Annotated in this window: 52 protein-coding genes, 1 tRNA gene and 1 pseudogene; 26 read left to right on the top strand and 28 right to left on the bottom strand. The window is 59.4% G+C overall.

Translation table 11 applies throughout. The features are described from left to right. Positions 1–135 precede the first annotated feature (135 nt). On the top strand, positions 136–1227 hold the full coding sequence (locus G5229_RS12515; protein WP_421209220.1) for a hypothetical protein: 1092 nt from the start codon (positions 136–138) through the stop codon (positions 1225–1227). Positions 1228–1291: 64 nt separating this feature from the next. On the opposite strand, the gene priA is transcribed toward G5229_RS12515, so the two are convergent. Beyond that, the gene (gene priA / locus G5229_RS12510) at positions 1292–3499 is read right to left on the bottom strand and encodes a primosomal protein N' (RefSeq protein WP_421209219.1); all 2208 of its coding nucleotides are present in this window, start codon (positions 3497–3499) and stop codon (positions 1292–1294) included. Positions 3500–3646: 147 nt separating this feature from the next. Between priA and rpmE the strand changes: the two genes are divergently transcribed. Further along, positions 3647–3862: a 50S ribosomal protein L31 gene (gene rpmE, locus G5229_RS12505; protein ID WP_005340673.1), complete on the top strand. Its 216-nt coding sequence runs from the start codon at positions 3647–3649 to the stop codon at positions 3860–3862. A gap of 100 nt (positions 3863–3962) precedes the next feature. On the opposite strand, the gene G5229_RS12500 is transcribed toward rpmE, so the two are convergent. Both G5229_RS12500 and G5229_RS12495 read right to left on the bottom strand, forming a co-directional pair. After that, positions 3963–4613, bottom strand: a complete 651-nt coding sequence (locus tag G5229_RS12500) for a chromophore lyase CpcT/CpeT (RefSeq protein ID WP_021230765.1) — start codon at positions 4611–4613, stop codon at positions 3963–3965. A 122-nt stretch (positions 4614–4735) separates the two neighbouring features. Further along, complete coding sequence (locus G5229_RS12495) at positions 4736–6589, bottom strand: methyl-accepting chemotaxis protein (RefSeq protein ID WP_421209218.1); 1854 nt, start codon at positions 6587–6589, stop codon at positions 4736–4738. A gap of 146 nt (positions 6590–6735) precedes the next feature. Between G5229_RS12495 and rraA the strand changes: the two genes are divergently transcribed. Continuing rightward, the gene (gene rraA, locus G5229_RS12490) at positions 6736–7221 is read left to right on the top strand and encodes a ribonuclease E activity regulator RraA (RefSeq protein ID WP_005340678.1); all 486 of its coding nucleotides are present in this window, start codon (positions 6736–6738) and stop codon (positions 7219–7221) included. Positions 7222–7491: 270 nt separating this feature from the next. Here rraA and G5229_RS12485 read toward each other — a convergent pair whose 3' ends face one another. The 3 genes from G5229_RS12485 to G5229_RS12475 all read right to left on the bottom strand — a co-directional run bounded on the left by G5229_RS12485 (position 7492) and on the right by G5229_RS12475 (position 10051). Further along, positions 7492–8166 (bottom strand): 7-cyano-7-deazaguanine/7-aminomethyl-7-deazaguanine transporter, encoded by a 675-nt coding sequence (locus tag G5229_RS12485; RefSeq protein ID WP_005340680.1) that lies wholly within the window; start codon positions 8164–8166, stop codon positions 7492–7494. 159 nt (positions 8167–8325) lie between these two features. Beyond that, positions 8326–8613, bottom strand: coding sequence for a DUF3630 family protein (locus G5229_RS12480; RefSeq protein WP_139399965.1), 288 nt, complete (start codon positions 8611–8613; stop codon positions 8326–8328). A gap of 10 nt (positions 8614–8623) precedes the next feature. After that, entirely contained in the window at positions 8624–10051 is a 1428-nt protein-coding gene (locus G5229_RS12475) for a protein adenylyltransferase SelO (protein ID WP_421209217.1), read from the bottom strand. 105 nt (positions 10052–10156) lie between these two features. Between G5229_RS12475 and G5229_RS12470 the strand changes: the two genes are divergently transcribed. Beyond that, complete coding sequence (locus tag G5229_RS12470; protein WP_005340687.1) at positions 10157–10459, top strand: c-type cytochrome; 303 nt, start codon at positions 10157–10159, stop codon at positions 10457–10459. A gap of 67 nt (positions 10460–10526) precedes the next feature. Here the strand turns inward: G5229_RS12470 and recQ are convergent, their stop codons facing one another. Then, positions 10527–12362, bottom strand: a complete 1836-nt coding sequence (gene recQ / locus G5229_RS12465; protein ID WP_042054245.1) for an ATP-dependent DNA helicase RecQ — start codon at positions 12360–12362, stop codon at positions 10527–10529. A gap of 133 nt (positions 12363–12495) precedes the next feature. Between recQ and G5229_RS12460 the strand changes: the two genes are divergently transcribed. Both G5229_RS12460 and G5229_RS12455 read left to right on the top strand, forming a co-directional pair. Continuing rightward, positions 12496–12960 carry a thioesterase family protein gene (locus G5229_RS12460; RefSeq protein ID WP_042054246.1) on the top strand — a complete coding sequence of 155 codons (465 nt, stop codon included), beginning with the start codon at positions 12496–12498 and terminating at the stop codon, positions 12958–12960. 124 nt (positions 12961–13084) lie between these two features. Beyond that, positions 13085–13612, top strand: a complete 528-nt coding sequence (locus G5229_RS12455; RefSeq protein ID WP_005356927.1) for a hypothetical protein — start codon at positions 13085–13087, stop codon at positions 13610–13612. A 259-nt stretch (positions 13613–13871) separates the two neighbouring features. Here G5229_RS12455 and G5229_RS12450 read toward each other — a convergent pair. The 9 genes from G5229_RS12450 to G5229_RS12410 all read right to left on the bottom strand — a co-directional run bounded on the left by G5229_RS12450 (position 13872) and on the right by G5229_RS12410 (position 23177). Next, positions 13872–13948 (bottom strand) — tRNA-Pro (locus G5229_RS12450). 155 nt (positions 13949–14103) lie between these two features. Beyond that, positions 14104–14808 carry an MOSC domain-containing protein gene (locus G5229_RS12445; protein WP_201990884.1) on the bottom strand — a complete coding sequence of 235 codons (705 nt, stop codon included), beginning with the start codon at positions 14806–14808 and terminating at the stop codon, positions 14104–14106. Between the two features lie 49 nt (positions 14809–14857). Continuing rightward, on the bottom strand, positions 14858–15703 hold the full coding sequence (locus G5229_RS12440; RefSeq protein WP_374995764.1) for an ABC transporter permease subunit: 846 nt from the start codon (positions 15701–15703) through the stop codon (positions 14858–14860). Next, complete coding sequence (locus tag G5229_RS12435; protein ID WP_216952653.1) at positions 15700–16605, bottom strand: ABC transporter permease subunit; 906 nt, start codon at positions 16603–16605, stop codon at positions 15700–15702. Before G5229_RS12435 ends, G5229_RS12440 begins: the two co-directional genes overlap by 4 nt. Further along, complete coding sequence (potA, locus tag G5229_RS12430; protein WP_216952652.1) at positions 16602–17756, bottom strand: polyamine ABC transporter ATP-binding protein; 1155 nt, start codon at positions 17754–17756, stop codon at positions 16602–16604. Before potA ends, G5229_RS12435 begins: the two co-directional genes overlap by 4 nt. A gap of 78 nt (positions 17757–17834) precedes the next feature. Further along, positions 17835–18920 carry a polyamine ABC transporter substrate-binding protein gene (locus tag G5229_RS12425; RefSeq protein WP_201937656.1) on the bottom strand — a complete coding sequence of 362 codons (1086 nt, stop codon included), beginning with the start codon at positions 18918–18920 and terminating at the stop codon, positions 17835–17837. Between the two features lie 118 nt (positions 18921–19038). Next, the gene (locus tag G5229_RS12420; RefSeq protein WP_201937706.1) at positions 19039–20136 is read right to left on the bottom strand and encodes an extracellular solute-binding protein; all 1098 of its coding nucleotides are present in this window, start codon (positions 20134–20136) and stop codon (positions 19039–19041) included. Positions 20137–20189: 53 nt separating this feature from the next. Beyond that, the gene (locus G5229_RS12415) at positions 20190–21551 is read right to left on the bottom strand and encodes an aspartate aminotransferase family protein (RefSeq protein ID WP_421209216.1); all 1362 of its coding nucleotides are present in this window, start codon (positions 21549–21551) and stop codon (positions 20190–20192) included. A 294-nt stretch (positions 21552–21845) separates the two neighbouring features. Then, on the bottom strand, positions 21846–23177 hold the full coding sequence (locus G5229_RS12410; RefSeq protein ID WP_005342613.1) for a glutamine synthetase family protein: 1332 nt from the start codon (positions 23175–23177) through the stop codon (positions 21846–21848). 467 nt (positions 23178–23644) lie between these two features. On the opposite strand from G5229_RS12410, the gene G5229_RS12405 reads away from it, so the two are divergent. The 9 genes from G5229_RS12405 to malZ all read left to right on the top strand — a co-directional run bounded on the left by G5229_RS12405 (position 23645) and on the right by malZ (position 31921). Continuing rightward, positions 23645–24031, top strand: a complete 387-nt coding sequence (locus G5229_RS12405) for a TraR/DksA family transcriptional regulator (RefSeq protein ID WP_216952650.1) — start codon at positions 23645–23647, stop codon at positions 24029–24031. A 145-nt stretch (positions 24032–24176) separates the two neighbouring features. After that, a complete protein-coding gene (locus tag G5229_RS12400; protein WP_227341601.1) occupies positions 24177–25034 on the top strand; it encodes a hypothetical protein in 858 nt (285 codons plus the stop codon). A 62-nt stretch (positions 25035–25096) separates the two neighbouring features. Further along, complete coding sequence (locus G5229_RS12395) at positions 25097–25543, top strand: DUF962 domain-containing protein (RefSeq protein WP_421209215.1); 447 nt, start codon at positions 25097–25099, stop codon at positions 25541–25543. A 26-nt stretch (positions 25544–25569) separates the two neighbouring features. Beyond that, positions 25570–26064, top strand: a complete 495-nt coding sequence (locus tag G5229_RS12390; protein ID WP_421209214.1) for a CreA family protein — start codon at positions 25570–25572, stop codon at positions 26062–26064. Positions 26065–26138: 74 nt separating this feature from the next. Further along, complete coding sequence (locus tag G5229_RS12385) at positions 26139–27128, top strand: 2-hydroxyacid dehydrogenase (RefSeq protein WP_005340720.1); 990 nt, start codon at positions 26139–26141, stop codon at positions 27126–27128. Positions 27129–27220: 92 nt separating this feature from the next. Beyond that, positions 27221–28582 carry a molecular chaperone gene (yegD, locus tag G5229_RS12380; protein WP_421209213.1) on the top strand — a complete coding sequence of 454 codons (1362 nt, stop codon included), beginning with the start codon at positions 27221–27223 and terminating at the stop codon, positions 28580–28582. A gap of 165 nt (positions 28583–28747) precedes the next feature. Beyond that, the gene (locus G5229_RS12375; RefSeq protein WP_270905936.1) at positions 28748–29167 is read left to right on the top strand and encodes an META domain-containing protein; all 420 of its coding nucleotides are present in this window, start codon (positions 28748–28750) and stop codon (positions 29165–29167) included. Positions 29168–29237: 70 nt separating this feature from the next. Then, entirely contained in the window at positions 29238–30086 is an 849-nt protein-coding gene (locus G5229_RS12370; protein ID WP_421209212.1) for an HDOD domain-containing protein, read from the top strand. Between the two features lie 5 nt (positions 30087–30091). Beyond that, entirely contained in the window at positions 30092–31921 is a 1830-nt protein-coding gene (gene malZ / locus G5229_RS12365) for a maltodextrin glucosidase (RefSeq protein ID WP_421209211.1), read from the top strand. A gap of 101 nt (positions 31922–32022) precedes the next feature. Here the strand turns inward: malZ and G5229_RS12360 are convergent, their stop codons facing one another. Further along, positions 32023–32556 (bottom strand): ATP--cob(I)alamin adenosyltransferase, encoded by a 534-nt coding sequence (locus tag G5229_RS12360; protein ID WP_075116198.1) that lies wholly within the window; start codon positions 32554–32556, stop codon positions 32023–32025. A gap of 89 nt (positions 32557–32645) precedes the next feature. Next, positions 32646–33788: a DUF5610 domain-containing protein gene (locus G5229_RS12355; protein WP_421209210.1), complete on the bottom strand. Its 1143-nt coding sequence runs from the start codon at positions 33786–33788 to the stop codon at positions 32646–32648. A gap of 170 nt (positions 33789–33958) precedes the next feature. On the opposite strand from G5229_RS12355, the gene trmA reads away from it, so the two are divergent. Next, positions 33959–35092: a tRNA (uridine(54)-C5)-methyltransferase TrmA gene (gene trmA, locus G5229_RS12350; protein WP_421209209.1), complete on the top strand. Its 1134-nt coding sequence runs from the start codon at positions 33959–33961 to the stop codon at positions 35090–35092. Positions 35093–35159: 67 nt separating this feature from the next. Here the strand turns inward: trmA and G5229_RS12345 are convergent, their stop codons facing one another. The 6 genes from G5229_RS12345 to G5229_RS12320 all read right to left on the bottom strand — a co-directional run bounded on the left by G5229_RS12345 (position 35160) and on the right by G5229_RS12320 (position 45065). Continuing rightward, the gene (locus G5229_RS12345) at positions 35160–36893 is read right to left on the bottom strand and encodes a methyl-accepting chemotaxis protein (RefSeq protein WP_368208602.1); all 1734 of its coding nucleotides are present in this window, start codon (positions 36891–36893) and stop codon (positions 35160–35162) included. Between the two features lie 51 nt (positions 36894–36944). Continuing rightward, on the bottom strand, positions 36945–37955 hold the full coding sequence (gene mglC / locus G5229_RS12340; protein ID WP_005342585.1) for a galactose/methyl galactoside ABC transporter permease MglC: 1011 nt from the start codon (positions 37953–37955) through the stop codon (positions 36945–36947). Between the two features lie 16 nt (positions 37956–37971). Further along, complete coding sequence (mglA, locus tag G5229_RS12335; RefSeq protein ID WP_041234376.1) at positions 37972–39492, bottom strand: galactose/methyl galactoside ABC transporter ATP-binding protein MglA; 1521 nt, start codon at positions 39490–39492, stop codon at positions 37972–37974. Between the two features lie 53 nt (positions 39493–39545). After that, entirely contained in the window at positions 39546–40532 is a 987-nt protein-coding gene (mglB, locus tag G5229_RS12330) for a galactose/glucose ABC transporter substrate-binding protein MglB (RefSeq protein ID WP_005340747.1), read from the bottom strand. 276 nt (positions 40533–40808) lie between these two features. Then, positions 40809–43868, bottom strand: a complete 3060-nt coding sequence (locus tag G5229_RS12325; protein ID WP_421209208.1) for a beta-galactosidase — start codon at positions 43866–43868, stop codon at positions 40809–40811. Positions 43869–44057: 189 nt separating this feature from the next. Then, positions 44058–45065 (bottom strand): substrate-binding domain-containing protein, encoded by a 1008-nt coding sequence (locus G5229_RS12320; protein WP_005356970.1) that lies wholly within the window; start codon positions 45063–45065, stop codon positions 44058–44060. A 202-nt stretch (positions 45066–45267) separates the two neighbouring features. On the opposite strand from G5229_RS12320, the gene galE reads away from it, so the two are divergent. Genes galE through G5229_RS12300 form a run of 4 tightly spaced genes read left to right on the top strand, consistent with a single transcriptional unit; the run spans position 45268 to position 49516 of the window. Beyond that, positions 45268–46281 (top strand): UDP-glucose 4-epimerase GalE, encoded by a 1014-nt coding sequence (gene galE / locus G5229_RS12315; RefSeq protein WP_323913389.1) that lies wholly within the window; start codon positions 45268–45270, stop codon positions 46279–46281. Between the two features lie 60 nt (positions 46282–46341). Beyond that, positions 46342–47400, top strand: a complete 1059-nt coding sequence (locus tag G5229_RS12310) for a UDP-glucose--hexose-1-phosphate uridylyltransferase (protein WP_323913406.1) — start codon at positions 46342–46344, stop codon at positions 47398–47400. Then, the gene (gene galK / locus G5229_RS12305; RefSeq protein ID WP_323913391.1) at positions 47397–48548 is read left to right on the top strand and encodes a galactokinase; all 1152 of its coding nucleotides are present in this window, start codon (positions 47397–47399) and stop codon (positions 48546–48548) included. Before G5229_RS12310 ends, galK begins: the two co-directional genes overlap by 4 nt. Beyond that, positions 48545–49516, top strand: a complete 972-nt coding sequence (locus G5229_RS12300) for a galactose-1-epimerase (RefSeq protein ID WP_323913392.1) — start codon at positions 48545–48547, stop codon at positions 49514–49516. The genes galK and G5229_RS12300 overlap by 4 nt, the downstream gene beginning before the upstream one ends. A gap of 297 nt (positions 49517–49813) precedes the next feature. On the opposite strand, the gene G5229_RS12295 is transcribed toward G5229_RS12300, so the two are convergent. Then, entirely contained in the window at positions 49814–50854 is a 1041-nt protein-coding gene (locus tag G5229_RS12295) for a LacI family DNA-binding transcriptional regulator (protein ID WP_323913394.1), read from the bottom strand. Between the two features lie 291 nt (positions 50855–51145). On the opposite strand from G5229_RS12295, the gene G5229_RS12290 reads away from it, so the two are divergent. From G5229_RS12290 to bacA, 6 genes and pseudogenes are all read left to right on the top strand, one after another. Next, the gene (locus G5229_RS12290; RefSeq protein ID WP_139408884.1) at positions 51146–52240 is read left to right on the top strand and encodes a cellulase family glycosylhydrolase; all 1095 of its coding nucleotides are present in this window, start codon (positions 51146–51148) and stop codon (positions 52238–52240) included. Positions 52241–52305: 65 nt separating this feature from the next. Then, positions 52306–53028: an MFS transporter gene (locus tag G5229_RS12285; protein ID WP_421209207.1), complete on the top strand. Its 723-nt coding sequence runs from the start codon at positions 52306–52308 to the stop codon at positions 53026–53028. Next, positions 53003–53653 carry an MFS transporter gene (locus tag G5229_RS12280; RefSeq protein WP_421209206.1) on the top strand — a complete coding sequence of 217 codons (651 nt, stop codon included), beginning with the start codon at positions 53003–53005 and terminating at the stop codon, positions 53651–53653. Before G5229_RS12285 ends, G5229_RS12280 begins: the two co-directional genes overlap by 26 nt. A gap of 261 nt (positions 53654–53914) precedes the next feature. Continuing rightward, positions 53915–54238 carry a SemiSWEET transporter gene (locus tag G5229_RS12275; protein ID WP_216952635.1) on the top strand — a complete coding sequence of 108 codons (324 nt, stop codon included), beginning with the start codon at positions 53915–53917 and terminating at the stop codon, positions 54236–54238. Between the two features lie 34 nt (positions 54239–54272). Continuing rightward, positions 54273–54404, top strand: a pseudogene (locus G5229_RS12270) (galactose-1-epimerase); the annotation flags it as partial. 115 nt (positions 54405–54519) lie between these two features. Next, a complete protein-coding gene (gene bacA, locus G5229_RS12265) occupies positions 54520–55335 on the top strand; it encodes an undecaprenyl-diphosphate phosphatase (protein WP_216952634.1) in 816 nt (271 codons plus the stop codon). 66 nt (positions 55336–55401) lie between these two features. On the opposite strand, the gene G5229_RS12260 is transcribed toward bacA, so the two are convergent. The 3 genes from G5229_RS12260 to G5229_RS12250 all read right to left on the bottom strand — a co-directional run bounded on the left by G5229_RS12260 (position 55402) and on the right by G5229_RS12250 (position 57379). Beyond that, positions 55402–56109, bottom strand: a complete 708-nt coding sequence (locus G5229_RS12260) for a ChrR family anti-sigma-E factor (RefSeq protein WP_216952633.1) — start codon at positions 56107–56109, stop codon at positions 55402–55404. Beyond that, entirely contained in the window at positions 56102–56671 is a 570-nt protein-coding gene (locus G5229_RS12255; RefSeq protein ID WP_005355542.1) for a sigma-70 family RNA polymerase sigma factor, read from the bottom strand. Before G5229_RS12255 ends, G5229_RS12260 begins: the two co-directional genes overlap by 8 nt. 141 nt (positions 56672–56812) lie before the next feature. Further along, positions 56813–57379 carry an LON peptidase substrate-binding domain-containing protein gene (locus tag G5229_RS12250; RefSeq protein WP_005356978.1) on the bottom strand — a complete coding sequence of 189 codons (567 nt, stop codon included), beginning with the start codon at positions 57377–57379 and terminating at the stop codon, positions 56813–56815. Positions 57380–57521 lie beyond the last annotated feature (142 nt).

Below are 57521 nucleotides of genomic sequence, written 5' to 3'. Positions count from 1 at the left end.
GTTCAACTAGAGCGCCACCATCCAGTCTCTTGCCATCCTGCCACGCCGCCACCTTGCAACCTAGTACTAACCACCTCCCTGATTAGTCCGATTTGGTGTTAAGCCCTGTACATTAAGCGGTCGATAACTGACCAGATGTATAGCGCCGAGGGCGAACGTATGCGCATCGACCACTACGACCTCCAGGGGGAGGTGCAATACCGGCAACAACAGGCCCAGAGCCGCAAGGTGCGCAATCTTGGGCCAGTGCCACCCGTAGTTAATCCACCGGAAGGCAACAATACGGCAGCGGCCGGCGAACGCAGCAGCACCCTGACCCTCGCCAGCGCCCTGACGCTGCAAACCCCGAGGCAATCCGCCGCCAGTCAGCAAGCTTCAACGCCTCCCACACCGCCCGCAGCGGAAGTCGGCAAAGAGCAGGATGGCATTCCCGACGATGGACTGGATAACCGCCAGCGGCTGATCAAGCTGATGATCGAGGCGATGCTGGGCCACGAAATCGAGCTGCCCAAGCCGATCAAACCCTCCGAAGAAGGAGGCGATGGAGTGACCCAAGGAGACGCCGCTGCTCAAGCCGCCGAGCCGGATCAACTGGTGGAGGTGACTGACACCCTGCTGCAACAGGAGCAGCTCAACGTGGTGGCGTCAGCCAGCGTAGCGACTCAAGATGGTCAGACTATGCAGCTCGATCTCGGCTTTGTGCTCGACTGGCGTCAACTGGAGGTGAGCCAGCGGCGCACCACCCTCAATGCCCTCAAGGATCCGCTGGTGCTGAGTCTGGATGGCAAGATTGCCGATCTGACCGAGGCACGGGTCACTTTCGATATCGATCAGGATGGCAAGGAGGATAGCCTGCCGGGTCTGCGGGAAGGGAGCGGCTTTGTGGCGCTGGATCGCAATGGCAACGGCACCATAGACGATGGGGGCGAGCTGTTCGGTGCCCGCTCCGGCAATGGCTTCGGCGAGTTGGCCACCCTAGATGAGGATGGCAACGGGGTGCTGGATGAGGGGGATAGCCAGTTTTCAGCCCTGCAGTTCTGGCATCCGGAGCACGCACCTATCGCACTGGTCGAACTGGGGATCGGCGCCATCCTGCTGCGCCCCCTCGACACCCCCTTCAACCATCTGGGGGAGAGCGGCAATCAGGGGGTGCTGCGCCAATCCGGCCTCTATCTCACCGAACAGGGTAAGGGAGGCTGGGTGCAGCAGATCGATCTGCGGGTCTGAACCCCGCACCCGCATGGCAAACCCGGTCGCTGACGATAACTGCCAGCGACCGGCTCCGGCACCATCAACTCAGCTCGGTGGGGTCGATATCCAGACTCCAGCGCACCCTTTTGGTCTCGGGCCAGCCTTCCAGCTCCTTCACCGCCCAATCCAGCAGTTGGGCCAGAGGTGCCCGATTCGGCCCCTGCACCAGCAACTGCATGCGAAACTTGCCCGCCTTGCGCTCCATAAAGCCGCTGATGGGCCCCAGCACCTGAACGTGGGGATAGCGGGCGCTGCGCAGGGTATCGGCGAGGCGGGCGAGGAACAGCTGCACCTCGTCACGGCCGTTGGCCTCGGCGCGGAACAGCCCCTGATAGCTGAACGGCGGTAGCCCCAGCAGGCGGCGCTCTTTCAACGCCGTATCGGCGAAATGGCCGTAACCGTTCTGGGTCAGATCCTGCAGCAGGGCATGTTCCGGATGGTGGCTCTGCAACACCACCAGCCCGGGCTTGCTGGCACGACCGGCACGGCCCGCCACCTGGGTGTAGAGCTGGGCCAGCTTCTCGGCGGCGCGAAAATCGGCGCTGAACAGGGCACCATCCACATCCAGCAGGCCCACCAGGGTCACATCCGGAAAGTGATGGCCCTTGGCCAGCATCTGAGTGCCGATCAGGATCTTGTACTTGCCCGCCTTGATGTCGCCAAGATGGGTCTCCAGCTCCCCCTTGCGGCGGGTGTTGTCCCGATCGATGCGCACTACGGGATATTGCGGGAAAACCGTGGTAAGCAGCTGTTCCAGCTGCTCGGTGCCCACTCCCGATCCGATCAGTTCGTTGCTGCCACACTCGGGGCAGTGGTGGGGCAAGGGGCGTACGCTGTCACAGTGGTGACAATGCAGTCGTCGCCCAGCCTGATGCCAGGTGTACCAGGCATCACACCGCTCACAAGCAGCGCTCCAGCCGCACTGGTGGCAGATCAGGGCCGGGGCATAGCCACGGCGGTTGAGGAACAGCATCACCTGATTGCCCGCCGCCAGATGCTCTGCCATCAGCAGCTCCAGCTGGGGGGAGAGCCCGGCCTGCAACCGCACGCTCTTGATATCCAGGATCACCTGACGGGCGGTCTGGGCATTGCCGGCGCGGCGAGTCAGGGTGAGGTGGTGATACTTGCCGGTGCGGGCGTTGTGCAATGTCTCCAGCGACGGGGTAGCCGAGCCAAGCAGGATGGGGATACCGGCACGATGAGCCCGCATCACCGCCAGATCTCGCGCGTGGTAGCGAAAACCGTCCTGCTGCTTGAAAGAGCCGTCGTGCTCTTCGTCGATGATGATGATGCCGAGGTTGTGAAACGGGGTGAACACCGCCGAGCGGGTGCCGATCAGGATGGCGGCGCCGCCGTCGCGGCAGGCGAGCCAGGCGTCGAGCCGTTCCCGATCGTTCATGGCGGAGTTCATCGCTACCACCGGCACGTTGAAGCGGCGCCGGAAGCGGTTGATGGTCTGCGGGGTGAGACCGATCTCCGGAACCATCACCAGCGCCTGCTTGCCCGCCTTGAGCAAGGGCTCAAGGATGCTTAAATACACCTCGGTTTTGCCGGAGCCGGTAATGCCATCCAGCAGGAAGGCACCGAACTTGTCGCTCTGGCTGGTAACGGCAGAGACAGCCAGCGCCTGCTCGCCATTGAGGCGCAGCCCCTCCCCCGGTTCAAAACGGGCGGCCCAGTCGCCGTCATGGCTTGGCTCCAGCGAGCGCTTCTCCAGCAGCCCCTTCTTCTCCAGCGCGGTGAGAGCGGCGCTCTGGATCTCCTCCTGCTTGAGGGCGGAGGGGGTCTGCGGCCCTTTGCGCAGCAGGGCGAGCGCTTGCTGCTGCTTGGCCGCCCGCTTGAGCTCGTTAAGGTCGATGGCCATGCCCGCCTCGGTGGCAAACCAGAACTCCAGCTCCCGATAGGCGGCTGGCTCCCCCTTGCGCACCAACACCGGCAGGGCATGGGGCAGCACTTCCCCCAGCGGATGCTGGTAGTAGCTGGCGCTCCAGTTCATCAGCGCCAGAATATCCGGCCCCAGCACCGGAGCCGTGTCCAATACCCGTTTGATGGGCTTGAGCTTGTTGCGGGGCACCTGGCTGTCGGCCGGATGATCCACCACCAGCCCGACCAGGGTCTGGGGACCGAAAGGAATCTCGACCCGGCAACCGGGGGCAGGTAACGGCAGGGGAGAGAGATAGTCGAAGTGACGGCGTAACGGTACCGGGACAGCGACACGAACCAGATCCAGCGTTTGGGAAGAATTCACCAGGGGTTGCCTATTTTTTCTGCGAAGCCACTTGCCTGATCTCAGGCATTTCCTATATTATTCGCAGCCTTTGAAACTGTGTTCAACAATCGTGTGGTGTCCGACAAGAGATCGGATGGCGACACGGCCTATTAATTGAGGTTGTCCATGAAAGCTGGTATCCATCCTGACTACGTAGCCATCACCGCCAAGTGCTCTTGCGGTAACGTCATCAACACTTTCTCTACCATCGGTAAAGATCTGAACCTGGACGTGTGCTCCGAGTGCCACCCGTTCTACACCGGCAAGCAGAAAGAAGTTTCTAGCGGCGGCCGCGTAGACAAGTTCAACAAGCGTTTCGGTGCGATGACCACCAAGAAGTAATTTTACTTCTGAAGAATTCTGAAAAAGGCGCCCAATGGGCGCCTTTTTTACGATCCCTGGTTTTCATCCTTCATGTTCCCGCAGCCAGACGCACTCTCCCCTACTGGCCAAACCCTTTGGAACGACGCAAATAGACATACCCCTCACCCGGGCTACCCCAGCGCGGGCTCCCTGCGTTGTCATAGGCGCGATCCAGCAGTCTGACGCTGTCGGGGCCAATCCAAATATGCTGCACCAGCGTCGTGGCACCACCAAAATCGGTGGAGCAGTGGCCCACCCGGGTGTGACCGGCATATTCGCCGGAGGGGGTACGGGTCAACCAGATCTCGCATCCGTGGCGCAAGGAGAGCTGCTGCGGGGTCAGACTGTCGAGCAGGGCGGGATCATGCCAGGCACCGGCAAAATCGGTGGCACGGGGCATGGTCAGTTCGGCCATCAGGATCCGCCCGTCAGGGGCAGGTGAGAAGCGATAGATGCGCTGGCGGAAAGGACGGACGGAGCGCATGCTCAGATACTGCTCGGCATAGACCCAGCGATAGCCCTGATAGCCGGGCCAAATCTCCATCAGGCGCAGCTCGGCACTGGTAAAGCGGCTGTCGTAACTGGCCTGCTCCCGGCTCGTAAAGGCCCCGTTGAACCAGCTGAGCAGCGGTTCCATACCGGGCTTGAGTGGGGTAGCCTGAGGCGCCGAACCTGCCAACACCAGACAGGAACAGAGCAGCCCGAATACGGCCACCAGCAACTTTGCCATCGAATCCTTCCGAATCATCATAGTGGCGGCGATTATATGAGCGAATTTCCCCAATAACAGCCATTACGATCAAATCATTGCCACTCTGGTGCAAAAACCTCACAAGGATGCCAGTCCGCTCACTAAACCCGATATTTTGCCACCGCCTTGTTGAGCAGCTGGGCCTGCTCGTTGAGGCCCTCGCTGGATCTCGCATTTTCCTCCGCCATGATGCTCGACTCCTGGGCGATGTCGCGGATGTTGTTGACGTTGCGGTTCACCTCGTTGGCCACCAAACTCTGCTGTTCGATGGCGGCGGCAATCTGGGTGCTCATGTCCATGATGTTGGTAACATCCTGAGTGATCTGCCCCAGCAACTCCCCTGCAGTACTGGCCTGATCCGAGCTGCGGTTGCCCTGCTCGCGGCAGGTTGCCATCACCTCGACGATGCTGCCGGTCTGTTTCTGCAGCGAGCTGATGATGCCGGCAATCTCCTGGGTCGATTTCTGGGTACGGATGGCCAGATTACGCACCTCATCGGCCACCACCGCAAAGCCGCGCCCCTGATCCCCTGCCCGAGCTGCTTCGATGGCTGCGTTGAGGGCCAGCAGGTTGGTCTGCTCGGCAATACCACGGATCACGTCGAGCACGGAGCCGATGGTCTCGCTCTCTTTTTGCAGCTGGCTCACCTCGCGGGATGAACTCTCCAGATTACCCGCCAGCGAGCGGATCTGCTCGACAGTATTCTCGACCGCAGCCCGCCCCTCCATCGCCTTGTTGTTGGTCGCCTGCGCATTGTTGGCCGCCTGCTCTGTGTTGCGGGCGATCTCTTCGATGGTGGAGCCCATCTCGGTGGACGCGGTCGCCACCATATCGGTCTCCTGCAGCTGACGCGCCGCCCCTTCACTGGTGCGCTTGACGTTGGCCGAAAGGTGATCCGCCGCTTCGGTCAGGGTGTGCACGCTCTGCTTCACATCGCCGATCAGATCGCGAAACCCGCCCAGCATCACGTCGAGATTGCCTGCCAGCTGGGCCATTTCATCTGCCCCGCGCAGTTCTATCTTCAAGCGCAGGTCATTATCCTGACGAATGCGGTTGACGGTGTCATTCACCTGAGTAATGGGACGGTCGATGCTGCGCCCCAGCAACACGCTCATGATGCCGATCAGCACAACAATCACCCCGCCACAGACCAGCATCAGGCTGTTGAGGCGAGCGCTCTGCCGCTCCAGCTCAGCGACAATGTGCTGATCGACGGCGGCAAACCCCTGTTCGGTCTGATGCACCAGATCCCGCATCTGGTTACGCAGCCCTTCATCCTCTTTCAGCCCCAGTACCTGCATCCCCTGCACCAGCGCCACAAAGTCCTGCCGGTACTGCTTGCTGGCCTGCTCCAGCTTGCCGCGATCCGCCTCCGGCAAAGTGGCAAGGCTATCCTGAAAACTCTTGTGCAAGGTCTCGAAACGCTCCAGATACTGGATATCGGAGCGCAGCATGAAGTCTTTCTCCGCCCGTCTCAGCTGCAACATGGTGATGAGCAGCCCCTGCTGATCCAGCTGCTTGAGTCCATTCTCCACCTCATGCACCGCCGCCCTCAGCTTGCCATAGAGCCCCTCCTCCGGCCCCAGACCAATCTTCTGCTGCTGGGCCACCAGATCGTTGAAGGCTTTGCCATAACCGCTGATCTGCTGATCCAGTCTGGTCAGCTCCCCCTCGACAGCCGCCAGATTGTCATCGGTCACCAGCTCCCGATTGTGCTGGTGAAAATCTGACAGCCCCTGATTGAAGCGCTCGACGAAGGTCACATCCTTACGGATCAGAAAATCCTTCTCGGCCCGCCGCAGGTTGAGCATGGCGATCTCCAGCTGGTCGATATTGCGCTGGGCTTCGGTCAGGTGACGGTGCACCTGGCTGGAGTAGATAAACAGGCCGCTCAGTACCAGCATGGCAACGGCAACCAGCACGGTATTCAGGATCAACTTATGACGGATAAGCACGATGGACCTCTCGCAAACAGGCAGTGAACTGCATTGAGCTTATGCAGAAAAGCGGCGACAGGTGATCTGTGCAAGGAATATTCATTGAAATGCCACACCCACTCCTTATACTGGTTGCACCTGTTTCCAGCCGTGGATTTGACACTATGGAATACAATACTTCTGAACTGTGCGACATCTATCAGGACATGGTGGATGTGCTTGAACCCATGCTCTGCTCCTTCGGCGGCCGCGCCTCTTTCGGCGGCGTCATCACCACCGTCAAATGCTTCGAATCGAATGGTCTTATACGTGAACTCGTCAAAGAGAACGGACTGGGACGCGTCTTGCTGATCGATGGCGGTGGCTCCATGCGCCGAGCTCTGATCGACAGCGACATCGCCACCACGGCGGCCGAGAACGATTGGGAAGGGATTGTCTGCTACGGCTGCGTCCGCGAAGTCGATATTCTGGAAGATCTGGACATCGGCATTCAGGCACTGGCAGCCATTCCGGTCGGTGCCGACAGCAAGGATGTAGGGGAGACCGATCTGCCGGTCAACTTCGGTGGCGTGACCTTCCTGCCTGACGACCACCTCTACGCCGATACCACAGGGGTGATCCTCTCCCCCGAGGCTCTCGATATCGAGTAAGCCACAGACAGCGTGACGACGGGAGCCTTGGCTCCCGTTTTTTATGCCTGCAACTTGCTGAAAAATGACAAAAAAAGAGGGCCAGATAAACTGGCCCTTAACTGGAAGCAATGTGAGCAATGTCGTGCCTTCACAAGAAGTCCATCACGTTGGAACGAATGAAGTCTTTCCCGGAAAACAAGTTAACAATAATCATTCTCATTTAACTAGGCAAGCGCTATTTGCAGAAAGTGCAAAAAAATTGACCACCGCGAAGGGTGGTCAATCTCGTCAGGCTTGCCGGGTGGCCGTTTGCAGGCTGGATAATCCGGCCTCGCCCACCAGCTTGCGGCTGAGGTAGCGCAGCAAGACACCGTAGAGCGGCACGAACAAACCAAGGCTTATCAGCAACTTGAATACGTAATCGACGGTTGCGATCTCGACCCAGTGCTCTGCCATGAAAGGATCTGTGGTGCGCCAGAAGGCCACACTGAAGAAAGCGATGGTATCAACCAGATTACCGAACAGGGTGGAGGCCGCAGGTGCAATCCACCACTGCTTGAGCAGACGCAGGCGGTTGAACACCACCACATCCATGAACTGCCCCACCAGATAGGCCATAAAGCTGGCCAGCGCGATACGCGCCACGAACAGGTTGAACTCGGCCAGATGACCAACGCCCTGGAAGCTCCCTTCAAAGAAGAGTACGGAGAGCGCATAGGAGACCGCCAGTGCTGGCAACATCACGGTCTGGATAATCTTGCGCGCCAGACCGGCACCGAAGATCCGCACTGTCAGGTCGGTCGCCAGGAAGATAAACGGGAAGCTGAACGCCCCCCAGGTGGTGTGGAAGCCAAACACGGTGATCGGCAGCTGCACCAGATAGTTGCTGCTGGCAATGATCAGAATGTGGAACAACGACAGGCGAACGAGCGCCGTTTGGTACTGCGCAGGGGTCAGATTCATCTTGTGACCTTTTTGGTTAATGGGGTTAGGGAACCCATATCGCCACCATTGGCGATAATCGAGGGGCGAGATTATACGCCCCCAAACCGATAGTTCAATCTTTATGCGATTACGCTTGTCCAGGTTGGCCAGCGGCAGAGCAAGCCTTGTGGGCGATAGTCACAGCTTGTGCTGTCTGGCGAGCCAGAGCAGCGCCTCCCGATCCGCCGGGCACACCGCCTCCAGCCAGCAGCCGCTGTAGTGTTCGTACTCCAGCCGAAACTGGCTCCCTTCAAACTCCAGCAACCAGCTATGGCGGTCAGCCCCCGCATCCTGCTCGAGCGGCTGCAGCTCCCACTCTCGCAGCAAGACCTGCGCCAACAGCGGAAACGTGTCCCAGTCGAGTGCTGGGCAATCCAGCGTCACCACGCCAGCTTCGCTATCTACCTGTTTGATTTGCCAACTCATTCCGTGTCTCTCAGCTACTGCAGGAGAGCTCACCACCGCAATACCATGCCGGAGTCGGGGTGGCGAGATCCTCATATTCGGGTTGTTCATCAAAGGGACGGTGCAAGGCGGCGAACAGCCGCTCGAACGGCCGCATATCCCCTGTGTCGGCGGCGTCGATCACCTGCTGGGCCAGCGTATTGCGCAGCACATATTTGGGATTGATGGCATCCATCTGCGCCTTGCGTACGGCATACTCGCTGCCTTCGCGCATTAGCCGCGCCCGATAGCGCTCCAGCCACGCCTGCCAACCCAGTGGTTCAGGCAACAGGGCCAGCAGAGATGCAGGCCACGACCCCTCTTGCGTCACCTCACCGAGACGGCGAAGGAACAGGTGGTAATCCACCTCGTGGGCCGCCAGCAACCGGAACAGCTCGCGGAACAGCGCCGGGTCATCCTCCTCCCACACCGCCAGTCCGAGCTTGGCCCGCATCAACTCGGAGTAGTGCAACATCAGCTGCTGCTCGTACTGGGCCAACGCTGCAGCCAGCGCATCACCGTTTACATGGCCAGCCAGCGCCTGCGCCAGTTTTTGCAGATTCCAATAACCGACCGCGGGCTGCTGATCCAGCGCGTAGCGGCCCGCAGGGTCCGAGTGGTTGCAGACAAAATCGGGCACGTAGGCATCGATAAAGCCGTATGGCCCGTAATCCAGCGTCAGGCCGAGCAGCGACATATTGTCGGTGTTCATCACCCCGTGACAGAAGCCCGCCGCCTGCCATTTGGCAATCAGCCGCGCGGTGCGACGCACGACCTCGGCAAACAGTTCGGCACCACTCTCCTGTTCGGGGAAGTGGTGGCGCAGCAGATAGTCGATGAGTGGCGGGATCTTCTCTCCCTGCCCGCTCCAGGCGAAATACTCGATATGGCCGAAGCGCAGATGGCTGGGGGCGGTGCGCAGCACGGTCGCTCCCGTCTCCACCTGCTCGCGGTAAACGGGCTCCTGACTCCCCACCAATACCAGCGCCCGCGTGGTCGGGATGCCGAGGGCATGGAGCGCCTCGGAGGCGAGATACTCGCGAATGCTGGAGCGCAGCACGGCACGACCGTCACCAAAACGGGAAAACGGCGTCTTTCCTGCCCCCTTCAGGTGCAGATCCCAGCGCTGACCATCCGGCGCCTGCTGCTCACCCAACAGCAGCGCACGACCATCCCCAAGCCGGGGGCTATAACCCCCGAACTGATGGCCGGCATAGACCTGCGCTACCGGCTGCATACCGGGCAGCACTTTTCCCTCGCCACAACAGGCGATCCAGTCAGCCTCGCTGACGCCTCCCAATCCCAGCTCATCCAGCAAAGTCCGGTTGAGATGAAGCAACCGGGGTTGCTGCAGCGGCTGGGGGACCACGGGTTCACAGGCCCAAGGCAGCTCGGTCGCAAAAGTGTTGATCAACTTCATGGTTGTGCCATTCGTCCCTGCGTATGCTCGTGTCACTCTTTATACTGCCGTCAGCCATGCTTGTGCTCACTGGCAACCATCATTTTTCAATTCAAGGAGAAGAAGATGCAAAAATGGGTATATGCCCTGCCCTTGCTGGCACTGGCGTGGGGTCATCAGGCCAAGGCTGCCGATATTGAAGCCGGCAAAGCCAAGGCGGCGGTCTGTGCCGCCTGTCACGGCGTGGAAGGCAAGGCGATGATCCCCAACTATCCCCATCTGGCGGGTCAGAATGCCGCCTATCTGGTGAAACAGTTGAAAGCGTTCAAGGATGGCACTCGCAAAGAGCCCTTGATGGACCCCTTCATGGCGCCGCTGACCGATGCGGATATCGACAATCTGGCCGCCTTCTACGCCAGCCTGAAATAACCTCGCGTCTGACCCCAGGTTCTTCCGAGCCGCGCTTACCCTGGTCGATTAGGCTGCCTAATCGACCCTAACGACGGCAGTAGTCGATGATCAGATCCATAAAGGCTTCGCCAAAGCGCTCCAGCTTGCGGTGCCCGACACCGTTGATAGCCAGCATCTCGTCTTCGGTCATCGGCATCAGCTGAGCCATCTCCACCAGAGTCGCATCGTTGAACACCACGTAGGGCGGCACCTCTTCGTCCTCGGCAATCTGCTTGCGCAGGCCGCGCAACTCCTTGAACAACCGCTTGTCGTAGTTGGCGTTATCGAGCAGACCGTTGCGCTTCTCCTTGCGGCTGGAGATAGGCTGCAGGCGGGGTACCGCCAGTTCCAGCTTCACATCGCCACGCAGTACCGGACGGGCCGCTTCGGTCAACTGCAGCACCAGATTGCGAGTGATGTTCTGGGTCAGCAGCCCCTTGTGGATCAGCTGGCGGATCACGCTCATCCAGTATTCGTGGCTCTGATCCTTGCCGATGCCGTAGGTCGACAGCTTATCGTGGCCATGATCCTTGATGCGCTGGTTCAGCGACCCGCGCAGCACCTCCACCACATAACCCACCCCGAAATTCTGGCCCACCCGCCAGACGCAGGAGAGCGCCTTCTGGGCATCTTCAGTGCCGTCATAGCTCTTGGGCGGATCGAGACAGATATCGCAGTTGCCGCACGGCTTGTCGTTGTACTCGCCGAAGTAGTTGAGCAGCACCTGACGGCGGCAGGTTTGCGCCTCGGCAAACGCCGCCATCACGTTGAGCTTGTACTGCTCCACCTGCAACTGCTGCGGGTTCTCGATGTTGTCGAGCAGGCGGCGCACCCGGCCGATATCGGCGGGATCGTAGAGCAGCAGCGCCTCGGCGGGGGTGCCATCGCGACCGGCGCGGCCGGTCTCCTGATAGTAGGATTCGATGTTCTTCGGAATGTCGTAGTGCACCACGAAGCGTACGTTGGGCTTGTCGATACCCATACCGAACGCCACCGTCGCCACCACTATCTCGATGTCATCCTTGAGGAAGGCATCCTGGGTCTGCTGGCGCAGCTCGAGCGGCAGCCCCGCATGATAGGGCGCCGCCTTGCAGCCGTGGCGGGATAACCGCTCGGCCACCTCCTCCACCCGGTTGCGACTGGAGCAGTAGACGATGCCACAGTTGCCCTTCTGGCTCTGCACGTAACGCAGCAGCTGCTCGGCCGCCTTGAACTTCTCCACCAGGCTGTAGCGGATATTGGGGCGATCGAAGCTGGCAGTGTGAATAAAGGGATCGTTGAGCTCCAAACGGTGGAGCATGTCGCTGCGGGTCGCCTCGTCGGCAGTGGCGGTCAGCGCCACCACCGGCACCTGCGGGAACCACTGTTTTAGCCGCCCCAGCGCCGCATACTCAGGCCGGAAATCGTGGCCCCACTGGGAGACGCAGTGCGCCTCGTCGATGGCGAACAGCCCGAGCGGCAGCTCGGCCAGTCGATCCATAAACTCGTGCTGCAACAAGCGCTCGGGGGAGACATAAACCAGCTTGATCTCGCCGCGACGCATGGCGGCAAAGTTCTGGATCATCTCCTCCCGACTGAGGGCCGAGTTGATGTAGACCGCCGCTACGCCGTTGGCGCGCAGGCTGTCGACCTGATCCTTCATCAGCGAAATAAGAGGAGAGACCACCACACCGAGCCCGGGCCGCAGCAGTGCCGGGATCTGGTAACAGAGCGACTTGCCGCCGCCAGTGGGCTTGAGCACCAGCGCATCGCGCCCCGCGACGATCTGCTCGATGATTTCGAGCTGACCCGGCCGAAACTGCTGATAGCCGAAGACCGCCTGCAGCAGGGCAAGCGGACTCTCTGGCTGAGGATCTGGCAGGGTTTCGGCAATCGCGGTCATGGGCTCTCCTTTGGGGTCGCCATTCTAAAGCAGCCGCCGCCCACAATAAACCTGCCATTGCGACTGTTAAGGAACTGTTGCAGACTGGCTGGAGTTTTTACTCGGCTTTGATGACAAGGATTGGGATCAGAGAATGAAACAGATGCTCAAGAAGATGGCGCTCAGTGGCATTGCCAACCTGTTTGCCGAGAAGATGCCGTTCAACAAGCTGATCGGCATGCAGGTGACCCACTACGACTTCGACAAGGTGGAACTGCGCATCAAGATGGACGACAAGCTGATCGGCAACCCTTTCCACAACATCCTGCACGGCGGCGTCACCGCCACGCTGCTGGATGTGGCAGGCGGTATGATAGTCGCCGCCTCCTGCATCGACGAGCTGGAGGAGTTCTCCCCCAGCTATCTCAAGGAGCGCTTCGCCCGCCTAGGCACTATCGATCTGCGGGTGGATTACCTGCGCCCGGGACGCGGCAACGAGTTTATCGCCACCGCCCACATCATCCGGGCTGGCAGCAAGGTGGCCGTCGCCCGGATGGAGCTGCACAACGAAGAGGGCACCCACATCGCCTTCGGCACTGGTACCTATCTGGTGGGTTGAACCAAGTTAGTGCATAAAAACCACGCGGCTAATCTACTTTTAATCATTAGATTCCTTACCCCCTCTGGCCGAACAAGGTCCATACTGATAGTCGGGATTGTGTGCAGAGGGAGGATTGCAGGCGATGAGTGCGAAACTGGCCATCAAACCATCCAGAGCCTTGTTGACACAGCTCGAGTCCATGCTCGACGAGGTGCAGACACCCGAGTGTCGCCACTGGTTGGAACAGGAGCTTGAGGGGTATTCTCTCTCCTCACCCCTGCCTTGGTATCGCATCGTTCCCTGTCGGCAACGCGGTCACTTTCTGGATCTGAAAACGGGAAAATATTTGACCTGTCATATCAACAGTCAAACGCTATGCCAACGCGATCTGGCCCAAATTCAGTTCATTTATGCCCGTGAACCCGCCGCCCACTATTTGCTGCAACGCAATTCCGGTATTGAACCCTGGCCAGAACAGCTGCTGGAAGATTATCAGGAGCAGTTGATCCCCGGCCATCTATGCCTGCAAGCCTGGCATGAGCCCGTTATTTCATTACGTGCACAACTGATGGAGGGAATAGAACATTTCATTAGTGAGTACCCCAAGCACGCGGCCTTGCTGCCTCAACACAGTTTCAAGGCTTTGCGGCATCAGCACTGGCATATCTGAGTAAGCGCCTGGCGCGCAAGGAGGGCACCATAGACAAGACCCATAGCGAGATTGCCACAATCTAGAGTGCCGGAGTCAGGATCAGACTCCACCGATGGGCCACCGAGCGGTGGCCCTTTTAATGTCTGTGGGCTTGCTTCGACCCTGCATACATCAAGTCAGATCACTTGGCCAGGTAACAGGTCAGCAGCTAATGAAAAACCGAGTAACTGGAAGGAAAATGCAAAAAGGCCGCTCTATTGAGCGGCCTTTTCAAATTTGGTCGGTGTGAGAGGATTCGAACCTCCGACCCCTTCGTCCCGAACGAAGTGCGCTACCAAGCTGCGCTACACACCGATGTCTGCGGGACGGGAATTTACCGAAAGCCCAGACCTGACACAAGCCTTTTTTGCATTTTGCAGGAAAAAAAGTGCTGTTCGCTCAACTATTCAGCACTCTTTTCATCCGTTTACCGGGCTGCAGCCAGCTGGTGACATTCCGGTAACCGACTGTCAGGCCAGGCGCAGGGATGCCGGTCCCAGCAGACGGCGCTGCCAGTCAGCCACAGTGCCATGCTCCAGCCAGTCGGCTGCATGCTGGCGCCAGTTGGGGGAAAGGGCCGGATTCTCCAGCAACATCAGCAGATCCGCTTCATTGCGCACCTGATTGAATAGGATATCCGCCGTGCGCTTCACCGTCAGTTCGGGATAGGGTCTGTCTACCAGCTCCATGGCCGACTCCGGCGACACCCTCCCCTCCTCCAGCACCCGCAGCAGCCAGCCACAACGGCCATTCAGTTGTATCACCTGCGACATCTGGCCATAGCCAAAGCGCTGGTTGAGCTTGAAACAGGGGGATCTCGGCTGGCTGATCTGGATCAGCGCCTCGCCGAGTCGATAGACATCGCCAATGCAGGCTTGCACCTCGGTCAGCCCGAGACCGGAGAGGTTCTCGCCAAAGGCGGCAGGTTGCCAGGCTGTACGTGGCGCAGGCAAGCCCAGCGCGGTTTGCCAGGTCTGCCACCAGAGATAGTGATCGGCCGGATAGTAGTGGAGCGCCCGATCCGGGCCACCGTGGTGGCGCGTGTCACACTGCTCATCCCCTTCCAGACCGGCAAAGGTACAGCGAACTGGTGCAGAGATCGGTTGCTTGTGAATGGCGCTGGTGAGGCCGGGCACCAGCTCGGTGCCACGACCACTGAAAAAGGAGATCCGCATACTCATCCTCCGGATTGACGAGAGTAGGCGGATCTTATCATCTGACGAGTCAGGCGACTGCCTGCATCTGGTTGCTCATGGCGATCTCGGCGCGACGGCGCTTCTCCGCCTTGGCCATCAGATACCAGCTGCCGAAGGTAAAGAGCGATACCGACAGCAGGATCAGGCTGGCTACCGCGTTGATCTCGGGTTTCACCCCGAGCCGTACCGCCGAGAAGACCTCCATCGGCAAGGTAGTGGAGCCCGGGCCGGAGACGAAGCTCGCCAGCACCAGATCATCCAGCGACAGGGCGAACGACATCATGCCGCCTGCTGCCAGCGAGGGGGCGATCATCGGGATGGTGATCAGGAAGAACACCTTCCACGGCTTGGCGCCAAGATCCATGGCCGCCTCCTCTATGGAGAGATCCAGCTCCCGCAACCGCGCCGACACAACGATGGCTACGTAGGCGGTACAGAAGGTAGTGTGCGCGATCCAGATGGTCAACATGCCCCGCTCGGCGGGCCATCCCACCAGCTGGGCCATCGCCACGAACAGCAGCAGCAGCGACAGACCGGTGATCACCTCGGGCATCACCAGCGGTGCCGTCACCATGCCACCGAACAGGGTGCGACCACGGAAGTGGGGAATTCGGGTCAGCACGAATGCCGCCACCGTCCCCAGCGCCACCGCGGCGATCGCGGTGTAAAAAGCGATCTCCAGCGAGCGGAACACGGATCCAATCAGCTGCTTGTTGTCGAGCAGGCCGAAGTACCACTTGAGTGACCATCCGCCCCACACCGTCACCAGCTTGGAGGCGTTGAAGGAGTAGATCACCATGATGATCATGGGCAGGTAGATAAACAGCAGCCCAAGCCAGAGCATCAGCTTGGCAAAACCGAAACGTCTCATCATGCCTTGCCCTCCAGCTCTTTGGCCTGGTTACGGTTGAAGAGGATGATCGGAATGATCAGCACCGCCAGCATCACCACCGCCAGTGCAGAGGCGACCGGCCAGTCGCGGTTGTTGAAGAACTCCTGCCATAGCACCTTACCGATCATCAGGGTCTCCGGGCCACCCAGCATTTCCGGAATAACGAACTCCCCCACCACCGGAATAAACACCAGCATGCAGCCGGCGATAATGCCGTTTTTGGAGAGCGGCACAGTGATCTGCCAGAAACGGGTCAGGTTGCGGGCCCCTAGGTCGGAGGCCGCCTCCAGCAGGCTCTGATCGTGTTTGACCAGATTGGCGTAAAGCGGCAGCACCATGAAGGGCAGATAGGAGTAAACGATGCCGATATAGACCGCCAGGTTGGTATTGAGGATCTGCAGCGGTTCGTCAATCAGCCCGATCCCCAGCAAGACGCTGTTGAGCAGGCCGTTGTTACTGAGGATCCCCATCCACGCATAGACCCGGATCAGAATGGCGGTCCAGGTCGGCATCATGATCAGCAACAGCAGAACGGTCTGGGTCTCCTTGTTGGCCCGAGCGATGGAGTAGGCCATCGGATAGCCAATCAACAGGCAGAGCAGGGTGCTGACGAAGGCCATCTTGAGGGAGCCCAGATAGGCTGCGATATAGAGCTCATCCTCCTGCAGCAGCAGGTAGTTCCCCATATTGAGCAGGATGGTGAGCTGATTGTCGGCCCAGCTCACCACGTCGGTGTAGGGCGGGATCGCCACATCCGCTTCCGCAAAACTGATTTTTACCACTATGACAAAGGGCAGCAGGAAGAAGAGGAACAGCCAGAAGAAGGGGATGCCGATCACCAGCCGGCGCCCTCCGCCCCGCTTCAGTCGTTGCAAGATCTTCATGATTGCAGCACCACGCCGCTGTCATCTTCCCAGTAGAGGAACACCTGGTCATCCCAGGTTGGCCGCTTGCCGTGGCGTTCGGCATTGGCGATGAAAGCCTGAACGATTTTGCCCGAGGGCAGCTGGATGTGGTACACCGAGTGTCCGCCCAGATAAGCGATGTCATAGACCTCGCCCTTGGTCCAGTTGAAGTCCGGATGCTCGATTTCGGCCGGCTTTTGCAGGCTCATCAGCAGCTTCTCCGGCCGCAGGGCGTAGGTCACCTTCTTGTTCTCGGCACGGGAGCTGATCCCGTGGCCCACATAGATGGGCTGCTCCAGATCGGCACAGGCGATGATGGCGTGGTCCTGCTCATCCTCCACCAGCAGGCCGTCGAACAGGTTGACGTTGCCGATGAACTCGCACACCAGCCGACTGGCCGGGGTTTCGTAGATATCCATCGGGCTACCGATCTGCTCGATACAACCGTGATGCATGATGGCGATCCGCTCCGCCATGGTCATGGCCTCTTCTTGATCGTGGGTCACCATGACACAGGTAACCCCGACCCGCTCGATGATCTCCACCAGCTCCAGCTGCATCTTGGAGCGCAGCTTCTTGTCGAGCGCCCCCATCGGCTCATCAAGCAGCAGCAACTTGGGACGTTTCGCCAGCGAACGGGCCAGCGCTACCCGCTGGCGCTGGCCACCGGAGAGCTGGTGAGGCTTGCGACGGGCATACTGGGTCATCTGTACCAGCTTGAGCATCTCTTCGACACGGGCGTCGATCTCGGCCTTGGGCAGGCCATCCTGCTTGAGACCGAAAGCAATATTCTGTGCCACCGTCATATGGGGAAACAGGGCGTAGGACTGGAACATCATGTTGATGGGGCGTTCATAGGGGGGCATATCGGTGATATCCACCCCGTCGAGGAACAGACGCCCTTCGGTCGGGCGCTCGAACCCTGCCAGCATCCGCAGCAAGGTCGATTTACCGGAACCGGATCCTCCCAGCAGGGCGAAGATCTCCCCCTTGTGAATATTCAGGGAAACATTATCGACCGCCAGGGTTTCATCGAACTGCTTGCTAACCCTGTCTATTTTTACCAGCACTTCTTTGCGTTGCTGGCTGCCCTCAAGGGCTTTCTTGTAGGCACTGGAGGCTATCGCCATTACCAAACTCCCTAACGTGATACTGGCCTCACGGCCAATCCATAAAAGCGATTTGGCGCCCCAGAGCGGGCACCAAGGTCAGGTACCGGACTTGATCTTGCTCCAACTCCGGGTGATTTGACGCTGTACCGCGCGGGAATGTGCCTCCTGCACATAGAGCCGCTCCAGCACAGCCTGAGGCGGATAAACCCCCTCATCATTGCGCACCGTCTCATCCATGAACTCGCCAGCCTTGGCATTGGGGTTCGCATAGCCCACATAATTGCTGACCTTGGCGATCACCTCGGGCTGCAGAACATAGTTGATGAGAGCATGTGCCTCTTTGACATTGGTGGCATCAGACGGGATCGCCATCATGTCGAACCAGAGATTGCCCCCCTCTTTAGGAATGCTGTAGGCAATCTTCACCCCCTTGCCTGCCTCGTCGGCACGGGCTGCCGCCTGCAAGATGTCGCCGGAAAAGCCCGCTGCCACACAGATATCGCCGTTGGCGAGATCACCTATGTATTTGGAGGAGTGGAAGTAGGCCACATAGGGGCGCACCTTGAGCAACTGCGCCTCGGCGCGCTTGATATCGGCCGCGTCCTGGCTGTTGGGGTTCAGTCCAAGGTAGTTGAGGGCAGCCGGGATCATCTCGTCTGCCGAGTCGAGGAAGGCGACGCCGCAACGGGAGAGCTTCTCCATGTTTTCCGGCTCGAAGATGGCCGCCCAGGAGTCGATCTTGTCGACCCCCAGCACTGCCTTGATTTTGTCGACGTTGTAGCCGATGCCGTTGGTTCCCCACAGATAGGGCACTGCGTACTGATGGCCCGGATCCACCTTCTCGAGCTGCTTGAGCAGCACGGGATCCAGGTTGGCCAGATTGGGCAGCAAGCTCTTGTCCAGCTTCTGGAAAGCCCCCGCCTTGATCTGCTTGGAGAGGAAATTATTTGAGGGCACCACCAGATCGTAACCGGTCCGTCCGGTCAGCAACTTGCCTTCCAGGGTTTCGTTGGAGTCAAATACGTCATAGACGGTCTTGATCCCGGTCTCCTGCTGGAAATCGCTGAGGGTGGTCTCGCCGATATAGTCAGACCAGTTGTAGAAATGGAGCACAGGGGCTGCCTGGACTGCATTCGCCAATCCCATGGTCAGCGCTATGGTTAGCAATCTGGTTGTATTCACGGTGTCAGTTCTCCTGTTCAGTGGTTGACCGTCTGCGCATCCATTCGCGCGGCCCATCCGGATGGATGGCATCACTACCCTCCCGGCCGAACTGCGGACCGGGAGGGGTATTCGTTACTTACTTACCGGACTTGATCTTGGTCCAGCTGCGGGTCATCAGACGCTGCACCTTGGCCGGCAGATCCGGGAAGGTGTAGATCTTCTGCAAGGTTGCAGAGTCCGGATAAACCCCCGGATCGGTACGGATCGCCTCGTCAACCAGCGGGGTCGCCGCCTTGTTGCCGTTAGGCGCCTGCACCTGATTGGTGATGTTGGCGATCACGTCGGGCTTCATCAGATAGTTGATGAAGGTGTGGGCCGCCTCGACGTTCTTGGCATCCGCCGGGATGGCGATCATGTCAAAGAAGCTGCCAGCCCCCTCTTTCGGAATGGTGTAGGTCAGTGCCACGCCATTTTTGGCTTCCGCCGCCCGCGCCTTGGACTGCTGCAAATCCATGGAGTAACCGACAGCAACACACAAGTTGCCGTTGGCCAGATCCGAGATGTACTTGGAGGAGTGGAAATAGGCGGTATAGGGACGGATGGAGAGGAACAGCTCCTCGGCCTTCTTCAGCTCGTCCGGCTTCTGGCTATCCGGTTTGAAGCCCAGATATTGCAGGGCGGCCGGTAACATTTCGGTCGGCGAGTCGAGGAAGGAGACGCCGCACTCCTTCAGCTTGGCCATGTTCTCCGGCTTGAACACCAGATCCCAGGAGTTGAGCGGCGCATCGGCCCCCAGTACGGCCTTCACCTTCTCGGCATTGTAGGCATAACCGATGGTGCCCCACAGATAGGGGATGGAGTACTGGTTGCCCGGATCGCTCGGGTCGAGCGCCTTGAGCAGGTCGGTATCCATATTTTGCCAGTTGGAGAGCTTGGACTTGTCCAGCTTCTGGAACACGCCAGCCCTGATCTGTTTGGCCAGGAAGGGGTTGGACGGCACCACGATGTCGTAGCCGGATTTACCAGCCAGCAACTTGGCTTCCAGTACCTCGTTGCTGTCAAACACGTCATAAACCACCTTAATGCCCGTCTCCTTCTGGAAGTTTTCCAGGGTATCCGGGGCGATATAGTCGCTCCAGTTGTAGACGTGCAACACCTTCTCTTCAGCCATTGCTCCGGCACTTGCCATGACCAGAGCCACAGAGGCAGCGATCACTCCCGTTTTGAAAGACATCATCCTTGTCTCCTAAGCAAATTGTATGCGCATGCCAACCTGCCTGGCGGCAGCTATCCCTTCAGCTTTGCAGCCGTCAGATCCAGACTGAGCCTGGCTAGCTTGACCAATTCATCAACCTGTTCCTCGGTGATCACCAAGGGGGGCGATATGATCATGGTATCGCCTACCGCCCTCATCACCAAGCCATTGTTAAAACAGAATTCCCGGCAAGTCATCCCGGCATTGGCATGGGCCGGGAAACGCCGGTTGGTCTGCTTGTCCTGGACGATTTCCAGGGCGGCGACCAGCCCGCGGCCACGGGTTTCACCCACCAGCGGGTGGTCAGCCAGCTCTGCCCAGCGGCGCTGCAAATAGGGGCCGATGGTATCATGCACTCGCTTAACTATGCTCTCCTTTTGCATAAGCTGGATATTGGCCACCGCCACCGCGCAAGAGACCGGATGGCCCGAGTAGGTGAAGCCGTGGTTGAACTCGCCCCCCTCTTCCACCAGCCCCTTGGCAACCCGGTCACTCACCATCACAGCGCCGAGCGGCAGATAACCGGAGGTAATCCCCTTGGCCAGACACATCAGATCCGGCTTGATGCCAAACCCTTCGCTGGCAAACCAGTGGCCGGTACGGCCAAAGCCGCAGATCACCTCGTCGGCTATCAGCAAAATGCCGTAGTGATCGCAGATGCGCTGGATCTCCGGCCAGTAGCTGTCAGGCGGAATGATGACACCGCCCGCCCCCTGGATCGGCTCGCCGATAAAGGCGGCCACCTTGTCCACCCCCAGCTCCAGAATCTTCTGCTCCAGCTGACGGGCCCTCTCCAGCCCAAACTCGTGGGCACTCATCCCCTGCCCCTCACCGAAGTGGTAGGGCTGGTCGATGTGCACTATGCCGGGAATGGGCAGACCACCCTGGGCATGCATCCCTTTCATGCCACCCAGACTCGCCCCCGCCACGGTGGAGCCGTGATAGGCGTTGTGGCGGCTGATGATCACCTGTTTTTCCGGTTGCCCCTTGCTGGCCCAGTAGTGGCGCACCATCCGCAGCACGGTGTCGTTGCACTCGGAGCCGGAGCCGGTAAAGAAGACATGGTTGAGATGGGATGGCGTCACTTCGGCCAGCAAGGTGGCCAGCTCGATCACCGGCGGGTGCGCGGTCTGGAAGAAGAGGTTGTAGTAGGGCAACTGCTGCATCTGACGGGTGGCGGCATCCACCAGCTCCTGCCGACCATAGCCCATATTGACGCACCAGAGCCCCGCCATGCCGTCCAGAATGCGCTTGCCTTCGGAGTCTTCCAGATAAACGCCGCTGGCTTTGGTGATGATACGGCTGCCCTTCTTGTTCAGGGCCTGAAAGTCGGTAAAGGGGTGCAGGTGGTGGCTGGCATCCTGCTGCTGCCACTCACGGGTAGTCTGTTGCATTGTTAGCTCCTCGGTTCCTTCGATTTAGCTGGTTCTGTTCGTCAATCATCAGGAGGGCTGCCACTCCCGCAATCACTGCCACTTTCGCGTGGACTGCGGCACGGCCTGCTCCTCACATCCTTCAATTCGAGCCAAAAACTGTTATCAACCATGCAACCAGAGCGGTGGCGAGCCAACTTCCGCTCACAACCATCCTCAGGCGGAGGCACTCCTCCATCCCGTATTACCGGTTACAGGCAGGGGAGGCAGCCTGCCTCCCCGATTCGGACGATGCGTGGCCGGCACGCATCCGGGTCAGACGTTCAGCAGCAGGAACTCTCGCTCCCAGCGGCTGATCACCCCGAAGTAGGTCTCGTACTCTTTGCGTTTGACCGCGACAAAGGCGCGTGTGAAGCGCTCCCCCAACATCTCCTTGATCGGCTCGCACTGTTCGAGATGGCTGAGCGCCTCCTCCAGCGAGCGGGGCAGACTGTAGGGCAGGTCGTAGGCGCTGGATTTCATCTCCTGCATGGGCTCCAGCTTCTCCATCATGCCAAGATAGCCGCACGCCAGGGTGGCGGCCAGCGCCAGATAGGGGTTGGCATCGGCACCGGCGAAGCGGTTCTCCACCCGGCGGGCACTCGGGTCGGAGAAGGGTACCCGCAGACCACAGGTGCGGTTCTCGACACCCCACTGGACGTTGCGTGGCGCGCTCTCACCGAAGGTGAGGCGGCGGTAGGAGTTGACATTGGGAGCCAGCAGGGCTGTCACCGCCGGGGTGTACTTCTGCAGACCTGCGATGAAATGCATGAAGAGTTCGGAGTTGCCGCCATCCGGGGTACCGAACAGATTTCGACCGTTCATATCCTCCAGACTCTGGTGGATGTGCATGGCGGAGCCCGGCTCGTTGCTCATCGGCTTGGCCATAAAGGTGGCGTAGATGCCGTGGCGATGGGCCGCCTCACGCATGGTGCGCTTGAAAAGGAACACCTGATCCGCCAGATCGATGGCATCCCCGTGCAGGAAGTTGATCTCCATCTGGGCAGCACCGGACTCGTGGATCAGGGTATCCACCTCCAGCTCCTGCGCTTCGCAGTAGTCATACATGTCTTCGAAGATGGGATCGAACTCGTTGACCGCATCGATACTGAAGGACTGGCGAGCTGTCTCCGGACGGCCGTTGCGCCCTACCGGCGGCATCAGCGGATAGTCGGGGTCTTCGTTGCGGGTGACCAGATAGAACTCCAGCTCGGGCGCCACCACCGGCTTCCAGCCCTGAGCCTCGTAAAATGACAGAACCCGACGCAGTACGGAGCGAGGTGCAATGTCGATCAGCTTGCCGTTGACGTCGTAACAGTCATGGATAACCTGAGCGGTAGGTTCCAGCGCCCAAGGGACGAAACGGATGGTGTTGGGGTCAGGATAGAGCTGCATGTCCCGCTCCAGCGGATCGATCATGCTGTCGTCATCCGGATATTCACCGGTCACTGTCTGGGTGAAGATCACCTCGGGCAGACGCATGCCCCCTTCTCGCAAAAACTTGTTGGCTGGGATGATCTTGCCCCGGGCGTTGCCGGTGAAATCAGGGAAGAGACACTCCACTTCCGTGATGCGATTGCTCTCCATCCAGCCCTTGATACTGTCCATGTTAAACCCCGACTCTACGGTTGCCATTGGCAAGGGTGTCTAATATATGGAACACCCTTGTTATCAAATTGTAATCAACACCACCATAAAAGCCCGCTATCAGGGGTAATGTCAAGCAGTGGTGTTTAAAAAACTATAAATAACGGCGCATATAATGACCAAGTCGGCACCAAATACTAAACACTCGTGGTCTCGCCTCTCCCCAGTGCAAAGCCGGTGCCAACCGGCCAAAACCAGATGTCAGATCCCGTCAGATCAGCCGCTAAAGGGGCCATTTTTTTGCAAAGGCGCACAATCCCTGTCCTATTTGCTTTGCTTGGCTGCTTTTTTTTGGTACAAGGCCCGCCCTGATTTGCACTCTCTTGCATGAAAACGGTGCAAATCAGACGAGAAGGGCTTGGTCTGCAGGCAGACAGCCCCCATAAACAGGGATAATTGGGTTAGTAAACTGACTGGTAGTAAATCGTATGTGTGATTTCATGACTGAAGACCAACTGGCCTTTTACAAGGGGCAGATCGAGCGGCAGATCGCCGAGCTCGAAGAGCGCCTGAACTCCCAGGCCAGCCAGGCCATCGCCACCGACACCAACGAGATGGCCGATGAAATTGACCGTGCCAGTATCGAGGAAGCCCGCCGTCTGGAGCTGAACCGCATCGAGCACGACAAGCTGCACCTGCGCAAGCTGAGGGGCGCATTGAAGCGAATGAACGATGGAGATTTCGGTTACTGTGAATCTTGTGGTGACGAGATCTCTCTCAAGCGGCTGCAAGCTCGTCCAGAGTCCCGTTTCTGCGTCGAATGCCAGAGCACCAAGGAATTTAACGATACCCACGTGTTCCGCCGCGTCGCCTGATTCTTCGAAGAACCGTCACCATTCAGGTGCAACAGACGCCAACAAGGCTGGGCCCGCGCTCAACCTTGCACAACGCCTCGCAGCAAGATGGTGACAAGTTCTGTTAGACTCCGGACACCTTCCGGAATCTACAGGAGAATAGAGAGTGAAATGGCTCATCAAACTGTGTTTGTGCCTGCCACTGCTGGCACAAGCACAGGTTCTGACGGTCAAGGTTCCCAGCCGTCCCGTCAACAATCTTGATCAGGAGTACCAGCTCAAACTGCTGGAACTGGCCCTGACCCGCTCCGGACAACCCTTTCGCATCCAGCCTGTCGAACTCGACCTCAACCAGTTCACCCTTCAGCAGCAGCTGAGCAAGGGCAAGACCATCAACGTCTTCTGGATGGGTACCTCCAGCGCACTCGAATCCTCCCTGATTGCCGTCCCCATTCCGCTGTTTCGCGGACTGGAAGGATTGCGGCTGTCGTTCATCCACGCGGATGCCCAAGAGAAGTTCAACCAGATCAATACCCTGGCCGACCTCAAACAGCTGAAGGCGGCACAAGGGGTCGGTTGGGCCGATAACAAAATTCTGGAAAATGCGGGCATCCCGACCTTCTCCGGCCGATACAGCAGTCTGTTTCGCCTTATCAACGACGGCGACAAGATCGACTTCTTCCCGCGCGCCCTGGTGGAGATCTTCGCCGAGCGCAGCGAGCTGGTGGCGCAGTATCCCAACCTCGCCATCGAGCAGCATCTGCTGATCCGCTACCCCTTCGCCCAGTTCTTCTTCGTCAGCCCCGAATACCCCAAGCTGGCCAAGGCGATTCAGACCGGGTTGGAGCGTGCCTATGCCGATGGCAGCTTTATGAAGTTCTTCCATGACAACCCCAAGATCCGCGAAGCGCTCGCCAGCGCCAACCTCGATCAGCGGGTCACCATCGCCCTGCCCAATCCGGATATGACCCCGTTGCTAAAATCCATTCCGGCCCAATATTGGGAGTATCCACCGCAAGGATAAGCATCACGAACGCCTGACCACGAAGGTCAGACTGCGAGAACACAGTGCGCCAGGGAGGTGCCATGAAGGGAATCCAGGAGTGGTTTGAGGAGTACGGCCAGAGCCATCGCCATCCGGTCAACGTCGCCATCCACAAGCTGGCGGTGCCGGGCATCTATTTCTGCTCGCTGGCGCTGCTCTGGTGTCTGCCACACGGGCCCTTGCCAGAGCCCCTCAACTGGGCGGCAGTGGCAGCCATTCCGGTGCAGCTGTTCTATCTGCAACTGTCGTTTTCGCTGTTCGCGGGGATGGCGGTGCTGACCGCGCTCGGGCTGGCCTTCTGCCACCAGTGGCAGGGGCCGCTGCTGTGGCCCTCGGTGGCAGCGTTCGTGCTGCTCTGGATAGCCCAGTTTGTCGGCCACAAGATCGAGGGCAAACGCCCCTCCTTCCTCGCCGACCTGCAATTTCTGCTGATAGGCCCCGCCTGGGTGCTTGCCAGCCTCTATCGTCGTCTGGGCATTCCCTATTGAGGAATGCCGGGCCAACAGGAGAGACCATGACACATAACCACACGCGACATAACGCCCTTCGCCGCGCCCTGCCCCTGCTGGTGGGGGCCCTGTTTGCCGGCCCGGCACTGGCCGACAAGGCCGACCCGGTCGGTGAAGTGAGCACCGCCTTCAAGCTGTTTGGCCCCAACCACAAGATCCTGGTGGAGGCGTTCGACGACCCGCGCATCGACGGCGTCGCCTGCTATCTGGCGCGCCCCAAGACTGGTGGCGTCAAAGGCGGGCTGGGCCTGGCGGAAGATCCCTCCCATGCCTCCTTGTCGTGCCACCAGATCGGCCCCATCACCCTGCCCGAAAAGCTGAAGGCAGGGGAAGAGGTGTTCGATGTCAGCACCTCGCTGGTGTTCAAGGAGCAGAAAGTGGTGCGTTTTTACGACAAGAAACGCAATGCACTGGTTTACCTGACCTATAGCACCAAACTGGTGGATGGTTCGTACAAAAGTGCAGTCAGCGCCGTTCCCATCATGCCGTGGGGACAATAACCAGCCGGTTTGTCCGGTGATAGCTGACCCATTTTGTTGTAATTTGACGACACACACGCTGCGGAGCACATACCATGAAAGTCGCCGTATTCAGTACCAAGAGCTATGACAAAGAGCATTTCAACCAGGCCAACAGCCAGTACGGCTTCGACCTGGAGTTTTTCGATGTGCGGCTGGAAGCCAAAACGGCCCGACTGGCTCACGGCTTCCCGGTGGTGTGTCTGTTCGTCAATGACGATGCCGACCGCGAGGTATTGACCGAACTGGCTGCCAACGGCACCCAGGTGATCGCCCTGCGCTGTGCCGGTTACAACAACGTGGATCTGGCGGCTGCCAAAGAGCTGGGGCTGAAAGTAGTGCGAGTACCCGCCTACTCCCCCGAGGCGACCGCCGAGCATGCTGTCGGCATGATGATGTGCCTCAACCGCCGCATCCATAAGGCTTATCAGCGCACCCGCGACGCCAACTTCTCGCTGGAAGGGCTGGTCGGCTTCAACATGCATGGCAAGACCGTTGGCGTCATCGGTACCGGCAAGATCGGTCTGGCCGCCCTGCGTATCCTCAAGGGCTTCGGGGTTCGCCTGCTGGTGAACGACCCTTACCAGAATCCGGCGGCCATCGAGCTGGGAGCCGAGTACGTGGATCTCGATACCCTGTTCCGCCAATCCGATATCATCAGCCTGCACTGCCCGCTGTTCAAAGAGAACTACCACCTGTTGAACAAGGAGGCATTTGCCAAGATGAAGGACGGGGTAATGATCATCAACACCAGCCGTGGCGGCCTGCTCGACTCCAATGCCGCCATCGAGGCGCTCAAGACTTCCCGTATCGGTGCTCTGGGGCTGGACGTCTACGAAGAGGAAGAGGATCTCTTCTTCTCCGACAAGTCCAACGAGGTGATCACCGATGACGTGTTCCGCCGTCTGTCCGCCTGCCACAACGTGCTGTTCACCGGCCATCAGGCGTTCCTGACCCGCGAGGCGCTGCACGCCATCGCCGATACCACCCTCGGCAATATCCGCGCTATCGAGAGCCAGGGCCGCTGCGACAACGAAGTGGAATAAGGGCTCGCCCTCTCTTCGTCACGCGCCGGGTTGTGAGACCCGGCGCCTTCGGGTAGGCTAGCCCCCCTTTTTTATTCAGGAGTCTGGCGCCCATGTTTATCGGATTTGATTACGGCACCTCCAACTGTGCCGTGGCCGTGATGGAACAAGGTAGCCCCAGGCTGCTGAATCTTGGTGCATCCCGCTATCTCCCCTCCACCCTGCATGCCCCCCACCGGGATGCTATCGCCGGTCTGTTGGCCGAAGGGCTGGCCCCCGCCCAGCAGGCGGAGTACCTCAAGCTGCGTGGCCCCGTGGTCACCCGTGCCCAGATGGTTCGCCGCCAGATGCGCGAAGAGGGACTGATCGACGAGCTGAGCTTTGGCGGCGCTGCACTGGAGCGCTATCTGGAAGAGCCGGACGACGGCTACTACATCAAATCGCCGAAATCCTTTCTCGGCGCCTATGGCCTCAAGGCCCCCCAGATCGCCCTGTTTGAAGACATCGTCTGCGCCATGATGCTCCACGTCCGCCAGCAGGCGGAGCAGCAGCTCGGTGCCCCGATCCGCCAGGCGGTGATCGGCCGTCCGGTCAACTTCCAGGGGCTGGCGGGGGAAGAGAGCAACCAGCAAGCTATCGCCATCCTGACCGAGGCAGCCCGTCTGGCCGGTTTCGAGCAGGTGGAGTTCCTCTATGAACCGGTGGCCGCCGGGTTTGAATTCGAGGCGCGCCTCACCGAAGACGCCGTGGTGCTGGTAGTGGATATCGGCGGCGGTACCACCGACTGCTCCATGCTGCGGATGGGTCCCAGCTACCGCGATCAGCTGGATCGCAGCGGCGATCTGCTCGGCCACAGCGGCCAGCGGATCGGCGGCAACGACTTCGATATCCGCCTGACGGTGGAGGGGATGATGCCGCTGCTCGGCATGCACGAGACCCTCAAGACCGGCAAGCCGCTGCCCCACCCGCTGTTCTGGGATGCGGCAGCCATCAACGACGTCAGCGCCCAGAGCCGCTTCTACAGCCTCGACACCGCCCGCCAGCTGCAGGATCTGCAGCTCGACAGCCAGCCCGGCAGCAAGTTGGGGCGTCTGGCCAGCCTGCGGGCCCACAAGCTGAGCCACCAGCTGGTGTGGCGTGCCGAGCAGGGCAAGATCGCCCTCTCGGAGCAGGAACTCAATCACCAGTCGCTGGCCGAGCTGGAAAAAGGGCTGGAAGCGGAGCTGACCCGCGAACAGCTGGCCAACGCCTCGGCCCTGCTGCTGGAAAAAATTGGCGAGCTGATGGACGAAGCGATTGCCGCTGCCGGAGTGCAGCCTGATCGCATCTTCGTCACCGGTGGTAGCGCCCGCTCGCCGCTGATCGCCAGCTTTATCCGCCAGAAGCTCCCCTCCATCCCGCTTGAGGGTGGCGATGACTTCGGCTCGGTGGCTGCCGGTCTTGCCCGTTATGCCGAGCGGCTGTTCGTCAACTGAGCCCTGAGATAGCGTAAATCGATTGCAACATCCCCCGGGTGTTGCCATTAAGCGACAGTCACGCGGGACAAGGGACGACAGAAGCGGTCGGTCGTCCCCTCTCCCGCCCTGCTCCCGACTGCCCAAAAAGGGTATTCTTGACGCTCCCCCAACCGGAGCCCCCTCATGCCCAGATTGCCCTTTTTGTTGCTGATCCCCCTGTTACTGCTCGCTGGCTGCAGCTCGACCGCCTTTGTTCAGCAAGATCTGCAACACCACCACTGGGTACTGAGCAAACTGGATGGCGAACCGATCGAGGCCCCCCGCGACAATCCCCCCGATTTCGAGATCGGCGAGCACTTCACCGTCAACGGCATCGCCGGTTGCAACCGCTACTTCGGTCAGGGCCATCTGGAAGATGACAAACTGTGGGTCACCAGTCTGGGCAGTACCGAAATGGCCTGCATGCCGCCGCTGGACGCCATAGAACAGGCCGTGCTGACCACCCTGACCGAGGGGGCGACTTTGAGCGGCACCAGCCAGAGCCTGATCCTGCAGGGCAAACGGCACCGTTTGGAATACACCTTGCGCGACTGGGTGTTCTAGCGCTCACAAAGCCGCATCACAAACAGGAACATGTTGTCCGGCTGTGGCACAATATGAGGCAGAGTTCGCAATGGAGGCTGCCTCAGCCATGTCGATGGATCGCCTGTTTGACAAGATCAAACAACTCCCCACTATTCCCAAGCTGCTGCACGAGTTGATGCAGAGCTTCAACGACGAGAATGCCCGCATCGACCAGATTGCGGCCAAGATCGCCATGGACCAGGTGATCAGCGTCAAGGTGCTAAAGATGGCCAACTCGGCCGCCCTGCGCCGTGGCAACGAAGTGACCTCCATCGAACAGGCGGTGATCCGCCTCGGCTTCAACCGACTGCGCTCTGTGGTGGTCGCTTCCGGCATCATCGGCACCTTCAAGGCCCCGCCCAGCTTCGACAAGAACAAGTTCTGGACCGAGACCTTCCAGGTCGCCACCATAGCCCGGACCCTGGCGCAGGAGGCCAAGGTGCTCGACCCCGAGACCGCCTTCACCTGTGCTCTTATCCACAACATCGGCGAACTACTGATCCAGAGTACCTTGCCGGAAGAGGCCGAGCTCATCAACATGGCGATCCAGAACGGCAGTAGCCGGGTCGAGGCCCAGCGGGAGATGCTGGGCTACGACTATGCCCAGCTTGGTGCCGAGCTGGCGCGACGCTGGAACCTCTCCGAGGCCTTCGTCGATGCCATCTCCCAACAGCTTGACCCGCTCTCCCACGATCCGGTCAGCAAGGAGGCGGTGCTGATCCGCCTCGCCGTGTTTATCTCCTTCGCCTGGAACGCGGGCGTGCCTGCCCAGGCCATCATCGCCCGCTTCCCCAAACCGCTCGCCGACCAGTTGGGACTGGATCCCAAGTCGCTGGCAGGCCAGCTCGAAACACTGCATGAACAGGGTAATGCCCTCGCCGATCTTCTGACTCAATAAGCATCATGACCCATCCGTTTCTGTTTCATCCCCAGGTGGCGCCCTGGTTCAAAGAGAGCGCCGACGCACTGCAATTGACCCTCTTTAGCGAGCTGGATGCGCCGATCCGCGAGGTATGGCTGCGCCACGAGCCGGATAACGAGGAGTACCTGATCCCGATGACGGCGGTCTCCACCCGCGATCGGCTGCAGGTATGGCAGGCGACTCTGCCGCTCATCAAGGGACAAGATATCCACCTCTACAGCTTCAAGTGCCTCACCGACGAGGAGCAGTGGTGGCTGCACGGGGCGGGCGTCAGCGCGTCCATGCCGCCACGGGAGCAACATTTTCGCTTCAACAGCCTGCACCAGCCACCGGCCTGGGTGCAGGATCAGGTGTTCTACCAGATCTTCCCCGACCGCTTCTGCAACGGCGATCCGTCGCTGAGCGTCAAGCATCACGAGTACGAGTACCGCGGCAAAGCGGTGATCAGCAAGGCGTGGGGCGAGCCGGTCAGTCGTCATGAAGAGGGCCACGGCGCCTGCGAGTTTTACGGCGGTGATCTGGCGGGCATCGATGCCAAGCTGCACTACCTGCAATCTCTCGGGGTAACGGCGCTCTACCTCAACCCCATCTTCGATTCGCCGAGCAACCACAAGTACGACACCCAGGACTACTTCAAGGTCGATGCCCACCTCGGCAGCAACGAGCAGTTCGCCGAGCTGACCCGCAACCTGCACCAGCGCGGCATGAAGATCATCCTCGATGCGGTGGTCAACCACACCTCTACCGAGCACCCCTGGTTCTGCCCGCCACTGGGAGCCCAGAGCAACCCGGACTCCCCGTGGCGCAGCTTCTACACCTTTGATAAAGAAGGGGATTACGTCAGCTGGAAGGGCATTCGCAGCCTGCCCAAGCTCGACTTCTCCTGCGAGAAGGTACAGGACGCCGTCTATCGGGCCGATGACGCCATCCTCCGTTACTGGATGCGCGCCCCTTACCAGATCGATGGCTGGCGCTTTGACGTCATCCACATGTTGGGCGAGCGCGGCACCGCCGAGGGCAACAGTGGTCACGTGCGCGCCATTCGCGGGGCAGTGAAGCAGGAGAACCCGGACGCCTATGTGCTCGGCGAACACTTCTTCGAGGCGAGCCAGTGGCTGCAAGGGGATCAGGAGGACGGCGCCATGAACTACTACGGCTTCGCCCACCCGATCCGTGCCTTCCTGGCTGGCAAGGATATCGCCTACCACCCCATCAAGATCAGCGCCGAAGAGCTGGATCGCTGGCTCAAACTGGCGCGGGCCCATATCCCGTTCAAGAACCAGCTGGCCCAGTTCAACCTGCTGGACAGCCACGATACCGCCCGTTTCCTCCACCTGCTGGGAGAGGACAAACAGCGGATGCAGCTGGCCGCCACCCTGCTGCTCACCTATATCGGTGTGCCGTCCATCTACTACGGCGATGAAGTGGGGCTCTCCGGCGGCAACGATCCGGACTGCCGCCGCTGCTTCCCGTGGGATACCACAGACTGGGATCACGTGCTGCACGACCACTATCGCCGACTGATCCAAATCCGCCGCCAGCGCCCCTCCCTGCGCCGCGGCGATATCCAGACCCTCTATGCCGGGCCCCACAGCTATGTGTTCACCCGCACTCTGCAAAGCGATCAGGTGGTAGTGGCCTGCAACCGCCATCCGAGCGAGCCGCGCACCATCAGCCTGCCCCTGTGGCAGACCGCGAGCCCCGCCAGCCGCTTCACCGACGCCTTCAACGGCGAGAAGTTTGAAGTGGTGCAGGGCGAGGTACAGCTCACCATCCCGGCCAACTCGGCGAGAGTGCTGATCTCCAGCTGAGCGGGCAACTGACGCGCTGAAAAACAAAACCGGAGCCCAAGGCTCCGGTTTTTTTTATTCCGTTCAATCCACCATGACGTCTGGCCCCTAACCAGCCGCCATCAGTAGTTGATGCTGACGTAGGGCACTTCCGGCACCTGCCAGCGCTGCTTGAGGTAGACGGTGAGCACGAAGAAGAAGTTGGCCAGCAGGTTGGCGAAGCGATAGAGAATGGGATCGAAGGCCACCCCGCTCTCTTCCAGCCTGACCAGCAGCCGCACCACCTTCTTGCTGCCGCAGCGGCACAGATGGAGGGTGGGAATGGGCTGTGGCCCCTGTGGCAGCACAAAACCGGTGACGCTGCCGCGACTCGCCTCGTTGTAGTGGTCGTAACGGGCCTTGAGCCACTCAAGATCTGCATCGAAGATCCCCAGCTTGCCGCGTACCGAGCCGTTTAGGTTGTAGATAAGTCGCTGCAACGCCGCGAGATCCGCCAGCATGGGCTCGGTATCCGCATCCGGCGCAAGGCGTGACAGCACGGCCCCAACCTGACAACAGAGCTCGTCCGTGGCGATTTCAAAATCACATTTGAGCGAGGTTTCGAAGATAAAGGGGTAGCAGAGCTCGCGCTTGTCTCTTGGCTTCTTGGGGTTCATGGGGCAACCGGATTGGAGAAAAGGCCAGTTTGCCAGCCCCGGGAAGGGCTGGCAAACGGCAGCTCATTACTTGCGTAACGCGCTGTGGCTCAGACGTTCTTACTGGCGGGCTCGGTGGAGGGCTGGAACTGGTTGATCATCCGCAGCGCCTCCAGCATCCGCTGGTTGAAGCTGGTGAAGCGATCGACCTGTGCCGGTTCCCCTTCCCCTCTCGCCGCCAACACGGCCGGGGTCAGCGCCTGTTGTTGGGATGGTGGCAGCAGGCTATCCGCCTGTTTCTGCACCTGATCCAGCTTGGGCAGGTAGTCTGCAAACGGCTTGATCAGATCCTGCAGGGAGTGCGCCCCCTGATAGGTCTGGCTCAGCTTGACGCTCTGCTTGAGCTTGAGGGAGTAGGAGGCCAGCTGGCTGTCATCCAGTTTCAGCTCGCCCGCCTTGTCCAGCAGCTCCTCGAAGTTGCCGGAGAAGAAGTTCCCCGCCAGCTCGTCGATCCCCTTGACCAGCTTGCCGATGGACTCCATCTCGTCGCTGCTGAGATCCCCCTCCAGCGAGAAGCTGAAGCTCTGGCTCGATTTGAGGCTGAACTGGCTGCCGCTCTCGCTACTCTGGGACTTGGTCTGCCAGCTGTCGTTGAAGCGCAGCACTACCTTGTCGCCATCCTTGGTCTGGATCTCCAGATACCCCTGCTGGCGACTGGCCATCTCGGCCTGTCCCATGTCGGTCGGGGAGACCTTGCCGAAGAACTCCTTCTCGAACTCCTCGAGCCCTTTCTGGATCAGCTTGTAGCTCTGATCGATACCGGTTTTGATATCGTCGTTGTCAGTCGCCCACTTGCCGAGCTGCTTCTTTGCCTCCTCAAAGCCCTTGTCGACCCCCTTGCGGGCCTGCTCCATCATCCCGGTCAGGTCGTCGTCGGATTTGCCATCGGCGCGCGCGGCACCAAGCCGCCCGGTCACGAACTGCAGCACGTTGTCCGCCACCGACTGGAAGTCGAACAGGGTCTCCGGGGTGATCTCCTCGGGCTCTTTCACCTTCGGCGCCTGATAGCCCTGGCCGTTGATCTCCAGCGAGAACTGCAATGCCTGCTGGATCAGCACCTGCGCCCACTTGGGCGGCTTGTGCAAGGAGACCTCCTCCTCGCTCTTGACCTGTTTCTGCTCCGCCTGTTGCGGCGATTTGGGAGAAACACCCACTCCCTTGGGTTGGGCTGCGCCCACTCCTTCGATCTGCATAATGTGTCCTCCCACCATGCCTGTAGATCAGCTATCGGCCTGACTGAACACTTCTTGACCACAAAATGCTGGACAATCTGCGGCTGGCTTTTAAAATCGGGCCCCTTTGGGTGGCCTGTTGCCTTCCCCCGATTTCGACCCGGCCCGGCCGGTGTGCATGTGAGGTATTTATGACCCAATCCCAACAGCCTTCCGCGAACGCTCCGGCGCCTAGAACCGCGGCCGACTATCAGGCCCAACTCGACGAAAAGCACGCTCGCCTCACCGAGCTGTTTGCCGGCTTCACCCTCCCGGCGCTGGAAGTGCACAGCTCACCGGCGGAGTACTACCGGATGCGCGCCGAATTTCGCATCTGGCACGAGGGGGACGACCTCTTCCACTGCATGTATGCCCCGGCGACCAAAGAAATTATCCGGGTCGACCACTTCCCCACTGCCAGCCGCCTCATCAACCAGCTGATGCCGCTGCTGCTGGAGGGGCTCCGTCCCCATCAGGTGCTGCGTCGCAAGCTGTTCCAGATCGACTACCTCTCCACCCAGTCCGGCCAGATCATCGTCAGCCTGCTCTATCACCGCAAGCTGGAGGCCGAATGGCAACAAGCCGCCGAAGCGCTGCAGGCCGCTCTGCGCGCCAAAGGGTTCGAGCTGCAGCTGATTGGCCGCGCCCACAAGCAGAAGATCTGTCTGGGGGATGACTTCGTCATCGAGCAGCTCAACGTGGCGGGTCGCCAGCTCACCTACAAGCAGGTGGAGAACAGCTTCACCCAGCCCAACGCCGCCATCAACGAGCAGATGCTGGCCTGGGCGCTGGATGTGACCAAAGAGAGCGAAGGGGACCTGCTGGAGCTCTATTGCGGCAACGGCAACTTCTCCATCGCGCTGGCGCAGAACTTCCGCAAGGTGCTGGCCACCGAGATCGCCAAGCCGAGCGTCGACTCCGCCCAGTTCAATATCGCCGCCAATGGCGTCGACAACCTGATCATCCTGCGCATGTCAGCCGAGGAGTTCACCATGGCGATGCGTGGCGAGCGGGAGTTCAACCGCCTCAAGGGGGTCGACCTCAAGAGCTACCAGTGCAACACCATCTTCGTCGACCCGCCCCGCGCCGGTCTCGATGATGCCACCGTCAAGCTGGTGCAGGAGTACGACAACATCCTCTACATCTCCTGCAACCCCGAGACCCTGCAGGCCAACATGGCCGTTCTGGGCGAAACCCACGAGATCGCCCGTTTCGCCCTGTTCGACCAGTTCCCCTGGACCCATCACATGGAAGCCGGGGTCTATCTGCGCCGCAAGGCCGGTTGATTCAGGCAGACAGGAAAACAACAACAGGGCCGGATGGCCCTGTTTTGTTAGTGACTGAACACCGGCCTCACTCCAACCGGAAGTGGCCCACGATCTCCCGCAGCCGGTCGTAGGTCTGCTGCATCGCCGCAGAGCTGGCGACCGTCGCTTCGCCATTGTGGGTCAGCTGGCGGATCACCTCGGCGATGGCGCTCATGTTGCGATTGATCTCTTCGGCCACCGCGCTCTGCTGCTCCGCCGCCGTGGCGATATGGCTGATGAGATCGTTGATCTCCACCACTTCTCCCGCCATCAGGTCCAGCGACTCGTTGACCCTGGTGGTGTTCTCGGCCGCCCCCTGACAGCTCTGCTTGGTATTGCCCATGGCATCCACCACAGTGCGGGTGCCTCGCTGCAGACTGGCCAGCATGGTCTGGATCTCGGCTGTGCTCTGCTGGGTGCGGGCCGCGAGGGAACGCACCTCGTCTGCCACCACCGCAAAGCCACGCCCCTGTTCACCAGCGCGGGCCGCCTCGATGGCGGCGTTGAGGGCCAGCAGGTTGGTCTGTTCGGCAATGCTGCCGATCACCCCCAGCACAGAGCCAATCTGCTGCACATCCTGCTGCATCGCCTCGATGGAGCGAGCAGTGGCTTCCACTTCGTCCACCAGCGCCATCACGCTGACCATCGCCTGATCCACCACCTGACGGGACTGGCTTGCCAGCTGCTGGCTCTGGCCGGTGAGCCGGGCAGTGCTGGCCGCACTCTCGGAGACGGAGACCGCGGTGCGGCTCATCTCGTTGATGGCGGTCACCACCTGCTCGGTCTCGCGTACATGGTCCGCCAGCAGGGACTGGGCGGCGCCGGTCTGACTGGCCAGCCCCTCGATACCGCTGTTGAGCTGGCCGCTCGCCTGTCGCACCTCCCCCATCATCTCCTGCAGCCGCTCGATAAAGCGGTTGATCCCGGCCGAGATCTGGCCCAGATCATCGGTACTGGTCACCGCCAGCCGGCGGGTGAGATCGCCACTGCCGCGAGAGAGCTCCAGCACCAGATCCCGCAGCGAGAGGATAGGGCGATAAGCCACGTTGAGTGCCAGTATGGCAAGCACCATCACCACCACGGCGACACCGAGCAGCGCCATGATGATCTGGCCGTTGAGTGCACGGGTCATCGCCTGGATGTAGTCGAGGTCGATGTAGCCAGTCAGCGTCCAGCTGCTGCCGCGAATATCCAGCTGGTTGGGGCGCGCTTCGCTCTCCCCCTGCGGCTTGCTGTTATAGAGGCTGTTGCCCTGACTGTCGGCCAGCGAGAAGTAGCGGCCATCGCCACTCATCTTCTCCAGCAGGCTTTTGAACTCGCTCATGTCGAGGTAGTAGAGATATGCGGAATCGGCACCGCGCGGCACCAGAATGGTGATGACCGGCTTGCCATCCACCTGTTGCAGCGGGCTGACGGTGATCTGGTTATTGGCGGCGGGGATCAGCTTGCGCAGCGCATCCACTTTGGCGCTGTCGTTGATGACCCCGCTCACGTCGAAGGCCATGTCGCCGATCACCTTGACGATGTTGTGAAAACCGGTCTCTTGCAGGGTCTTCTTGACGTTGGTCACCCCGAAGTTGAGGTTGGCGGCCAACAGGATTTTCTGATTGATGTCGCTGGCCAGCTTCTCTTTGACCAGGGTGATCTGTTCGTTGATGTTGTGGGTGGCCTGAGTGCGAATGTAGCCACTGATGAAGTGGTTGACGCTGAGCCCGGCGGTGCCGATGGTGACCAGAATGGCCAGTAGCAGCAAGAGGTAAATCTTGACCTTGAATGGCATGGGTTCCCTCCAGAAGAGAGGGCTGGCAGCGCCAACCCTCCCTGCCAATCGTTATTTCTTCTTGGCGTACTTCATGGAATCCAATGCCACCGCCAGAATGATGATGCCGCCCTTGATGATGAACTGCCAGTAAGGGCTGACCCCGATATAGGTCAAACCATAGTTGATCAGGGTGAAGATAAGTACGCCGGTGATCACACCCGCGACCGTTCCCACCCCGCCGGCAAACGACACGCCGCCCACCACGCACGCCGCGATGGCATCCAGCTCGTACATGAAGCCGAGGTTGTTGGTGGCGCTACCGATACGGCCTGCTTCCAGCATGCCGCCGAAGGCGTAGAAGACCCCCGCCAGCGCATAGATCATTACCAGATTGACCGCCACATTGACGCCGGAGACCTTGGCTGCCTCGGGGTTGCCGCCGATGGCGAAGATGTTTTTGCCAAAGCGGGTCTTGTTCCACAGCACCCAGACAAAGACGCTGGCGATGGCCGCATAGAAGGTGAGATAGGAGAGTTTGAATCCTCCTATCCGGATAAACCCTTGGGCGAAGCTGGAGAAGCGGGGGTCAAACCCGGCCACCGGCGAAGCCCCTACCGAGTCAAAGTAGAGGGAGTTGATACCGTAGACGATGATCATGGTGCCCAGGGTGGTAATGAACGGGGTAACGTTCAGGTAGGCCACGATCAGACCGTTGACCAGACCAATCAGCGCCCCCACCACACAGACCAGCAGGATCACCGCAGGAATGGGCACCTCCCCCAACGTCGGGAACACCTTGTTGACGTTGGTCAGCGCCTGCAACATGGTTGCCGCGATGAGTGCCGCCAGACCGACCTGACGACCGGCCGAGAGATCCGTCCCCTGAGTGATGATGATGCCCGCCACCCCCAGCGCTATGATGACCCGCACCGAGGACTGGGTCAGGATGTTGCTGAAGTTGGTGAGGCTCAGGAAGGAAGGCTCCTGGATCACGATGACCATGAGCAGCACCAGCAGCACCAGATAGATGGCGTTTTCCTTGAGCGCCTGCATCAGATTGAAATTTTTAGCCGACTCCATAAATGTCTTCCTGTCTCTAGAGGTACAGAGATGCCAGGCGCAGTATCTCGCTCTGGTCAGTTTCTTTGGTATTGACGATCCCGGCGACCCGGCCATTGCTCATCACCATGATGCGGTCGGTGATCCCCAGCAATTCCGGCATCTCTGACGAGATGATGATGATCCCCTTGTCCTTCTTCGCCAGCTCCAGGATGAGCTGGTAGATCTCGAACTTGGCCCCGACGTCTATGCCGCGGGTGGGCTCGTCGAGCATCAGGATCTCCGGCTGGGTCAGCAGCCAGCGACCGATGATCACCTTCTGCTGGTTGCCCCCGGAGAGGGAACCTATCTGGGTCTGCTGGGTCGGCGTCTTGACCCGCATGGAGTCGATCACCCACTGGGTATCGCTCTTCATCTTGTTGTCGCTGAGCAGCCCCATGGAGCCCTTGTAGCTGTCCATGTTGGCGATCAGGGAGTTGAAGGCGATATCGAGCCGGGAGTAGATACCGGTGGAGCGGCGCTCTTCCGTCACCAGCGCAAAGCCGTTGCGGATCGCTTCGTGGGCGTTGTGGTTGGCCACCTCTTTGCCGTGCAGCTTGATGCTGCCCTGACTGCGATCGCGAATACCGAACAGGGTCTCGACGATATCGGTGCGCTTGGCCCCCACCAGTCCGGCGATGCCGAGGATCTCCCCCTTGTGCAGGTTGAAGGTCACATCCTGAATGGAGGGCTGGTTTTTCGCCGTCAGGTGTTCGATCTCGAGGATCACCTCTTTCGGCTGGTTGGTCTTTTCCGGGAAACGCTGGGTCAGTTCACGGCCGACCATCATCCCGATGATCTGATCCATGGTCATGCCCTTGAGCGGCTGGGTTGCCACCCACTGGCCATCCCGCAATATGGTGATCTCGTCACAGAGCTGGAAGATCTCCTCCATCTTGTGAGAGATGTAGACGATGCCGCACCCCTTCTCCTTCAACTTGTTGATGATCTTGAAGAGGTGGTTCACCTCTTTCTCGGTCAGGGAGGAGGTGGGTTCATCCATGATGACGATCTTGGCGTCGTAGGAGAACGCCTTGGCGATCTCGATCATCTGCATCTGGGAGACCGACAGGGTCGCGACCTTCACCTTGGGGTCGATGTCGATATCCAGCTCATCGAAGATGCGCTTGGTGTCGTCATACATCTTGCCGTGGTCGATAAACCACCCCTTGGTGGGGTAGCGGCCGAGCCACATGTTGTCCATCACGGTACGCTGCAGCACCAGGTTGAGCTCCTGATGCACCATGGAGACGCCATTTTCCAGCGCCTCTTTCGAGGAGGTGAAGTTGATCTCCTGCCCCTTGAAGAAGATCTTGCCCTGATCCTTCTCGTAAATGCCGAACAGGCACTTGAGCAGTGTGGATTTTCCCGCTCCGTTCTCGCCCATCAACGCATGCACAGAATGAGGACGGACCCGTAAATTGACATTATCGAGTGCCTTGACGCCGGGAAAGCTCTTACTGACGTCAATCATCTCCAACAGCCATTCTGATTGTTGCTGTGTTGTCATATCAGCCATCACATCTGGTTGAAAAAAGGGCAAGGGGATCTCCCTTGCCCTGGAGGAGGGAATTACTCGAATTGGGACAGGTTGTCTTTATCCACACCGACGTAGGCAACACGTACAACCTTGTCGACGATATTCCACTTGGTGCCTTCACCGGCCGGTTTGCCTTCAGCCAGGTTCTTGGTCAGCTCGAAGGTGGCTTTGGCCTGGTTGGCCGCATCGTTCAGCACGGTACCCGCCATGGCACCGCTCTTGACCATGGCCAGCGCTTCCGGCAGCGCATCGACGCCGAACACCGGAATGGCAGTCTTGCCCTGTGCTTTCAGTGATTCGACTGCGCCCATTGCCATGCCGTCGTTGTTGGCGATGACCACTTCGATCTTGTTGGCGTTGGGGCCGGAGATCCAGGCGTCCATCTTGTCTTTCGCCATGGCGGTATCCCACATACCGGTATCCATATGCAGTTGTTCAGTCTTGACGCCGCCATCGTTCAGGGTCTTGACCACGTAGGAGGTGCGCGCTTCGGCATCCGGGTGGCCCGGCTCCCCTTTCAGCAGCACGAACTGGATCACGCCATCCTTGTTCAGATCCCACTCCGGATGGGCTTTCCAGTGTTTGGCAATCAGCTGACCCTGGATGATCCCTGACTCCTTGGAGTCGGTGCCCACGTAGTAGGCCTTGTCGTAGCTGGCCAGATCGGTAGCGCTTGGCTCCTTGTTGTAGAAGACCACCGGGATATCTTCGCCACGGGCTTTCTCAATCACCACCGGTGCCGCAGCTGGGTCAACCAGGTTGATGGCCAGCGCCTTCACCCCTTTGGCCAGCAGCACGTCGATCTGGTCGTTCTGCTTGGACTGGTCGTTCTGGGAGTCGTTCATCAGCAGTTCCACCCCCGGAGTGGCTGCCGCCTCCTTCTCGATGGCCTTGCGCACGACCGCCATGAAGTTGTCGTCGTACTTGTAGACGGTTACCCCGATACGGGTGTCAGCCTGGGCATTGGCTCCAGCCATCATGCCCATCAGCAGGGCGGCAACTGTGGTCAGTTTTTTCATTATGTGTGCTCCGATGTGTCTATCTGTGTTGTAGGGTGGCGAGCAATTGAGCAAGCGCCAATCAATGTAATCAGTTTGTTGTCATTTCTTCTGTGATCATGACGACAAAATGAAAACGATTACACTCTGTTACATTGAAACTTTGTTTTTATTTTTCAAATACATATAAATTTAAATCAGATTTGAGACTCAATCTTTCCCACAGCATTGAGGCTAGTCGTTACTGGTCTGTTGTCAAAATGGCGCACTGGCCAGGCAGTCCCCTCAATAGCTGGCTTAACAGAGAGTGCAGCCCCAACGGTAACGACGCTCGAGCAGTTGATACTCGGGACGCACGCTCTGACTCCAGGAGTCATCCCCGCCCACCCCCATATGGGCGCCATCGAGGCAGACCCACAGCCCTGCTTCGGCCACCAGATCGCTCTGGTGACGGGCGGCGGCCAGCTGTTGCTGACTGAAGCGGCTGGCACTGAAATGGAAGCTGCCGCTCACCGTCGTGCTGCCCAATTGCAACTGGCGGGTATCGCAGCGCAAGCCGTTGTCGCTCGGGAAGATGTAAGGGGTATGCATCGCCTCCAGCGGCAAACTCCAGCGACCAAGATCAGCGCCCAGCAGGCGATCCGGATAGTTCTCGTGAGGGCCACGCCCCAGCCATTCTGCTCGCGCTGGCACCTCGGCCAGATGGAGCAGCAGACCGATCCGCGGCAGCGACGGCAGCACCTGCGCCAGCTCGGTCTCTATCTCCAGGCTCATGGCGCCATCGTCGGTAAAGCGGTGATGCCAGTGACTCACCAGCAGCAGCTCATCGCGGTGGAAGTAGCCATGGCTGACCCGGATATCCCCTCCAGCGACCGCAATCCCCAAACAGCGATGTTGCCACTGACCCAGACCACAGCCCTGCCAGCGGGCAATCCAGGAGTTGGGGTCAACGTGATCCGCTTCGCTGGTGCCGATGTCGTTGTCGAGCGGCGCGCGGTAGAAGTGATCCATGATCGGCGCCAGCAACTGCTCCTGCCCCGATTTTTGCCAACTGGTGATGCGGCCACTCTGCTTGTCGAGCCACCACTGGCTGTTTGCGGCGGTGATCCGCCAGCCATCCGGCTGCTCGCTCAGGGTGGCGGCAGCGACCGGCGCTGGCAGGGCAAGGGGGGTCGGCAGGGTGAACTGCTGACGGGCGACCTTGTGATCCGCCTGCGACCAGGGGGTAGCCTGCGGCTGAACGATGGCAAGATCGAGCCAGGCCAGTGAGCCTGCCGCAAAGGGGGGCAACGCCTCGCTCAGAGTCAACTCGATCACCCCCTGTGGCGCCAGCTCAAGGGAAACCTCCCCCTGCTGCTGCACATGGCCGTTCTCACACAACTGCCAGCAAAGCCGCTCGTTATCGGTTTCCCGAAACAGGTATTCGCTCTCGATCCGCACCCGCAGCGGGGTGTGCTCGAGCAGGGCAAAACGGAACGGCTGTTGGGCGCGCTTAGCCTCGCACAGGGCGGGATGGGGGGTGCGATCCGGGAACAGCAGGCCGTTGCAGCAGAACTGGCGATCGTTTTGCACATCACCAAAGTCGCCGCCATAGCCCCAGTAGTGGCGACCATCGATGGTGTATTTGTCGAGCCCCTGATCGACCCAATCCCAGACAAACCCGCCTTGCAGACGTGGATGATCGCGAAACGCCTGCCAGTAGTGGGCGTAGCCCCCGAGACTGTTGCCCATGGCGTGGGCATATTCGCAGAGGATCAGCGGCCGGTGCTCGCCGGGCAGGCCGATCCACTTGGCCAGCGCCCACTTGGGCACCGCCGGGAAGGGCTGATCCTGATGGGTTCTGGCATACATGGGGCAGATGATGTCGGTGGCCGGGGTATCGGCCCCGCCCCCCTCGTACTGCACCGGACGGCTCGGATCGCTGCGCTTGATCCAGCCATACATGGCATCGTGGGCCGGGCCGTAACCCGACTCGTTGCCCAGCGACCAGATGATGATGGAGGGGTGGTTGAAATCCCGCGCCACCATGCGGGTCGCCCGCTCCAGAAAGGCATTGCTCCAGGCGGGATCCCGCGCCAGCCGCCCCATCGGAGTCATGCCGTGGGTCTCCAGATTCGCCTCGTCCACCACATAGAGACCGAGCCGATCGCAGAGGCGATAGAAGTCGGGGTGGTTGGGATAGTGGGAGCAGCGCACCGCATTGAAGTTGTGGCACTTCATCAGCAGCAGATCCCGCTCCATGGTGGCGCGATCGATGGCATAGCCTTTGGCGGGGTGATGCTCGTGACGGTTGGCACCGCGCACAAGCAGCGGCTGACCGTTGACCCGCAGCAGGCCGCCACGGATCTCCACCACCCGAAAGCCCACATCACATGCCTCGCTCTCGATAACCTGGCCCTGTTCGTCCAGCAGGGTCAGGGTCAGGCGATAGAGATGGGGCGTCTCGGCGCTCCACTTGCGCGGCGCAACCACGTCGAGCCAGCACTCGGCGCGATCGTCATACGCCCCTTTTTCATCAATGGTTTGGGTGCCGATCGGCTGGTGCAGGGCCGCGACCCGCTCGCTGCCGTCATAAAGATTGGCCTCCACCGACAGACCGGCCCCATTGGCCACCTGCAGTGCAATCTTGAGACGACCATCCCGATAGCAGGCATCCAGCTCAGGGGTGACCCGGATATCCATCAGATGGCGGGCCGGTTTGTGCAACAGGCTGACGGAACGGAAAATCCCCGACAGCCACCACATATCCTGATCTTCCAGATAGGAGCCATCGGACCAGCGCAGCACCAGCACCGCCAACCGGTTGCAACCGGCGTGCAGGTAGGGGGTCAGATCGAATTCGGCAGGCAGGCGGCTGTCCTGGGAGTAACCGACCCAGCGGCCGTTGCAGAAGAGGTGGAAGGCGCTGCTCACCCCGTCGAAGATGATCCGGCTCTGGCCACTGGCCAGCCAGTCGGTAGGAAGTTCGAACTCGCGTGAGTAGCAACCGGTGGGGTTCTCTGCTGGCACTCGGGGCGGATCGCAAGGAAAGGGGTACTTGATATTGGTATAGATGGGGCCATCGGTGGGCGGCCGCGCGGCCGGATAGGCGGCATCCAGCTGCCAGTTGCCCGGCACTGTAATGGGGCAAACATCCACCAGATCCTGCGCCAGCCAGCTCTCGGGCACCAATTCGGGAGCGGCAAAGAAGGAGAAGCGCCACTCGCCATCGAGCAAGAGACGGGAGGAAGAGGCCAGATCACCCCTGGCATCCGCTTCGCTGCGCCAGCTGAACATGGGGGTATGGGCAGCCAGACGGTTTACCGACGTAATGGCCTGAGTCTGCCAATCCTGACGCGCCACTATCTCCCTGAGCATTCACTCTCTCCCTGCTGATTGAAAAACGAATTCAGTCTAGAGAAGTATGACGCAGGGAACGGCGATCTCGCTCACACAGATGTAAACGATTACACTAATTTTGTTAAGTAAAGCGGAGTAAAAATGATTAAAAACAGGTAAAACAATAACTGTGCAAGAAACGGCCCCGAACAGGGCCGCAAAAGGGGGCTATCCGGCCCGAACCGGTGCCACCGAGTGGCGATTGATCAGGGTGGGGGTATAGATCCGGCTCTGGGTCGCGTCACTCTCCCCCGCCGCCAGCTGAATGGCCAGCTTGGCCGCCTGGGCCGCCATCAGCTCAATGGGATAGCGCATGGTGGAGAGCTTGGGGCGCAAATATCTGGCATAGATGATGTCATCGAAGCCCACTACCGAAACCTCCTCCGGCACTCGCAGGCCGTTGTCGGCCAGCACTGAGATGGCGCCCGCCGCCATGGCATCGTTATAGGCCACCACGGCGGTCACCTTGAGCCCCTTGGCCAGCAGGTTGAGCATGGCGCGCTCGCCCCCCTCCTCGTTCGGCGTGCCGCTCTCGATAAGCTCGGGATCGGCTGCCAGACCGGCTTCCATCAGCCCATCCTGATACCCCTGCAGACGCAAGGTGGCATCCTCGATGGCGTGATCCGAGCTGATAAAGGCAATATGGCGGTGGCCCAGCTCGATCAGGTGGCGAGTCGCCGTAGCCGCCCCCAGCCGATTGTTGAGGGCGATGCAGCGCCCCTTGAGGGCCGGAATATCGCGGTTGATCAGCACCATACCGGGCACTCGCATGGCGTAATCGTAAAGTTCCTCGTCGCTCAGCGCCTTGCTGTGCACCACCAGCGCCTCGCAACGCTTGCCGATCAGCAGCTCGATCGCTTCACGCTCCTGACGCGCCTTGTGAAAACCGTTACCCATCAGCAGGTGAAGGTTCTGCTCGACGGCCACGCCGGAGACCCCCTTCACCAGTGCGCCGAAGAAGGGATCGGCTACATCACCGACCACCACCCCCATGGTGTCGCAAGTCTGGCTAACCAGTGCCCGCGCGTTGGCGTTGGGGGTGTAGCCCAGTTCAGCCATGGCCTTCTGCACCACTTCGCGAGACGCGGCGCTGGCCTTGGGGGAGTTGTTCATCACCCGTGAAACCGTTGCCACTGACACATTGGCCAAACGGGCGACATCCTTGATGGTGCTCATGCTGTTTTCACTTCTTTCACTGTGCAATAGAGCGCCATTATACCCAGCAAACCCTTTGAAAACAGGGGTGAAACGCATATCTGCCATCAGGATGATCACAAAAACAGTGTAATCGTTTACATTGTTTTGCAAGCAAGCTCACAGTTTGGTCGCCACACCCTCGGCTAGACTGCTTCCAGACACTTTTTCAGTGGAGAGCAAGATGAACGTTCTGGTCACCGGCGGTTGCGGATATATCGGCAGCCACACCTGTCTGGCCTTGCAAGCGGCAGGCATGAATCCCGTGGTGGTCGACAACCTCGGCAACAGCAAACGCAGCGTGCTAGCCCGAGTCGCGGCTATCAGCGGCCAGCAACCCCTGTTCTATCAAGGGGATATTCGCGATGCAGCCTTGCTGGACCGGATCTTCGCCGAACAGCAGATCGATGCGGTGATCCACTTTGCCGCCCTCAAGGCGGTCGGTGAATCGACCCGCATTCCACTGGATTACTACGAGAACAACCTCGACGGCACCCTCACCCTGCTGCAGGCGATGAAGCGGGCTGGCGTGCACAATCTGGTGTTCAGCTCCTCGGCCACCGTCTACGGTGATCCGGCCAGCCTGCCAATCCGCGAAGATTTCCCCCGCAGCGCCACCAACCCCTACGGACGATCCAAGCTGATCATCGAGGAGATCGTCGAAGATCTGCAGCTGGCGGAGCCCCACTGGAGCATGACCCTGCTGCGCTACTTCAATCCGGTCGGCGCCCACGAGTCGGGCACCATGGGGGAAGATCCCCAAGGCATTCCCAACAATTTGATGCCCTATATCACTCAGGTCGCCATCGGCCGTCGCGACTGCCTGTCGGTCTTTGGAAACGATTACCCAACTGTTGATGGCACCGGCGTGCGCGACTACATCCATGTAATGGATCTTGCCGAAGGACACGTCAAGGCGCTGCAACACTGCGTAGGCAAGGGTGGCGTGCACACCTACAACCTGGGCACAGGCCAGGGCCAGAGCGTATTGCAGCTGGTCGCCGCCTTCTCCAATGCCTGCGGCAAGCCGCTGCCATTTCGCATCGAACCGCGCCGCCCGGGCGACATCGCCGCCTGCTGGGCCGATCCGGCCAAGGCGCAGCGTGAGCTGGGCTGGCAGGCGACCCGGGACATAGACGCTATGTGCGCCGACAGCTGGCGCTGGCAATCCGCCAATCCGAACGGTTACGAGGAGTAGGCCTGCCTGCTCCCCGGTAATAAACGACTTTATTTTTCAATACCTTATTCAGGAGAGATGATGTTCAACCCCGTCGATCATCCCCATCGCCGCTTCAACCCGCTGACCGGCCAGTATGTGCTGGTCTCCCCCCACCGGGCCAAACGCCCCTGGCAGGGACAGGTGGAGAAGGTGAGTCAGGCCCCCAAACAGGCCCATGATCCCGACTGCTTCCTCTGCGCGGGCAACACCCGGGTCACTGGTGACATCAACCCCGACTACAAGGGCACCTTCGTCTTTACCAACGACTTCGCCGCCCTGATGCAGGATACTCCGGCCGCCGATAGCGCCAGCGATCCCCTGCTGAAACTGGAAGCCGCCCGCGGCACCAGCAGGGTCATCTGCTTCTCGCCGGATCACGGCAAGACCCTGCCCGAGCTGCCGCTGCTCGCCATCGAGGGGGTGATCACCACCTGGATGGATCAGGTCGCCGAGCTGTCGGCCCAGTGGGGGTGGGTGCAGGTCTTTGAAAACAAAGGGGCCGTCATGGGCTGCTCCAACCCTCACCCCCACGGCCAGATCTGGGGCAGCGACTTCCTGCCCAACGAGATCGCCCGCGAAGAGCAGCACCAGCGTGACTGGCTGGCCGAGCATGGCCGCCCCATGCTGCTGGAGTATGTGGAGCGGGAGTTGGCGGATCGCTCGCGCATCGTGGTGGAGACCGAGCACTGGCTTGCCGTGGTTCCTTTCTGGGCCGCCTGGCCGTTCGAAACCCTGCTACTGCCCAAGGCGCACGTCCCCTCCATGCTCAACCTGACCCAGGCCCAGCAACAGGATCTGGCGGTAGCGCTCAAGGAGCTCACCAGCCGTTACGACAACCTGTTCGAGTGCAGCTTCCCCTACTCCATGGGCTGGCACTTTGCACCGCCCAAATCGGATTGCCCCGAGGCGTGGCAACTGCACGCCCACTTCTATCCGCCACTACTGCGCTCCGCTACCGTGCGCAAATTCATGGTCGGCTTCGAGATGCTGGCCGAAACCCAGCGCGACCTTACCCCCGAGCAGGCCGCCGAGCGGCTGCGCGCTCTGAGCCCCGTTCACTACAACCAGACCAGCCACACCAATGAGGAGGCCCTATGACCCCCAGCCAACGCGTCAGCACCGTTTTTGCCGAGCAATTTGCCAAAGCGCCCGATCTGCTGGTGCGCGCCCCTGGCCGCGTCAACCTCATCGGTGAACATACCGACTACAACGACGGCTTCGTGCTGCCCTGCGCCATCGACTACGAGACCTGCGTCGCCATCGGCCTGCGCGATGACCGGCAAGTGCAGGTGATCGCCGCCGACTACGACAACCAGCGCGACCAGTTCGACCTCGACCAGCCCATTGAACACCACCCCAGCCAGCGCTGGAGCGACTACATCCGCGGCGTGGTGAAGTATCTGCAGGAGCGTGGCTATGCCCTGCGCGGCCTCGATCTTGTAGTCTCCGGCAATGTGCCGCAGGGGGCGGGGCTCTCCTCCTCCGCCTCGCTGGAAGTGGCCATTGGTCAGGCCTTCAAAGAGGCGCTGGGGCTCGACATCACTCAGGCCGAGATCGCCCTCAATGGCCAGCAGGCGGAGAACAAGTTCGTCGGCTGCAACTGCGGCATCATGGATCAGATGATCTCCGCCAGCGGCAAAACGGATCATGCCCTGCTGCTCGACTGTCGCTCGCTGGAGACCCGCCTCATCCCCATGCCGGCGGATCTGGCGGTGCTGATCGTCAACTCCAATGTGCGCCGCGGTCTGGTGGACAGCGAATACAACACCCGCCGTCAGCAGTGCGAGGCCGCAGCCCGTCACTACGGAGTCAAGGCGCTGCGCGATCTCGATCTGACCGGACTGGAAGCGGGCAAGGCCGGGCTGGATGAGGCCTGCTATCGTCGTGCTCGCCACATCGTTGGGGAAAATGCCCGCACTCTAGCGGCGGCCGATGCACTGGCGAGCCACGATCTGACCCGACTCGGCGAGCTGATGGCCGAATCACACGCCGCCATGCGCGACGACTTCGAGATCACAGTACCCGCCATCGATGGTCTGGTGGAGATCATCAAGGCTAAAATCGGCACAGATGGCGGCGTGCGGATGACCGGCGGCGGCTTCGGTGGCTGTGTAGTCGCCCTGCTGCGCCCGGAGAAAGTGGCCGAGGTGATTGCCGCCGTCGAGGCGGAGTATCCGGCCATCTCGGGCCTCAAGGCCGACTGCTACGTCTGCTCTGCCAGCGCCGGTGCAGGGGGCATCGCATGAAAGAGTTCCATCTGCAAAATGCAGCCGGCCTGCGGTTGAGCGTACTCGATTTCGGGGCAACGCTCACCGCCCTCGAGATCCCGGTCAATGGCATCTATCGCAATGTGCTGCTGGCTTGTGATCCGCTGGATTACCCCAATCAACGCTCTTATTTGGGGGCGATAGTAGGACGTTTTGCCAATCGTATCGGCAACGGCCGCCTAGAGCGAGCAGGGCAAGAGTGGCAACTAGACGCCAACGAGGGCACCACCTGCCTGCACGGGGGCTGTGACTCTCTGCACAACCGGGAGTGGCAACTGGACGGGCTGGCGGAAGATCGCATCCGTCTGCAAACTCGGCTGGCCGATGGCGAACAGGGTTTCCCTGGTAATCTGGACGTCACCGTAGAATACCGGCTGGAACAGACCGATCTGGTGATTGAGCTGAGCGCCACCACAGATGCTCCGACCCCGGTCAATCTCACCAGCCATGCCTATTTCAACCTGGATGGTGGTGATGTGCGTGATCACCACATCATCATTAATGCAGACCGCTATCTGCCAACCGATGAACACTCGCTGCCGCTTGGCATTGCGCCGGTCGAAGGAGTATTCGATCTACGCCATGGCAAGCGGGTCGGAGAACAGTGGATGGCCCATGCGCAGCAAAAAAAATGTCTGGGATTCGACCACTGTTTCTTGTTTGTTGATGCCTCGCCCTCACCACAAGCCACCCTGATGGCAGGGGATGGCAGCCTGTGTATGGAGATGTACACCAATCAGCCAGGCGTCCAGCTCTACACCGGCAACTGGTTGGCTGGCACCCCAAAACGCGGGGGGGGACATTGGGGCAACTATCAGGGGCTCTGCCTGGAAGCACAGCAAGTGCCAGATAGTCCGAACCGTCCAGAATTAGGTAACCCATGGTTGGAGCCAGGAGAACGCTATCAGCACATAACCCGTTATCGGCTCATTCCGGTTATGGCTTGACCCACTGAAGGGGCGCGTCAAGGCGCCCCTTTGTCGCATCTCTCCCGCCCGGCTTATTCAACACAACCAAGAAAGAAGCATGCTACGGCTTGGCATCATTACGATATCAGCCACCGCGTGCAGTGCTGATGGGTGTATGGCTTTCAGAGTGACGTTGACCTGCTCGTGTCGGGTAAAGTCATTGAGTACCCATTTACATTCTTACCGCCAACCACACAACTTGGCAGGCATGACGGGAACATATGGGCACGCCCTGTGGCATAAGGAACCACTACGCAACAGGTTTTCGAGAGAGGATCAAATTTTGTTAACTGGCTGACCCCTGGTCGAGGCACGGATCAGCAACTCCCCTTCCAGCTTCATCAGTAAAGCGATGGGCTTCTCTCCTTGGGCCAGTTGCAACAAGGTGTCCACCGCCAGTTTACCCATCTCGTCGTAAGGTAGTTCGATAGAACTCAAAGGGGGCTCCATTTCGCAGGCCAGCATCTGGTTATCATGGCCCGCCACCAGAATGTCTTCCGGGATGCGCAATCCCGCCTCGGCTATCGCCTGGTAACAACCCTGAGCCATGTAATCACTGCAACAAAAGATACCATCAGGCGGCTGAGGCAGCGCCAGCAGTTGCCGAGTCTGTTCATAAGCCTCATGTAGCGACCAGTTGCCCACACGCACCCATTGTGGATCCGGTATCAAATCGTGATTGATCAACGCCTGACGATACCCCTCCAGCCGCAGACTATTTGCCTCCATCCATGGCTCCCCCTGAATAAGAGCCACTCGTTTGCAGCCTTGCTCCAACAGGTGCGCCGTCACCTTGTAACCCGCCAGCTTATCAGCAGGCAGGATGGAATAACTCTCGGACGAGCCACTGCCCTCCAGGTAGCAGTTGAGCAAAACGGTAGGCACCTGCGGGGAGAGCTCCATCTCGGCAAGTTGTCGTGTCATGGAAGAGGCAAAAATCATCCCCAGATAATCCCCCTGATTGATCTCCTGCTCGATCAACTTGGTGAGCTCCGCGCTGTTGCGAGAATCGAATGTAACCAGCATGCGATCTGCCTCCCAAGCGCGTTCATTGCAGGCATTGATCGCATCCAGAAAAGGGTCATATGGAGTCAGACCATTGAAAACAAAAGCTATTTTTCTAGCAGATGGTCCCTTGGGTAGATGTTCAGCTCGCTTATGCTGGTAACCCAGTTCGGCCGCTTTTTCAAGCACTCTACGCCGCGTTTCCTCCGCCAGTTTGATGGTGGTTGAACCATTGAGCACCAGTGAAACCGTTGATTGGGAGACACCTGCAGCTGCAGCGATGGCGCTCATGGTGATGCGTTTACTATTCATTGATATGGCCATAGTTTGAGCAGTACCGCCCAGATAATAATATTAATTATTTATCTTTTATCATGACTCATGATTACGGACATGAGCAAGCAGCACAACAGCCCACAAGGACGATAGAGGGTTTTCGGTTATCGTCCCGAGTACAGATGGCTCGCCAGCTATGCCTGTTAACCCCCTAAATTTGTTCATTTTGTGACTAATCCCTGAATTCTATCCTTCATGATTTGCAACTAAAGATATTAGCTAATATTAATTGCTGTAAGCTTAAATAATTAGTTGCAAGGATATCCGATGGCGATACAACAGTGGTCAACAGAACGAGCTTGGCAATGGTGGAACAAACAACCTTGGCTATTGGGCTTCAACTATCTCCCCCGCACAGCGGTCAACTGGACCGAAATGTGGCAGGGAGAAACCTTCGACCCAGTCACCATTGACCAGGAACTGGGTTGGGCCAACAAACTGGGCTACAACACCCTGCGAACCAATCTGCCCTTTATCGTCTGGCAGCATGATCGGGATGGCCTGCTCGCGCGCATTGAGCAGTTCCTTGGCCTGTGTAGCAAGCACAATATCCGCGTGATGATGACCTTGATGGATGACTGTGGCTTCTCCGGCGATCACCCCTATCTGGGCCGCCAGCAACCACCTCGGGAAGATGTACACAATAGCCAGGCGGCGGCCAGTCCCGGTCGGAATGTCGTCATTGACCCGACCCAATGGCGCGAAGTGGAACACTATATTCGCGACCTGATACGTACATTTGCACAGGATGAGCGGATCTTTATCTGGGATCTGTACAATGAGCCGACCAACCGGGGCATCTTTTCGGAAGGCGATGTCGAGGTGCGTTTCGATGAGTCGCTGGAGACATATGCCCACTATCTGATGGAGTTGGCTTTTGTCTGGGCCCGAGAAGAGAACCCCTCCCAGCCACTCACCGTCGGCGCGTGGCATGCACCCTACAGCATCGGTCAGGGGGATTCGGAATTTACTCCGGAAAACACCTTTACTCATCCGACCGACCTGCGCGCTATGGAGCTATCGGATGTCATCACTTTCCACTCCTATCAGCGTATGGAGGGGCTGAAAATCTCTCTGGATGTGGTCAGCAAATATCGCCGCCCGCTCCTCTGCACAGAGTGGCTGGCCAGGCATGTCGGCAGCGTGATGGAACAACAACTGCCACTCTTCAAAGAGTTAAAAATAGGTGCCTATCAATGGGGTCTGGTAAAAGGGAAGACGCAAACTCACTTGCCATGGCCTTTCGTTCGCAATATCGACCCCGATTTCCGCAGGGTCTGGTTTCACGACCTGCTGGAGGAGGATGGTACCCCCTACTCTGCCAGTGAAATAGAACTGCTCCGCACATTGACCCGTTCATAACGCAAAAGAGGACGCCACCCTAGTGGCGCCCCTCACAACACATTCATGTTGGGAAAGGTTGGCAGATGACAGATCAAAAGATACACAATAGAGAGCTGGTGGGATATTTCAGCTATGCCGTCGGGCAATGCCTCAGTTTCGGCCTGGTGGGATCATTTATCCTCTATTTTTACACCGATATCCTTGGAATATCGCCCGCTGCAGCTGGGGCTATTTTCCTCATTGCCAGAGTATGGGATGCCATCAACGATCCTATTATCGCTGGTTATATGGACACTCTTAATTTCAAACGTGGCAAATTCACGCCATATATGCTTTTCGTTCCCTTCTTGATTGCCGGGATCACCTCTCTCAGCTTCATTGGCATGGATTTACCCATGACCACCAAGGTAGCTTATGCAGCAGTCACCTATATCGCGTGGGGGATGATATACACCTTGTCTGATGTACCTTTCTGGACCATGTCATCGGTCATGAGCCAAGAGCCACAGGAGCGAGCCAAGGCCGTAACCGTCGCCATGTTGGGCGTCAATATCGGCATTGGCAGTGCTTCCATCATATTCCCGAAGCTCACCGAACTGTTTGCTGCAACCAGCAGCACCAAGGGCTACATGGAAGGTGCCATCTGCCTGATGCTGATCGCCCTGCCACTGATGGTGCTCGGAGCAAGCCAGATGAAAGAGCGCATCAAGCCCAATCCGAATGACAAGATCACCATTAGGGACTCTTTCCGCGTCCTGCGTTCCAACAAACCGTTGGCGTATGTACTTGGCGCCTTCTTTCTGTAACGTGTTCTTTAATCTGGCCACCGGGCTCTACATTTTCTTCTTCACCTACAACATGGGTGATGCCGGGCTGCTCTCGGTGATGGGCTCTATCGGTGTGGCAACCTCTATGGCCTGTATGCTGATGCCGATATTGACCAGCAAGCTCAGGAAACGTGATCTCTTCCTGCTACTCACTCTGCTGGAGATTGCATTACGCATCGGTTTCTATACGACAGGCTACGACAGTCTGATAATGGTGTTCGGCTTCCTCGCCTTGATCCATGCGGCCAACGTCATCACCAATCCGCTTATCTCGGCCATGTTGAGTGAGACCATCGAATATGCAGAACTAAAGTCTGGCCGCCGTTGCGCTGCCATCGCGTTCTCGGGGCAGACCTTTACCGGCAAACTGGCTTGGGCCATCGCAGGTGGTATTTCCGGTACCCTGCTGATCTGGCTTGGCTATCAACCGAATGCGGCACAGACTCAGGCTACGATGGACGGACTATTTATCTGTATATCACTTGTGCCGATATTGGGTAGCATATTACGGGTGATGATCATGACCCGCTACAATTTCACCGAAGATAAGCACGCCAAAGTACGTCATGCTCTAAATAAATGGCGATCCATTTCGTCTCTTTAACATAAAAAAATGAATGCTTTACCATAAAATATACGCCAGTCGAATTGAGCGCCTCTATCCATTCAACTTGACTGGCAAATTCCATTCAAGAACATGAAAACTACAATGATTGATAAATTATTTTTTCGTTGCATTGCGCATAGGAAAAGCAATCAACATAAGTTACATGAATCATCGAAAGCCACTGGGTAAACTTTTGCTGAAGTATATTACACGATAATAAATATCTATTGCCTCCATTGGTCTTTGAGGAGTTCAAATTTGTCGGTTTATTTCTGGCACAATATCGTTATTGTGCCAATCGCTCTCTGCGTTCTGGTTTTCTGGCTCGACACCGCCAACCTCGGTCTCTGTGCAGCCTTTCTGACCACAGGATCTTTTGCCTTGCAAGTTATACACATAATAAAGACCGAAGAAACCAGGGCCATCTCAACCAATATGTATCTGGTCTTCAGCTGTGGCGTACTTCTATGGTTGATCTACGGCCTGCGCACTAACGACATGCCCATCACCATAGCAAACAGCATCACTCTCGCTCTGGCCTGCGCCGTCCTGATGCTCAAGCTGCGTAACGAAAGGAACTGATGAGCATTCATACAACCTGGGGCTGGCACTCGGGGATCACGACGGCTTCTGTCTTGAGACACAACAGCTGCCGGACAGCCCCAATCGGCCCGAGCTGGGCAACCCCTGGCTGCTGCCGGGCGGGCGTTATCACCACCAGACCCGCTACCGTTTTATCCGCGACTGACTTAAAGGTTTCATGATTTTTACATAGCCTCAGCAGTCACTATCGAGCAAGATAAGCCGCCCCGAGACCCTCCCGGGGCGTTTTTACATCAACGAAGTTAAGGATTGTTTGTTCGATGACTGACATTTATAGCCTGCTGGTCGCCTTTATTCTGGGCGTCGTCGAGGGGCTGACCGAGTTCCTCCCCGTCTCCTCCACCGGCCACATGATTATCGTCGGCCATCTGCTGGGCTTTGAAGGGCTCAAGGCTGCCACTTTCGAAGTGGTGATCCAGCTTGGCTCCATTCTCGCCGTGGTCGCCGTCTTCTGGCGACGCCTGTTTGGCCTGATTGGCATCCACTTCGGCCAGAAGCCGTCCCGGGATCACGCCACCCTGTCGCTGATCCACGTCATCCTCGGCATGCTGCCCGCCATCGTGGTCGGTCTGGCCATCCACAGCTGGATCAAGGCCAACCTGTTTGGTCCACAGACCGTGATGTACGCGCTGGTCGCGGGGGGCATCCTGCTCATCATCGCCGAGAAGTTCCGCCCGGCCGTCACTGCTGAAACCCTGGATGACATCAGCTACAAGCAGGCGTTCGGCATCGGTCTGTTCCAGTGTCTGGCCCTGTGGCCCGGCTTCTCCCGCTCCGGCGCCACCATCAGTGGTGGCATGCTGATGGGGATCAGCCGTCACGCCGCCGCCGAGTTCTCCTTCATCATGGCGGTGCCCATGATGGTGGCGGCCAGCGGGCTTGATCTCTACAAGAGCCGCGATTTTCTCTCGATGGCCGACTTCCCGATGTTTGCCGTGGGCTTTATCACCGCCTTCGTGGTAGCGATGTTTGCGATCAAGACCTTCCTGACATTGATCCGCCGCATCGACTTTATCCCGTTCGCCATCTACCGCTTTGTCGTGGCATTCGCCGTCTATCTGGTGTTTGTCGCCTGACCGGCCACCAGCAATGAAATGACAAAAGGGACCAAACTGGTCCCTTTTTCTATTGGCTCACACCGTTTAGTAGAGGTGCTGACTGATGCCATTGAGCAGCCGTGACAGCCCCTTGGTGAACTGCACCGGCGCATCCTGCACCGTGTAGCAGAGGCAACCGTCCGGCGTATGCGGACTGTGGGAATGGCTGGCATCGCGCCAGATGAAATCACCCGCCTTGTAAAGGGTATCGCCATCCTGAATATTGCCCGCCAGCAGCAGGGTCAGCTCATAGCCCTGATGGGTGTGCTCGGGGATGCGACCGCCCGCTTCGATATGGAGCAGGCTGGCGCGCGTCCCCATCTCGTCCAGCGGCAAACTCTGCTGACGAATGGCCCCGATATGGCGCCACTTGGGCGAACGGTAGCGGGCCAACACCCGTGGCAAACGATAGGCGTGACCGGCCACCTCCAGCTCGCCGGGCTGGGCTCGGGGCTGGTCATATGTTGGCTCGGACAGGGGCTCGGAGAGGGGCTCTGCCAGCGGCTGCGCCAGAATATCCGCCAGCATGGCGTCGAATCCGGCGTCCAGTCCCGCTTCATCGCGGGAGTCCAGCTCGGGCTCTGCTGGCGAAGCAAGATATTGCTGCGCCAGCTCCTCTTCGAATGTCTTCAGTCGGGCAGCACAATCGGGGCAGAGTTCACAGTGAGCGGAGAGCCCCACCGCCAGCGGCAGAGGGAGCTCGTCGGCGGCGAAGGCACGCAGCATAGGGTCGGTCGGATGGGCTTTAATCATGGCCTTGCTCCACTTGCTCTTTCAATTTCTGTAACGCCAGCCGGAGGCGGGACTTGATGGTACCGAGCGGCACGCCAAGGCGCTCCGCCAGCTCCTGCTGGGAGAACTCCTGCAGATAGATGCCACGCACCACCTGCTGTTGCGGCTCCGGCAGGGTGCCCAGATAGTGGGCCATCTGACGGGTCAGCACCGCATCTTCCCCGCCGCTCAGATGCTCCTCTTCGGCCTGAAACTCCAGCACGGGCCACAGCTCCTCGGCACAGAGATCCTCCTTGCTGGCACGACGACGACGCAGCATGTCGAAGCACTGGTTGCGCATCACGGTGTAGATCCAGGTGGTCGGCGCCCCCTTCTCGGGGTGGTAGAGACGCGCCTTTTGCCATACCAGCAGCATGGTCTCCTGCACCAGCTCCATAGCGTTGGCTTCGCTGCCGAGGTGGCGCAGGCCGTAGCTGCGAATGCGCGGCGCAAAGTGTTGGAACAGGCGGGCAAAAGCAGCCTTGTCGGCCTGCTCTGCCACCCTGATCAGCAGAGATTTGAGGTCGCCATCCGGGTTATCCATCACGGGCGAGGTCCTGCGTATGGTCGAGTGTGGTTGGCCAGTATATGCCATTGCGCCATCCCTTTGGTGTGCTGTCGAACATGCTGTGGTGATGACTTGTACGGCGCTGCGGCAGTGGCGGATCAGCGGGTCAGGATAAAATCAGTGGCTGGCCACCAGTACCCCCTTGAGCAGGGCGATGGCGGGCTGATTGTCGGCGGCGGCTAGCAGCAGCTGCTTCTGCTCGGGGGGGATCGGCAGCACCTCCAGCCAGCGCTGGGCCACCCAGTTGCCATCATCCCAGCGGGGGGCGGGATAGAGGGCGGCGTAGTCGGGATAGTCGGCAAACACCTCCCGCAGCGCCTCGACCAGCGGCTGCTGATCGGGATGGAGCCGGCGGGGCGGCCAGGCCGTCAGCGGCGTCACCTCGCCGATACGCAGGCCATCGGGCTCCTGCCACAGATCCTCTATCTGCACCCGCTCCATCCCCTGCACCGTGATCCCCAGCATGCCGTCCGGCAGCCGGTCGAAATCGATGATGGTGACCCGGGTGGCGATGGGCAGCATGTTGCGCAGGGCGTCGGGCTGGCGAGGGTCCACCATGCAGAGGGCAAAGCCGGACTCCCCCGCCTCGGCGATCATCCGCTGGTATCTCGGTTCGAAGATCCGCAGCGGCATGACGCCGCCGGGCAGCAGGTGGGCAGATAGGGGAAACAGCGCCAGTCGCATCGCAAACTCCTCGGTTGGGAACCTCTGTTGATACGCCGGGCCAGAGGGAGGAGATCATTCCCGTCAGCGGAAAGGAAAAACCCTTAACAATCAGGGGAAAATAGCCTGGACAAGGCGCTTCGATATGCAGTAGAAATGGATA

This window comes from Aeromonas sp. 602396 (assembly GCF_049173735.1).
Classification (GTDB): Bacteria; Pseudomonadota; Gammaproteobacteria; order Enterobacterales; family Aeromonadaceae; genus Aeromonas; species Aeromonas veronii_A.
This window is presented reverse-complemented; position numbering and strand designations above follow the sequence as displayed.

Coding starts and splice junctions, on each gene's coding strand:
- G5229_RS12395 (WP_421209215.1), top strand. CDS start 25,097: ATGAAGGGAATCCAGGAGTGGTTTGAGGAGTACGGCCAGAGCCATCGC.
- mglA (WP_041234376.1), bottom strand. CDS start 39,492: ATGGCTGATATGACAACACAGCAACAATCAGAATGGCTGTTGGAGATG.
- malZ (WP_421209211.1), top strand. CDS start 30,092: ATGACCCATCCGTTTCTGTTTCATCCCCAGGTGGCGCCCTGGTTCAAA.
- G5229_RS12500 (WP_021230765.1), bottom strand. CDS start 4,613: ATGGCAAAGTTGCTGGTGGCCGTATTCGGGCTGCTCTGTTCCTGTCTG.
- G5229_RS12375 (WP_270905936.1), top strand. CDS start 28,748: ATGCCCAGATTGCCCTTTTTGTTGCTGATCCCCCTGTTACTGCTCGCT.
- bacA (WP_216952634.1), top strand. CDS start 54,520: ATGACTGACATTTATAGCCTGCTGGTCGCCTTTATTCTGGGCGTCGTC.
- G5229_RS12480 (WP_139399965.1), bottom strand. CDS start 8,613: ATGAGTTGGCAAATCAAACAGGTAGATAGCGAAGCTGGCGTGGTGACG.
- G5229_RS12385 (WP_005340720.1), top strand. CDS start 26,139: ATGAAAGTCGCCGTATTCAGTACCAAGAGCTATGACAAAGAGCATTTC.
- G5229_RS12255 (WP_005355542.1), bottom strand. CDS start 56,671: ATGGATAACCCGGATGGCGACCTCAAATCTCTGCTGATCAGGGTGGCA.
- G5229_RS12515 (WP_421209220.1), top strand. CDS start 136: ATGTATAGCGCCGAGGGCGAACGTATGCGCATCGACCACTACGACCTC.
- trmA (WP_421209209.1), top strand. CDS start 33,959: ATGACCCAATCCCAACAGCCTTCCGCGAACGCTCCGGCGCCTAGAACC.
- G5229_RS12285 (WP_421209207.1), top strand. CDS start 52,306: ATGACAGATCAAAAGATACACAATAGAGAGCTGGTGGGATATTTCAGC.
- G5229_RS12310 (WP_323913406.1), top strand. CDS start 46,342: ATGTTCAACCCCGTCGATCATCCCCATCGCCGCTTCAACCCGCTGACC.
- G5229_RS12250 (WP_005356978.1), bottom strand. CDS start 57,379: ATGCGACTGGCGCTGTTTCCCCTATCTGCCCACCTGCTGCCCGGCGGC.
- mglC (WP_005342585.1), bottom strand. CDS start 37,955: ATGGAGTCGGCTAAAAATTTCAATCTGATGCAGGCGCTCAAGGAAAAC.
- G5229_RS12280 (WP_421209206.1), top strand. CDS start 53,003: ATGTACTTGGCGCCTTCTTTCTGTAACGTGTTCTTTAATCTGGCCACC.
- G5229_RS12420 (WP_201937706.1), bottom strand. CDS start 20,136: ATGTCTTTCAAAACGGGAGTGATCGCTGCCTCTGTGGCTCTGGTCATG.
- mglB (WP_005340747.1), bottom strand. CDS start 40,532: ATGAAAAAACTGACCACAGTTGCCGCCCTGCTGATGGGCATGATGGCT.
- rraA (WP_005340678.1), top strand. CDS start 6,736: ATGGAATACAATACTTCTGAACTGTGCGACATCTATCAGGACATGGTG.
- G5229_RS12445 (WP_201990884.1), bottom strand. CDS start 14,808: ATGCGGATCTCCTTTTTCAGTGGTCGTGGCACCGAGCTGGTGCCCGGC.
- yegD (WP_421209213.1), top strand. CDS start 27,221: ATGTTTATCGGATTTGATTACGGCACCTCCAACTGTGCCGTGGCCGTG.
- G5229_RS12390 (WP_421209214.1), top strand. CDS start 25,570: ATGACACATAACCACACGCGACATAACGCCCTTCGCCGCGCCCTGCCC.
- G5229_RS12360 (WP_075116198.1), bottom strand. CDS start 32,556: ATGAACCCCAAGAAGCCAAGAGACAAGCGCGAGCTCTGCTACCCCTTT.
- G5229_RS12475 (WP_421209217.1), bottom strand. CDS start 10,051: ATGAAGTTGATCAACACTTTTGCGACCGAGCTGCCTTGGGCCTGTGAA.
- G5229_RS12345 (WP_368208602.1), bottom strand. CDS start 36,893: ATGCCATTCAAGGTCAAGATTTACCTCTTGCTGCTACTGGCCATTCTG.
- G5229_RS12415 (WP_421209216.1), bottom strand. CDS start 21,551: ATGCAACAGACTACCCGTGAGTGGCAGCAGCAGGATGCCAGCCACCAC.
- G5229_RS12325 (WP_421209208.1), bottom strand. CDS start 43,868: ATGCTCAGGGAGATAGTGGCGCGTCAGGATTGGCAGACTCAGGCCATT.
- potA (WP_216952652.1), bottom strand. CDS start 17,756: ATGGCGATAGCCTCCAGTGCCTACAAGAAAGCCCTTGAGGGCAGCCAG.
- G5229_RS12460 (WP_042054246.1), top strand. CDS start 12,496: ATGAAACAGATGCTCAAGAAGATGGCGCTCAGTGGCATTGCCAACCTG.
- rpmE (WP_005340673.1), top strand. CDS start 3,647: ATGAAAGCTGGTATCCATCCTGACTACGTAGCCATCACCGCCAAGTGC.
- galE (WP_323913389.1), top strand. CDS start 45,268: ATGAACGTTCTGGTCACCGGCGGTTGCGGATATATCGGCAGCCACACC.
- G5229_RS12410 (WP_005342613.1), bottom strand. CDS start 23,177: ATGGACAGTATCAAGGGCTGGATGGAGAGCAATCGCATCACGGAAGTG.
- G5229_RS12470 (WP_005340687.1), top strand. CDS start 10,157: ATGCAAAAATGGGTATATGCCCTGCCCTTGCTGGCACTGGCGTGGGGT.
- G5229_RS12355 (WP_421209210.1), bottom strand. CDS start 33,788: ATGCAGATCGAAGGAGTGGGCGCAGCCCAACCCAAGGGAGTGGGTGTT.
- G5229_RS12290 (WP_139408884.1), top strand. CDS start 51,146: ATGGCGATACAACAGTGGTCAACAGAACGAGCTTGGCAATGGTGGAAC.
- recQ (WP_042054245.1), bottom strand. CDS start 12,362: ATGACCGCGATTGCCGAAACCCTGCCAGATCCTCAGCCAGAGAGTCCG.
- G5229_RS12455 (WP_005356927.1), top strand. CDS start 13,085: ATGAGTGCGAAACTGGCCATCAAACCATCCAGAGCCTTGTTGACACAG.
- galK (WP_323913391.1), top strand. CDS start 47,397: ATGACCCCCAGCCAACGCGTCAGCACCGTTTTTGCCGAGCAATTTGCC.
- G5229_RS12300 (WP_323913392.1), top strand. CDS start 48,545: ATGAAAGAGTTCCATCTGCAAAATGCAGCCGGCCTGCGGTTGAGCGTA.
- G5229_RS12435 (WP_216952653.1), bottom strand. CDS start 16,605: ATGAAGATCTTGCAACGACTGAAGCGGGGCGGAGGGCGCCGGCTGGTG.
- G5229_RS12295 (WP_323913394.1), bottom strand. CDS start 50,854: ATGAATAGTAAACGCATCACCATGAGCGCCATCGCTGCAGCTGCAGGT.
- G5229_RS12440 (WP_374995764.1), bottom strand. CDS start 15,703: ATGATGAGACGTTTCGGTTTTGCCAAGCTGATGCTCTGGCTTGGGCTG.
- G5229_RS12370 (WP_421209212.1), top strand. CDS start 29,238: ATGGAGGCTGCCTCAGCCATGTCGATGGATCGCCTGTTTGACAAGATC.
- G5229_RS12320 (WP_005356970.1), bottom strand. CDS start 45,065: ATGAGCACCATCAAGGATGTCGCCCGTTTGGCCAATGTGTCAGTGGCA.
- G5229_RS12485 (WP_005340680.1), bottom strand. CDS start 8,166: ATGAATCTGACCCCTGCGCAGTACCAAACGGCGCTCGTTCGCCTGTCG.
- G5229_RS12260 (WP_216952633.1), bottom strand. CDS start 56,109: ATGATTAAAGCCCATCCGACCGACCCTATGCTGCGTGCCTTCGCCGCC.
- G5229_RS12405 (WP_216952650.1), top strand. CDS start 23,645: ATGTGTGATTTCATGACTGAAGACCAACTGGCCTTTTACAAGGGGCAG.